At 50.8% G+C, this 57,671-nt stretch carries 51 protein-coding genes; 35 read left to right on the top strand and 16 right to left on the bottom strand.

Annotation, left to right across the window (positions count from 1 at the left end; genetic code table 11):
* The first annotated feature begins 7 nt into the window (after positions 1 to 7).
* The 5 genes from mrcB to fhuB all read left to right on the top strand — a co-directional run bounded on the left by mrcB (position 8) and on the right by fhuB (position 8,796).
* Entirely contained in the window at positions 8 to 2,560 is a 2,553-nt protein-coding gene (mrcB, locus tag WBL83_RS19075) for a bifunctional glycosyl transferase/transpeptidase (RefSeq protein WP_424590750.1), read from the top strand.
* Between the two features lie 338 nt (positions 2,561 to 2,898).
* Positions 2,899 to 5,070, top strand: a complete 2,172-nt coding sequence (gene fhuA / locus WBL83_RS19070; protein ID WP_424590599.1) for a ferrichrome porin FhuA — start codon at positions 2,899 to 2,901, stop codon at positions 5,068 to 5,070.
* 47 nt (positions 5,071 to 5,117) lie between these two features.
* A complete protein-coding gene (fhuC, locus tag WBL83_RS19065) occupies positions 5,118 to 5,915 on the top strand; it encodes a Fe3+-hydroxamate ABC transporter ATP-binding protein FhuC (RefSeq protein ID WP_424590598.1) in 798 nt (265 codons plus the stop codon).
* A complete protein-coding gene (gene fhuD, locus WBL83_RS19060) occupies positions 5,915 to 6,814 on the top strand; it encodes a Fe(3+)-hydroxamate ABC transporter substrate-binding protein FhuD (protein WP_424590597.1) in 900 nt (299 codons plus the stop codon). Before fhuC ends, fhuD begins: the two co-directional genes overlap by 1 nt.
* Positions 6,811 to 8,796: a Fe(3+)-hydroxamate ABC transporter permease FhuB gene (fhuB, locus tag WBL83_RS19055; RefSeq protein ID WP_424590596.1), complete on the top strand. Its 1,986-nt coding sequence runs from the start codon at positions 6,811 to 6,813 to the stop codon at positions 8,794 to 8,796. Before fhuD ends, fhuB begins: the two co-directional genes overlap by 4 nt.
* 87 nt (positions 8,797 to 8,883) lie before the next feature.
* On the opposite strand, the gene hemL is transcribed toward fhuB, so the two are convergent.
* Positions 8,884 to 10,164 (bottom strand): glutamate-1-semialdehyde 2,1-aminomutase, encoded by a 1,281-nt coding sequence (hemL, locus tag WBL83_RS19050; protein ID WP_424590595.1) that lies wholly within the window; start codon positions 10,162 to 10,164, stop codon positions 8,884 to 8,886.
* A gap of 253 nt (positions 10,165 to 10,417) precedes the next feature.
* Between hemL and clcA the strand changes: the two genes are divergently transcribed.
* Entirely contained in the window at positions 10,418 to 11,839 is a 1,422-nt protein-coding gene (clcA, locus tag WBL83_RS19045) for a H(+)/Cl(-) exchange transporter ClcA (RefSeq protein WP_424590594.1), read from the top strand.
* A 207-nt stretch (positions 11,840 to 12,046) separates the two neighbouring features.
* Positions 12,047 to 12,394, top strand: coding sequence for an iron-sulfur cluster insertion protein ErpA (erpA, locus tag WBL83_RS19040; protein WP_064539800.1), 348 nt, complete (start codon positions 12,047 to 12,049; stop codon positions 12,392 to 12,394).
* Between the two features lie 217 nt (positions 12,395 to 12,611).
* On the opposite strand, the gene WBL83_RS19035 is transcribed toward erpA, so the two are convergent.
* Genes WBL83_RS19035 through mtnN form a run of 3 tightly spaced genes read right to left on the bottom strand, consistent with a single transcriptional unit; the run spans position 12,612 to position 14,748 of the window.
* Positions 12,612 to 13,232, bottom strand: coding sequence for a TRIC cation channel family protein (locus WBL83_RS19035; RefSeq protein ID WP_424590593.1), 621 nt, complete (start codon positions 13,230 to 13,232; stop codon positions 12,612 to 12,614).
* A gap of 24 nt (positions 13,233 to 13,256) precedes the next feature.
* Positions 13,257 to 14,057, bottom strand: coding sequence for a vitamin B12 ABC transporter substrate-binding protein BtuF (gene btuF, locus WBL83_RS19030; RefSeq protein ID WP_424590592.1), 801 nt, complete (start codon positions 14,055 to 14,057; stop codon positions 13,257 to 13,259).
* Positions 14,050 to 14,748: a 5'-methylthioadenosine/S-adenosylhomocysteine nucleosidase gene (mtnN, locus tag WBL83_RS19025; protein ID WP_424590591.1), complete on the bottom strand. Its 699-nt coding sequence runs from the start codon at positions 14,746 to 14,748 to the stop codon at positions 14,050 to 14,052. The genes btuF and mtnN overlap by 8 nt, the downstream gene beginning before the upstream one ends.
* A 90-nt stretch (positions 14,749 to 14,838) precedes the next feature.
* On the opposite strand from mtnN, the gene dgt reads away from it, so the two are divergent.
* From dgt to WBL83_RS19010, 3 genes are all read left to right on the top strand, one after another.
* Complete coding sequence (dgt, locus tag WBL83_RS19020; protein WP_424590590.1) at positions 14,839 to 16,353, top strand: dGTPase; 1,515 nt, start codon at positions 14,839 to 14,841, stop codon at positions 16,351 to 16,353.
* Between the two features lie 144 nt (positions 16,354 to 16,497).
* A complete protein-coding gene (degP, locus tag WBL83_RS19015; RefSeq protein WP_424590589.1) occupies positions 16,498 to 17,940 on the top strand; it encodes a serine endoprotease DegP in 1,443 nt (480 codons plus the stop codon).
* 164 nt (positions 17,941 to 18,104) lie between these two features.
* Positions 18,105 to 19,262, top strand: a complete 1,158-nt coding sequence (locus WBL83_RS19010; protein WP_424590588.1) for a CdaR family transcriptional regulator — start codon at positions 18,105 to 18,107, stop codon at positions 19,260 to 19,262.
* Between the two features lie 48 nt (positions 19,263 to 19,310).
* Here WBL83_RS19010 and WBL83_RS19005 read toward each other — a convergent pair whose 3' ends face one another.
* The 4 genes from WBL83_RS19005 to map all read right to left on the bottom strand — a co-directional run bounded on the left by WBL83_RS19005 (position 19,311) and on the right by map (position 24,255).
* The gene (locus WBL83_RS19005; protein ID WP_034493480.1) at positions 19,311 to 19,700 is read right to left on the bottom strand and encodes a DUF3461 family protein; all 390 of its coding nucleotides are present in this window, start codon (positions 19,698 to 19,700) and stop codon (positions 19,311 to 19,313) included.
* Between the two features lie 111 nt (positions 19,701 to 19,811).
* Entirely contained in the window at positions 19,812 to 20,636 is an 825-nt protein-coding gene (dapD, locus tag WBL83_RS19000) for a 2,3,4,5-tetrahydropyridine-2,6-dicarboxylate N-succinyltransferase (protein WP_034461055.1), read from the bottom strand.
* Positions 20,637 to 20,725: 89 nt separating this feature from the next.
* Positions 20,726 to 23,398, bottom strand: coding sequence for a bifunctional uridylyltransferase/uridylyl-removing protein GlnD (gene glnD, locus WBL83_RS18995; protein ID WP_424590587.1), 2,673 nt, complete (start codon positions 23,396 to 23,398; stop codon positions 20,726 to 20,728).
* A gap of 62 nt (positions 23,399 to 23,460) precedes the next feature.
* A complete protein-coding gene (gene map, locus WBL83_RS18990) occupies positions 23,461 to 24,255 on the bottom strand; it encodes a type I methionyl aminopeptidase (RefSeq protein WP_424590586.1) in 795 nt (264 codons plus the stop codon).
* A gap of 311 nt (positions 24,256 to 24,566) precedes the next feature.
* Here map and rpsB point away from each other — a divergent pair, with 311 nt between their 5' ends.
* The 21 genes from rpsB to WBL83_RS18885 all read left to right on the top strand — a co-directional run bounded on the left by rpsB (position 24,567) and on the right by WBL83_RS18885 (position 48,684).
* Positions 24,567 to 25,292, top strand: coding sequence for a 30S ribosomal protein S2 (gene rpsB, locus WBL83_RS18985; RefSeq protein WP_183272829.1), 726 nt, complete (start codon positions 24,567 to 24,569; stop codon positions 25,290 to 25,292).
* 276 nt (positions 25,293 to 25,568) lie between these two features.
* Positions 25,569 to 26,420 carry a translation elongation factor Ts gene (gene tsf, locus WBL83_RS18980; RefSeq protein ID WP_424590585.1) on the top strand — a complete coding sequence of 284 codons (852 nt, stop codon included), beginning with the start codon at positions 25,569 to 25,571 and terminating at the stop codon, positions 26,418 to 26,420.
* A 142-nt stretch (positions 26,421 to 26,562) separates the two neighbouring features.
* Positions 26,563 to 27,288 carry a UMP kinase gene (gene pyrH, locus WBL83_RS18975; protein WP_183272831.1) on the top strand — a complete coding sequence of 242 codons (726 nt, stop codon included), beginning with the start codon at positions 26,563 to 26,565 and terminating at the stop codon, positions 27,286 to 27,288.
* A gap of 172 nt (positions 27,289 to 27,460) precedes the next feature.
* The gene (frr, locus tag WBL83_RS18970) at positions 27,461 to 28,018 is read left to right on the top strand and encodes a ribosome recycling factor (RefSeq protein ID WP_424590584.1); all 558 of its coding nucleotides are present in this window, start codon (positions 27,461 to 27,463) and stop codon (positions 28,016 to 28,018) included.
* Between the two features lie 141 nt (positions 28,019 to 28,159).
* Positions 28,160 to 29,359, top strand: coding sequence for a 1-deoxy-D-xylulose-5-phosphate reductoisomerase (gene ispC, locus WBL83_RS18965; protein WP_424590583.1), 1,200 nt, complete (start codon positions 28,160 to 28,162; stop codon positions 29,357 to 29,359).
* 186 nt (positions 29,360 to 29,545) lie between these two features.
* Entirely contained in the window at positions 29,546 to 30,298 is a 753-nt protein-coding gene (ispU, locus tag WBL83_RS18960) for a (2E,6E)-farnesyl-diphosphate-specific ditrans,polycis-undecaprenyl-diphosphate synthase (protein WP_183272834.1), read from the top strand.
* A gap of 18 nt (positions 30,299 to 30,316) precedes the next feature.
* Positions 30,317 to 31,174, top strand: a complete 858-nt coding sequence (gene cdsA, locus WBL83_RS18955) for a phosphatidate cytidylyltransferase (RefSeq protein ID WP_424590582.1) — start codon at positions 30,317 to 30,319, stop codon at positions 31,172 to 31,174.
* 11 nt (positions 31,175 to 31,185) lie between these two features.
* Complete coding sequence (rseP, locus tag WBL83_RS18950; protein WP_424590581.1) at positions 31,186 to 32,538, top strand: sigma E protease regulator RseP; 1,353 nt, start codon at positions 31,186 to 31,188, stop codon at positions 32,536 to 32,538.
* Between the two features lie 33 nt (positions 32,539 to 32,571).
* Entirely contained in the window at positions 32,572 to 34,983 is a 2,412-nt protein-coding gene (bamA, locus tag WBL83_RS18945) for an outer membrane protein assembly factor BamA (protein WP_424590580.1), read from the top strand.
* A 120-nt stretch (positions 34,984 to 35,103) separates the two neighbouring features.
* Positions 35,104 to 35,604 carry a molecular chaperone Skp gene (gene skp / locus WBL83_RS18940; RefSeq protein ID WP_424590579.1) on the top strand — a complete coding sequence of 167 codons (501 nt, stop codon included), beginning with the start codon at positions 35,104 to 35,106 and terminating at the stop codon, positions 35,602 to 35,604.
* 3 nt (positions 35,605 to 35,607) lie between these two features.
* Entirely contained in the window at positions 35,608 to 36,633 is a 1,026-nt protein-coding gene (lpxD, locus tag WBL83_RS18935) for a UDP-3-O-(3-hydroxymyristoyl)glucosamine N-acyltransferase (RefSeq protein ID WP_424590578.1), read from the top strand.
* A gap of 116 nt (positions 36,634 to 36,749) precedes the next feature.
* On the top strand, positions 36,750 to 37,205 hold the full coding sequence (fabZ, locus tag WBL83_RS18930) for a 3-hydroxyacyl-ACP dehydratase FabZ (protein ID WP_121264562.1): 456 nt from the start codon (positions 36,750 to 36,752) through the stop codon (positions 37,203 to 37,205).
* Positions 37,206 to 37,208: 3 nt separating this feature from the next.
* A complete protein-coding gene (gene lpxA / locus WBL83_RS18925) occupies positions 37,209 to 37,997 on the top strand; it encodes an acyl-ACP--UDP-N-acetylglucosamine O-acyltransferase (RefSeq protein WP_424590577.1) in 789 nt (262 codons plus the stop codon).
* Positions 37,998 to 39,146: a lipid-A-disaccharide synthase gene (gene lpxB / locus WBL83_RS18920; RefSeq protein WP_424590576.1), complete on the top strand. Its 1,149-nt coding sequence runs from the start codon at positions 37,998 to 38,000 to the stop codon at positions 39,144 to 39,146.
* On the top strand, positions 39,143 to 39,739 hold the full coding sequence (gene rnhB, locus WBL83_RS18915; protein WP_424590575.1) for a ribonuclease HII: 597 nt from the start codon (positions 39,143 to 39,145) through the stop codon (positions 39,737 to 39,739). Before lpxB ends, rnhB begins: the two co-directional genes overlap by 4 nt.
* Positions 39,740 to 39,777: 38 nt before the next feature.
* Positions 39,778 to 43,260: a DNA polymerase III subunit alpha gene (dnaE, locus tag WBL83_RS18910; protein WP_424590574.1), complete on the top strand. Its 3,483-nt coding sequence runs from the start codon at positions 39,778 to 39,780 to the stop codon at positions 43,258 to 43,260.
* A 12-nt stretch (positions 43,261 to 43,272) separates the two neighbouring features.
* Positions 43,273 to 44,232 (top strand): acetyl-CoA carboxylase carboxyl transferase subunit alpha, encoded by a 960-nt coding sequence (gene accA / locus WBL83_RS18905; RefSeq protein ID WP_424590573.1) that lies wholly within the window; start codon positions 43,273 to 43,275, stop codon positions 44,230 to 44,232.
* 167 nt (positions 44,233 to 44,399) lie between these two features.
* Positions 44,400 to 46,541: a lysine decarboxylase LdcC gene (locus WBL83_RS18900; RefSeq protein WP_424590749.1), complete on the top strand. Its 2,142-nt coding sequence runs from the start codon at positions 44,400 to 44,402 to the stop codon at positions 46,539 to 46,541.
* A 56-nt stretch (positions 46,542 to 46,597) separates the two neighbouring features.
* Positions 46,598 to 46,987, top strand: a complete 390-nt coding sequence (locus WBL83_RS18895) for a VOC family protein (protein ID WP_424590572.1) — start codon at positions 46,598 to 46,600, stop codon at positions 46,985 to 46,987.
* A gap of 78 nt (positions 46,988 to 47,065) precedes the next feature.
* Entirely contained in the window at positions 47,066 to 48,376 is a 1,311-nt protein-coding gene (tilS, locus tag WBL83_RS18890) for a tRNA lysidine(34) synthetase TilS (protein ID WP_424590571.1), read from the top strand.
* Positions 48,373 to 48,684 (top strand): c-type cytochrome, encoded by a 312-nt coding sequence (locus tag WBL83_RS18885; protein WP_424590570.1) that lies wholly within the window; start codon positions 48,373 to 48,375, stop codon positions 48,682 to 48,684. Before tilS ends, WBL83_RS18885 begins: the two co-directional genes overlap by 4 nt.
* Before the next feature lie 51 nt (positions 48,685 to 48,735).
* Here WBL83_RS18885 and rof read toward each other — a convergent pair whose 3' ends face one another.
* On the bottom strand, positions 48,736 to 48,996 hold the full coding sequence (gene rof, locus WBL83_RS18880; RefSeq protein ID WP_121815684.1) for a Rho-binding antiterminator: 261 nt from the start codon (positions 48,994 to 48,996) through the stop codon (positions 48,736 to 48,738).
* Positions 48,983 to 49,183, bottom strand: coding sequence for a YaeP family protein (locus tag WBL83_RS18875; protein ID WP_064540227.1), 201 nt, complete (start codon positions 49,181 to 49,183; stop codon positions 48,983 to 48,985). Before WBL83_RS18875 ends, rof begins: the two co-directional genes overlap by 14 nt.
* Positions 49,184 to 49,387: 204 nt before the next feature.
* Between WBL83_RS18875 and WBL83_RS18870 the strand changes: the two genes are divergently transcribed.
* The 3 genes from WBL83_RS18870 to nlpE are packed head-to-tail and all read left to right on the top strand — an operon-like array spanning position 49,388 to position 51,083.
* Positions 49,388 to 49,930: a YaeQ family protein gene (locus WBL83_RS18870; RefSeq protein ID WP_424590569.1), complete on the top strand. Its 543-nt coding sequence runs from the start codon at positions 49,388 to 49,390 to the stop codon at positions 49,928 to 49,930.
* The gene (gene arfB / locus WBL83_RS18865) at positions 49,930 to 50,349 is read left to right on the top strand and encodes an alternative ribosome rescue aminoacyl-tRNA hydrolase ArfB (protein ID WP_424590568.1); all 420 of its coding nucleotides are present in this window, start codon (positions 49,930 to 49,932) and stop codon (positions 50,347 to 50,349) included. The genes WBL83_RS18870 and arfB overlap by 1 nt, the downstream gene beginning before the upstream one ends.
* 38 nt (positions 50,350 to 50,387) lie before the next feature.
* A complete protein-coding gene (gene nlpE, locus WBL83_RS18860) occupies positions 50,388 to 51,083 on the top strand; it encodes an envelope stress response activation lipoprotein NlpE (protein WP_424590567.1) in 696 nt (231 codons plus the stop codon).
* A 63-nt stretch (positions 51,084 to 51,146) separates the two neighbouring features.
* Here the strand turns inward: nlpE and proS are convergent, their stop codons facing one another.
* From proS to metN, 6 genes are all read right to left on the bottom strand, one after another.
* Positions 51,147 to 52,865, bottom strand: a complete 1,719-nt coding sequence (gene proS, locus WBL83_RS18855) for a proline--tRNA ligase (protein ID WP_424590566.1) — start codon at positions 52,863 to 52,865, stop codon at positions 51,147 to 51,149.
* A 113-nt stretch (positions 52,866 to 52,978) separates the two neighbouring features.
* Positions 52,979 to 53,686, bottom strand: coding sequence for a tRNA (N6-threonylcarbamoyladenosine(37)-N6)-methyltransferase TrmO (gene tsaA / locus WBL83_RS18850; protein WP_424590565.1), 708 nt, complete (start codon positions 53,684 to 53,686; stop codon positions 52,979 to 52,981).
* Positions 53,683 to 54,087: an Rcs stress response system protein RcsF gene (gene rcsF / locus WBL83_RS18845; protein ID WP_424590564.1), complete on the bottom strand. Its 405-nt coding sequence runs from the start codon at positions 54,085 to 54,087 to the stop codon at positions 53,683 to 53,685. The genes tsaA and rcsF overlap by 4 nt, the downstream gene beginning before the upstream one ends.
* 114 nt (positions 54,088 to 54,201) lie before the next feature.
* Positions 54,202 to 55,017, bottom strand: coding sequence for a methionine ABC transporter substrate-binding lipoprotein MetQ (metQ, locus tag WBL83_RS18840; protein WP_064539737.1), 816 nt, complete (start codon positions 55,015 to 55,017; stop codon positions 54,202 to 54,204).
* Positions 55,018 to 55,062: 45 nt separating this feature from the next.
* Positions 55,063 to 55,716, bottom strand: a complete 654-nt coding sequence (locus tag WBL83_RS18835; protein ID WP_367595782.1) for a methionine ABC transporter permease MetI — start codon at positions 55,714 to 55,716, stop codon at positions 55,063 to 55,065.
* Positions 55,709 to 56,740 carry a methionine ABC transporter ATP-binding protein MetN gene (metN, locus tag WBL83_RS18830; RefSeq protein ID WP_424590563.1) on the bottom strand — a complete coding sequence of 344 codons (1,032 nt, stop codon included), beginning with the start codon at positions 56,738 to 56,740 and terminating at the stop codon, positions 55,709 to 55,711. The genes WBL83_RS18835 and metN overlap by 8 nt, the downstream gene beginning before the upstream one ends.
* Positions 56,741 to 56,928: 188 nt before the next feature.
* On the opposite strand from metN, the gene gmhB reads away from it, so the two are divergent.
* Positions 56,929 to 57,495 (top strand): D-glycero-beta-D-manno-heptose 1,7-bisphosphate 7-phosphatase, encoded by a 567-nt coding sequence (gmhB, locus tag WBL83_RS18825; protein ID WP_424590562.1) that lies wholly within the window; start codon positions 56,929 to 56,931, stop codon positions 57,493 to 57,495.
* The last annotated feature ends 176 nt before the right edge of the window (positions 57,496 to 57,671 follow it).

Genomic DNA, 57,671 nt, shown 5'->3' with positions numbered 1-57,671 from the left:
GAAAGCAATGGCGGGGAATGACCGCGAACCGATTGGACGTAAAGGTAAACCTTCACGTCCTGTAAAAGAGAAAGTAAGCCGCCGTCGTGTCCGTGAAGAGGAATACGACGCGGATTACGACGATGATTATGACGACGAGGAACCGATGCCGCCACGTAAAGGAAAAGGTAGCGGTAATGGCCGTCCGCCACGTAAGAAGCACCGCTGGTTGTGGTTCTTACTAAAACTGTTTGTTGTCTTTGTCGTGCTGTTCGTGATTTACGGCGTCTATCTTGATCAGAAGATCCGCGCCCGTATCGATGGCAAAGTCTGGCAACTCCCGGCAGCCGTTTATGGCCGCATGGTGAACCTTGAACCAGACATGCCGTACAGCAAAAAAGAGATGATCAACCTGCTGGAAGCCACTCAGTACCGTCAGGTGACGAAGATGACTCGTCCTGGTGAGTTTACCGTGCAAGGCAACAGCATTGAGATGATCCGTCGTCCGTTTGATTTCCCTGATAGTAAAGAAGGGCAGATCCGCGCACGTCTGATTTTTGATGGTGACCATCTGGAATCGATCCAGAACATGGACAGCAACCGTAGTTTCGGTTTCTTCCGTCTGGATCCGCGTTTGATCACCATGTTGTCTTCTCCGAACGGTGAGCAGCGTCTGTTTGTGCCACGCACCGGTTTCCCGGATTTGCTGGTTGATACGCTGATTGCCACAGAAGACCGCCATTTCTATGAACATGATGGGATCAGTTTCTACTCCATCGGTCGTGCAATGCTGGCGAACTTCACCGCCGGTCGCACCGTGCAGGGCGCAAGTACACTGACCCAACAGTTAGTGAAAAACCTGTTCCTGTCGAGCGAACGTTCTTACTGGCGTAAAGCCAACGAAGCGTACATGGCGCTGATCATGGACGCGCGCTACGGCAAAGATCGCATCCTCGAGTTGTATCTGAACGAGGTGTACCTCGGGCAGAGTGGGGATAACGAAATTCGCGGTTTCCCGCTGGCGAGCCTGTACTACTTTGGTCGTCCGGTTGAAGAGTTAAGCCTTGATCAGCAAGCGTTGCTGGTGGGCATGGTGAAAGGTGCGTCGATTTACAACCCGTGGCGTAATCCGAAACTGGCTCTGGAGCGTCGTAACCTTGTGCTGCGTCTGTTGCAAGAGCAGAAGGTGATCGACCAGGAACTTTACGACATGCTGAGCGCCCGTCCACTGGGTGTGCAACCGCGTGGCGGCGTTATTTCACCGCAGCCTGCATTTATGCAAATGGTGCGTAACGAGCTTCAGACCAAGCTTGGCGATAAAGTTAAAGACTTGTCTGGCGTGAAGATCTTCACCACTTTTGACTCCGTTTCTCAGGATGCGGCAGAAAAAGCGGTAAGCGAAGGCGTACCGGTTCTACGCGCCTCGCGTAAGTTGAAAGATCTTGAAGCGGCGATGGTGATTGTTGACCGTTCAACCGGTGAAGTTCGTGCCATGGTTGGCGGCGCTGAAACCCAGTACGCTGGCTTTAACCGCGCGATGCAGGCACGCCGTTCTATCGGTTCTCTGGCAAAACCGGCAACCTATCTGACGGCGTTAAGCCAGCCTGATGCTTATCGTTTGAATACGTGGATTGCCGATGCGCCAATTGCTCTGAAGCAGCCGAATGGCCAGGTCTGGTCACCGCAAAACGATGATCGTCGCTATAGCGGGCAGGTAATGTTGGTCGATGCACTGGCACGTTCAATGAACGTTCCAACGGTTAACCTTGGCATGGCGCTTGGCTTACCAGCCGTGACCGATACCTGGATTAAACTCGGTGTGCCGAAAGACCAGTTGCATCCGGTTCCGGCCATGTTGCTGGGCGCACTAAACCTGACGCCAATTGAAGTGGCTCAGGCATTCCAGACCATTGCCAGCGGCGGTAACCGCGCAACGCTTTCAGCCTTGCGTTCGGTGATTGCTGAAGATGGCACCGTGCTGTATCAAAGCTTCCCGCAGGCGGAACAGGCTGTTCCTCCACAGGCGGCTTACATGACGCTGTACACCATGCAGCAGGTTATGGCTCGCGGTACCGGGCGGGCGTTGGGTGGCAAATATCCGAACCTGCATCTGGCAGGGAAAACGGGTACCACCAACGATAACGTGGATACCTGGTTTGCCGGTATCGATGGCAAAGAAGTTGCCATTACCTGGGTAGGGCGTGACAACAACCAGCCGACCAAACTGTACGGTGCGAGCGGGGCGATGTCGCTCTACCAACGTTATCTGTCTAACCAGACTCCGATTCCACTGGTGCTCAATCCTCCGGAAGATATCGTAGATATGGGTGTGGATAGCGCGGGTTACTTCCAGTGCGGTGGTGGCGGGGATCGTGTCCTTCCAGTATGGACGACGAATCCGGATGGATTGTGCCAGCAAAGCCAGCAGGCTGAGCAGAACAATAATCCGTTTAGCCAGTCGCAGCAGCAGCCTCAACAGCAGCCGCAACAGCAACAACAACCACAGCAACAACAGCCGCAGCAGCAAGAATCGAGCGATGGTGTTGCCGGTTGGATTAAGGACATGTTCGGCAGTAAGTAAGTTTACGCCCTCACCCTAACCCTCTCCCCCTGGAGAGGGAACTCTCTTTTCTGCCTCTCCAGTGTAAGACGTGACTTTCTTTTCTACCTCTCCAGCGGAAGAAGTGACTTTCTTTTCCTCCCTCTCCCTCAGGGAGAGGGCCGGGGTGAGGGGTGTTTGATGACTGTTTTCCCCCTTCACCGATAATCCCTGCAATCACTCTGGTTAATTATTATTCCCTCGCACTTAGAAGGGGTGTGATCCGCTTGCTATGCGCTTTCCGTTTCGTCTATTATTCTGCGGGCATAATAATAATTCTCGTTTTCGTTATCATTCGTCACTTCATCAGAGATAATACAATGGCGCGTTTAAGAACTGGAAAACCAGTCAATACCTCTATCCGCAAGCTCGCTTTTTTTGTTGCTGCCGCCGTAAGCGGTGTCAGCGCGCCGGGCTTTGCAGCAGATAGCACAGCAACCAAAGAAGACACCATCACCGTTTCTGCTGGTGTAGCTGACGAAAGCGCGTGGGGCCCGTCTCCAACGATTGCAGCAAAACGCACGGCAACCGCGACCAAAACCGACACGCCAATTGAAAAGACACCACAGTCTATTTCTATTGTGACGCGTGAAGAGATGGATACTCACCAGCCAGCTTCCGTTAAAGAAGCGCTGGGCTATACGCCGGGTATTACCGTTTCAACACGTGGCGCATCTGACACCTACGACGCGGTGAAAATCCGTGGTTTTGGTTCAGTTAACCAGAACAATTATTTAGATGGTCTGAAGCTTCAGGGCGACTTCTACAACGAAGTGATCATCGACCCGTATATGCTTGAGCGCGTGGAATTAATGCGTGGCCCAACTTCCGTACTGTACGGAAAAAGCAGCCCAGGCGGCATCATTACTATGGTGAGCAAGCGCCCAACGACTGAACCGCTGAAAGAAGTGCAGTTCAAAATGGGTACCGACAACCTGTTCCAGACAGGCTTTGATTTCAGTGATTCACTGGATGATGCAGGTGTTTATTCTTATCGCCTGACGGGTGTGGCTCGTTCTAACGACGACCAGCAGCAGTTCTCCAAGCAGAAACGTTATGCGATTGCGCCGTCGTTCTCCTGGCGTCCTGACGATAAAACCAATTTCACTTTCTTAGCTAACCTGCAAGACACCCCAGAAACGGGTTATTACGGTTGGCTGCCGAAAGAGGGTACCGTTGAGCCGTTACCAGATGGTTCTCACTTACCGACTGATTTCAACGAAGGTGTACCAAATAACACCTACTCGCTGTCTCATAAAATGGTTGGTTACAGCTTCGACCACGAGTTCAACGACACTTTCACCGTGCGTCAGAACCTGCGTTATGTTGACTCTAAAACCAATCAGAAAAGCGTTTACGGCACAGGCGTAGATTCAACCGGCCATATGCTGACTCGCGGTACCGTTGTTGATAACGAAAAACTGCACAACTTTGCTGTTGATACCCAGTTGCAAAGCAAATTCGCAACAGGCGATCTTGAACATACCCTGCTGACGGGTGTGGACTTCCAGCAAATGCGTAACGATGTGAACGCGACCTTTGGCAGCGCTCCTCCACTGGATTTGTATAACCCAGTGTATGAAAACTACGACTTTGGCGATGCGGATCCGTATCAGCAAAACAAACAGAAACAGACCGGTATCTACATTCAGGATCAAGCTGAGTGGAACAAGTTTGTTCTGACGGTCGGTGGTCGTTACGACTGGCTGAAACAGTCTACTCTGGCGTACCAGGCGAATAACTTCACCGAGCGTGATGACAGCGAATTCACCGGTCGTGCAGGTCTGAACTACCTCTTCGATAACGGTGTCTCGCCATACATCAGCTACAGTGAATCCTTCGAGCCAAACTCGGGTGCAGATTTCTACGGCAACACCTTCAAACCTTCGAAAGGTCGTCAGTACGAAGCGGGCGTGAAGTATGTGCCGAAAGATATGGCTGTCGTGATTACCGGTGCGGTTTATCAGCTGACCAAGTCTGATAACCTGATGTCCGATCCTGACACTTCACACGGCTTCTCTTCAGTTCAGGGCGGCGAAATCCGTTCTCGTGGTGTTGAGCTTGAAGCGAAAGCGGCGGTTAATGCCAACATTAACGTGACGGCTTCCTACACCTACACCGATGCGGAATACACCACCGACACCAATTACAAAGGCAATACGCCTGAGCAGGTGCCAGAGCATATGGCTTCATTGTGGGGTGATTACACCTTCAATGAAGGTGCTCTTACTGGTCTGACTCTCGGTACCGGTGGTCGCTTGATTGGTTCCAGCTACGGTGACCCAGCGAACAGCTTCAAAGTGGGCAGTGCTGCGGTACTGGATGCAGTGGTTAAATATGACCTCGGCCGCTTTGGTATGAATGGTTCGAGCGTCGCGGTTAACGTGAACAACCTGCTTGATCGTGAATATGTTGCCAGCTGCTTCGCCACTTACGGCTGCTTCTGGGGCGCTGAGCGTCAGGTTGTTGCGACTGCAACATTCCGCTTCTAAGTGTATTCGGGCACGGTTCGCCGTGCCCTTCAACAAAGTTGGCTACCATGCAGGACAAACACCTTCATCCCGATACCACGTTTAGCCTCACTGACGTTTCCTTCCGCGTACCCGGCCGCACGCTTCTCCACCCCTTATCGATTACCTTTCCCGTGGGAAAAGTCACCGGTCTGATTGGGCATAATGGTTCGGGCAAATCGACATTGCTGAAAATGCTTGGCCGTCATCAGAAGTCCTCTGAAGGGGATATTCATCTCAATGATCAACCTCTTGATAGCTGGAGTAGCAAGGAATTTGCGCGCAAAGTCGCGTATTTACCTCAGCAACTTCCGGCCGCCGAAGGGATGACGGTGCGTGAACTGGTGGCGATTGGTCGATATCCGTGGCATGGCGCACTCGGTCGTTTTGGTGTGGCAGACAGAGAATTGGTTGAAGAGGCGATTACGCTGGTTGGGCTGAAGCCTTTTGCGCATCGTCTGGTGGATAGTCTTTCTGGTGGTGAACGTCAACGTGCGTGGATTGCTATGCTGGTGGCACAAGATAGCCGCTGCCTGCTGCTTGATGAGCCGACATCGGCGCTGGATATTGCCCATCAGGTTGATGTGCTGGCGCTTATCCATCGTCTTAGCCAGCAACGCGGTCTGACCGTCATTGCTGTCCTGCATGATATCAATATGGCGGCTCGCTATTGCGATAACCTGGTCGCTTTGCGCGGTGGTGAAATGATTGCTCAGGGTAGCCCGGCTGACCTGATGCAAAGCGCAACGCTTGAACAGATTTATGGCATTCCCATGGGCATCCTGCCACATCCTGCGGGTGCTGCCCCGGTAAGCTTTGTTTACTGATGAGTGAACTGATTAATCCTTTGTTGAGTCGTCGTCAGCTGCTCACCGCACTTGCGCTCTCACCGCTTTTGCTCAACATGGGCAATGCACAGGCTGCAACCGTTGATCCTCATCGCATTGTGGCGCTGGAATGGTTGCCCGTCGAACTGATGCTGGCGCTGGGCATCAAGCCTTATGCGATGGCCGATATCAAGAATTATCAAGCCTGGGTCGGCGAGCCAAAATTGCCGGATGGCATTATTGAAGTTGGCTTGCGCACCGAACCAAATCTCGAACTTCTTACCCAGCTAAAACCGTCTCTGATCCTCTATTCCGCAGGCTACGGCCCGCAGCCTGAAAAACTTGAGCGTATCGCGCCGGGTGTGGGATTTAGTTTCAACGATGGTTCCGGGAAACCGTTAACAGTCGCCCGCCAGTCGCTGACCGAACTGGGTGAAAAACTCGGTATGCAGCAAGCGGCAAGCGAGCACTTGCGCAAGTTCGACCAATTTATCGAACAGATGAAACCCCGCTTCGCCGCGCGTGGCGATAAGCCCGTATTACTGATGACGCTATTAGATTCGCGCCACGCACTGGTCATTGGGAAAAGCAGTCTCTTCCAACAGGTGATGGATTTGTTAGGTGTGAAAAATGCCTGGTCTGGTGAAACTAACTTCTGGGGAAGCGCGGTCGTCGGCCTCGAGCGTTTGGCCGAGGTCAAAGACGCCGACGTCATCTGCCTTGATCACAATAACGACGCTGAAATGGCGCGAGTGATGGCAACGCCTTTATGGAATGCGATGCCGTTTGTTCGCCAGAATCGTTTCCAGCGAGTACCTCCGGTATGGCTTTATGGCGCCACGCTTTCCGCCATGAACTTCACCACCATGCTGGCTAAAGCCATAGGGAGCAACGCGTGAAACATCGGTATGCAGTGTTTCCGGCGTTGCTTTTATCGCTGCTGTTTATTGTTGCCTGTGGGCTGACGCTGCATAACCTGAAGGCACAACTGCCTTCCACGCAGTGGAGTGTGGCTTTATGGCAACCCAATATTGATGACATCAATCAGATGTTGTTCCACTACAGCTTACTTCCACGTCTGGCTATCTCGTTACTGGTTGGCGCCGGACTGGGGCTGGTGGGGGTACTCTTCCAGCAAGTGCTGCGTAACCCGCTTGCCGAACCGACCACATTGGGCGTGGCGAGTGGCGCACAGTTAGGTGTCACTGTTGCCACGTTGTGGGCGCTGCCGGGTGGGTTTGAGACCCAACAATTCGCGGCATTAGTGGGTGCGGGTGTTGTCGGCCTCCTGGTGTTTGGTGTCGCCTGGGGTAAACGTTTATCGCCTGTCACGCTGATCCTCGCAGGTCTGGTACTGAGCCTGTATTGCGGCGCGGTAAACCAGTTACTGGCGATTTTCCATCACGACCAGTTACAGAACATGTTCCTGTGGAGCACCGGCTCGCTGAATCAGCAGGACTGGGACATCGTCAACGGTTTGTGGCCGCGCCTCGTGGGCGGTTTATTGTTAACGCTACTGTTATTACGCCCACTGACGCTGATGGGGCTCGATGACGGTGTCGCCCGTAATCTGGGCCTCGCACTGTCGATGGTTCGCCTCGCGACACTGGTGCTGGCGATTTCCATCAGTGCGTTACTGGTTAACGCCGTGGGAATTATCGGTTTTATCGGCCTGTTTGCACCGCTGCTGGCGAAAATGCTCGGGGCGCGACGCTTGATTGCGCGCCTGCTGTTAGCGCCGCTCATCGGTGCGTTGATTTTATGGCTGTCAGATCAGTCCGTTATCTGGCTCACCAGCGTGTGGCGTGAGATTTCGACCGGTACGGTGACGGCTCTGATTGGTGCACCACTGCTGCTTTGGTTGTTGCCGCGCTTGCGTACCGTTGGTTCGCCTGCGATGAACCAGGGCGATAACGTTCCGACAGAACGTCAACATCTCGGCTGGTGGGCATTAATTGGTGGCGGCGTACTGGCACTGGTTATTGTCACCGCATTGACGTTAGGACGTGATGCGCACGGCTGGAACTGGGTGAGTGGGTCGTTGTTACACGATCTGTTGCAGTGGCGCTGGCCGCGCGTTCTGGCAGCCCTCACGGCGGGCATGATGTTGGCCGTCGCCGGGAGCGTGATTCAGCGTTTAACAGGTAACGCGATGGCAAGCCCGGAAGTGTTAGGTATCAGCTCTGGTGCTGCATTCGGTGTAGTCGTGATGCTGTTTATTGTGCCGGGTAATGCCTTCGGCTGGTTGCTGCCGGCGGGCAGTCTGGGTGCCGCCGTGACGTTGTTGGTCATCATGGTGACAGCCAGCCGTGGTGGTTTTTCTCCGCAGCGCATGTTGCTCGCCGGGATGGCGCTCAGTACCGCATTTACCATGTTGCTGATGCTGTTGATGGCGAGCGGTGACCCGCGTATGGCGGGGATCCTCACCTGGATTTCCGGTTCAACCTATAACGTCACCGGTGAACAGTCGGTCAAAACGCTTATCCTGATGGTGATTCTGTTTGCTCTGACGCCGCTGTGCCGCCGTTGGTTGATGATTCTTCCTTTGGGCGGCGCAACTGCACGGGCAATTGGTATGGCGTTGACGCCATCGCGCTTTGCATTGCTTTTACTGGCTGCAACGCTAACGGCTGCGGCAACCATGACCGTTGGACCGCTAAGTTTTGTTGGCTTAATGGCACCACACATTGCGCGGATGCTCGGATTTAGACGGGCAATGCCACAGTTGATTATATCAGCGTTGCTGGGTGGGATGTTGATGGTGGCGGCAGACTGGTGCGGCAGAATGATCCTCTTCCCGGATCAGGTTCCGGCCGGGCTGTTGGCGACGTTTATCGGTGCGCCGTATTTTGTTTATTTGCTGCGTAAGCAGACTCGCTGATTGCGTTGGATGACGCTTCGCTTATCCACCCTACAAATGCTCCGTAGGGCGGATAAGCGAAGCGTCATCCGCCAATACTGCCTGTGATTAAAGCTTCGCGAACACCCGACGCGCAGCGTCAATCGTCTTCTGAATATCTTCTTTCGAATGCGCCACTGACATAAAGCCTGCTTCAAATGCAGACGGTGCCAGGTAAACGCCTTCTTCCAGCATTAAGTGGAAGAACTTCTTAAAGCGTTCAACGTCGCATGCCATCACATCCTGGTAGCTCGTTACCGACTCTGCATCAGTGAAGAACAAACCGAACATCCCGCCGACATTATTGACCACCAGAGGAATATTCTCGGCTTTAGCGGCGTTCAACAGGCCTTCGGCCAGCATTTCCGTAAGCTCCGTCAACGTCTGGTGAACACCCGGTTGCGCGACTTCAGTCAGGCAAGCGTAACCAGCGGCCATCGCAATGGGGTTACCGGAAAGCGTACCTGCCTGATAAACCGGCCCGGTTGGTGCCAGCGCGTCCATGATTTCACGACGACCGCCGAATGCGCCGACTGGCATACCGCCACCAATAATCTTGCCCAGACAGGTCAAGTCAGGCTCAACACCGTAGTAAGACTGCGCGCCCGCCAGTGCGACACGGAAACCGGTCATGACTTCGTCGATAATTAACAGTGCGCCAAACTCGTCACACAGTGCGCGCAGGCCAGGCAGGAAATCATCATTCGGAGGAATGCAGTTCATGTTGCCCGCAACAGGCTCAACAATGATGCAGGCGACTTCTTGCGGATATTGCTCGAACGCTTCGCGCACTGAGGCAAGATCGTTAAAGGTGCAGGTGAGGGTATGTTTGGCGAAATCCGCCGGAACGCCCGGTGAATTTGGCTGGCCGAGTGTCAGCGCGCCCGAACCGGCTTTCACCAGCAGGCAGTCGGCGTGGCCGTGGTAGCAGCCTTCGAATTTGATGATTTTATCGCGGCCCGTGAAGCCACGTGCCAGACGAATGGCGCTCATGGTGGCTTCCGTACCGGAGTTCACCATGCGAACCATATCCATAGTTGGAACCAGTTCAGTGACCAGCTCCGCCATTTTCACTTCCATCTCGGTAGGCGCGCCAAAACTCAGGCCGCGTTCAACCGCTTCAATCACGGCATTACGAATTGCCGGATGGTTATGGCCGAGAACCATTGGCCCCCATGAACCGACATAATCGATATAGGCTTTGCCGTCAGCGTCATACAGGTAAGCCCCGTCAGCACGTTCGATAAACAGCGGCACACCGCCGACGCCGGTAAAAGCACGAACTGGCGAGTTCACCCCACCTGGGATGACTTTACGGGCGGCAGCGTACAGGTTTTCAGACTTACTCATGGAGCGGCTCCTGGATTCGTGGAAATAATTTACCCGTTATACTTCAAGTTGCAGGTGCGTTGGCTGCATTCACTTACCCGAATCACTTACTTGAATAAGCTCATCGTGATTCGCTCAATAGCCGCCTTCCTGCAGCTCGAATTATTTAGGGTATATTCTAAAGGTATTCGTCGGTGTTATGAAACTATTGCCCAAACGCATCCAGGGAGTAGAATGCCCCTTCGATTTGTATTACCAATAAATGATTAGCCAAATGAATCACTCCCACCCCTCTTTTGAAGCACAGCAGGTTGTGCGCTTACGTAGGGGCGACATGGTGCGTCGCCTTATTAGACAGGATAAAACTCCAGTCGCAATTCTCTTTATGGCCGCGATAGTAGGGACGTTAGCCGGTTTGATGGGTGTCGCCTTTGAGAAGTCGGTGACCTGGATGCAGCAAAATCGCCTGGCGATGCTGGCTCATGTGGCTGATTACAGTCTCATCGTCTGGCCGCTCGCATTCATCAGCTCAATGCTTTTGGCGATGGTCGGATACTATCTGGTGCGTCGTTTTGCGCCGGAAGCGGGTGGTTCTGGTATCCCTGAAATTGAAGGTGCGCTCGAGGAATTACGCCCGGTGCGCTGGTGGCGCGTCATCCCGGTTAAGTTTATCGGAGGCATGGGAACGCTGGGAGCGGGAATGGTGCTCGGACGTGAAGGCCCGACAGTGCAAATGGGTGGCAATATCGGGCGCATGGTGCTGGATATTTTCCGTCTGCGCGGTGCCGAAGCCCGCCATTCGCTGTTAGCTACCGGTGCCGCTGCTGGCTTATCCGCTGCGTTTAACGCGCCGTTGGCGGGGATCCTGTTCATCATTGAAGAGATGCGCCCGCAGTTTCGCTATAACCTGATTTCGATTAAAGCCGTGTTTATCGGCGTGATTATGTCGAGTGTGGTTTTCCGTATTTTTAACGGTGAAAACGCGGTGATTGAAGTCGGGAAGCTCTCCAATGCGCCGGTTAATACGCTGTGGTTGTATCTGGTTCTTGGCATGGTCTTTGGCATCGTCGGGGTGTTCTTCAACGCGATGGTGTTCCGCACCCAGGATATGTTCCAGCGCTGGCACGGTGGCAATCTCAAAAAATGGGTGATCATCGGCGGCTTGTTGGGTGGCATTTGTGGCGTGTTAGGGCTTATCCAACCCGCTGCGGCCGGAGGGGGTTTTAACCTGATTCCAATCGCGGCAGCCGGAAACTATACCTTAGGTATGCTGCTGTTCATCTTTATTGCACGTGTGATTACCACGCTGTTGTGTTTTGCGTCTGGCGCACCAGGCGGGATTTTTGCGCCAATGTTGGCTTTGGGCACCTTGCTTGGGACGGCATTTGGCGTGGCGAGTACCGCTTTGTTCCCTGTCTATCACCTTGATGTTGGGACATTTGCGATTGCCGGAATGGGCGCGTTGTTTGCCGCATCGGTGCGTGCACCATTAACCGGAATTGTGCTTGTTCTGGAAATGACTGACAATTATCAGCTCATTCTGCCAATGATTATTACCTGCCTTGGCGCGACACTATTGGCACAATTCCTTGGCGGGAAGCCGCTATACTCCTCGATTCTTGAGCGCACGCTGGCAAAACAAGAAGCCGAACAGCGGGCGAAAGAGCAGCAAACCCCTGCCGGGGAGAATACTTGAACGATTTACTCGGGTATTAGATAATGACCCCAAATATCGGGTTATCCCCGTCATACTTGAAGCTGTCTCTGCGTTGGCTACAGGAGTTCACCCCAGTCACTTACTTGAGTAAGCTCCCGGGGATTACACTCCCTTGCCGCCTTGATACATCTCCAATTATTTAGGGTATGTACTTCACCTGATTTCTTATTTCGTTGGGAGCAAATGATGAGTGATGACGTAGCAGTGCTGCCGTTGCAGTTTACCGAAGCAGCAGCCAATAAAGTAAAAACCCTGATCGCGGATGAAGAGAACCCGAATCTGAAACTGCGCGTTTACATCACCGGTGGTGGTTGCAGCGGCTTCCAGTATGGTTTTACCTTTGACGATCAGATTAACGACGGCGATATGACTATCGAGAAGCAAGGTGTTGCGCTGGTTGTTGACCCGATGAGCCTGCAATATCTGGTCGGTGGCGCAGTGGATTACACCGAAGGTCTGGAAGGTTCCCGTTTCGTGGTGACTAACCCGAACGCGAAGAGCACCTGCGGGTGTGGTTCTTCTTTCAGCGTTTAAACCTTCATACTTCAAGCTGCTGGTGCGTTGACTGCACCCGTTCTCGAATTATTCAGATTCTTGTAGGTCGGATAAGCGAAGCGCCATCCACCCTACAACTAGAATTGTTTTGGGTTGATGTGGCCGAGCGTGATTAAACGATTTGTAGGTCGGATAAGCGAAGCGTCATCCGACAAAATAAAAAAAGCCGTGTTTGTTAACATGGCTTTTTTATTTCTTATTGTCTGTCATCCAGTGCAAACGTTGGCAGCTTGAGGTGCCAGCGAATCGCCGCCAGGCGAATCACCAGGGTCACGACCATCCCAATCATACTGGCCTGCTCTAACGGTACGTGGAAGGTATAATACGCGGTGGCGTGTACGATGCCTCCCGCGATACAGGCCGTGGCGTAGATCTCGGTACGCAAGATCATCGGGATTTCACGCGCTAACACATCGCGAATAATCCCGCCGCCAACGCCGGTCAGCACGCCCATGCAGATGGCAATCAGCGGACTGGTACCTGCCAAAAATGCTTTGTTAACCCCAATCCCGACGAACACCGCAAGACCGACGGCATCCAGCACCGGCAAAATCCATTTTGGCAGGCGACGCGGCTGGCGAATAAGCAGGATCGTCAGCATACAAGTGACCATCGCAACCACTAAGTCAGTGGGATCTTTAACCCAAAATACCGGGCCGTTATCCAGCGCCATATCACGGATGGTTCCCCCGCCGACGGCAGTCACCACGCCCAGCACCAGCACGCCGAACGGGTCCATACGAAGTTTTCCTGCCAGCAGTACGCCGGAGATGGCAAAGACGGCTGTGCCAATGATGTCCAGCCAATAGACGAGCATGTGCGTGTTATCCTCATAAAAAGGTTATTTTTCTGCCAGCTCCTTACAGAGCTGTTTTGCGGCGAGGATAATACGTGGGCTCGAGCGACTAAACCAGTCATCATTCACTGCAATAACCGGGATTTTTAACTGGGTATTCCAAAATTGTTCAACCGGAGGGATTTGGGTCTCATCGCCGGTAATAATAATAGCCTGGGGACGTCGGCTGATCACTTGTTCACGGCTCACTTGCGGCCAGGGAACGCGACTATCAGCAAAGATGTTTTGCCCGCCACACACTTCCAGAATTTCGTTTTGAATCGAACCTTTCCCGGAAGTAAACAGCGGCTGCTGGCCGAACTGGAGAAACACTTTTTTCTTCGGTTGCCGGGCGTAGTGGGCTTTCAAATCGGCAAATTCTTTTGCGAGTTGATCGGCGGCGTTTTGCGCAGTTTGCGGAGTAGGGCTGTATTGGCTCAGTTGACGCAGAGCGGCAACAACACCTTCGACAGTCGTCGGGTCAAGCCAAATGACTTTAATCCCCAGCGCCTGCATCTGATTGACTTGCCGTTCTGCATTACCGCCACGCCATGCCAGCACTACATCGGGTTTTAGTGCCACGATGCGCTCGAGGTTCATCCCTTGCCAGTTTGAGACTTGCTCAAGCTTTTTGGCGGCCTCCGGATAATTTGACCAGGCGCTAACCGCCACTGGGGTAATCCCCGCAGCGAATGCCAGTTCAGTATTACTTGGCGACAATGAGATAACCCGCGGCGCTGCAATCAGCAACGCCGGGAGACAACATAGCAGCGCGACCAGCCCGCGCCAGAGGTTGTTATTACGCACGAGCCAGTTTCTGCACCAGGTTTTCAACCATCAGCGTGGACTGCTTCGCCGCTACAGCAAGGAACTCGTCAAAGCTCAGATGAGACTGTTGATCGGCAACGTCAGAGATGGCGCGAACCACGACAAACGGCGTACCAAAGTTGTGGCAAACATGCGCAACAGCGGTGGCTTCCATTTCAACCGCAACAGCCTGTGGGAAATTGTGGCGGATTTTGGCCAGGGCTACAGAACCGTTAATAAAGGCATCGCCACTGACAACCAGGCCGCGTACTGCGTTCAGGTTCAGCTCGGTAATGCACTCTTCAGCGGCTGCAATCAGTTTGGCGTCGGCAGCGAAACCCGCCGGGCAACCTGGCAGTTGACCATATTCGTAACCAAAAGCGGTCACGTCTGCATCGTGGTAACGCACTTCATCAGAAACCACGATATCGCCCACTTTAAGCGTTGGGGCAAGGCCGCCCGCAGAACCGGTGTTAATGACGACATCCGGTTTGCAATGCTCAAGTAGAAGCGTGGCACCCATTGCAGCAGCAACTTTACCGATGCCTGATTTCAACAATGCCACTTCAACGCCATCCAGCGTACCGGTGTAAATTTCACACCCTGCCAGCGTCAGAGTTTGACGGTTTTCAATTTTGTCACGCAGCAGCGTAACTTCTTCTTCCATTGCACCAATAATGCCTGCTTTCATAGTGATACTCGCTAAAGTGTTAAATCAGTTGCATAGTTTAACATGCTGGCTCATGTATGTTGGTAAAGAGAATAGGGCGAAGGAGAGGGAATGAGTGAGATAGATTTCCGCAAGAAAATAAACTGGCACCGCCGTTTTCGCTCGCCTGAAGGTCCGAAAAACGAGCATGAGATCCTGCGTATTTTTGAAAGCGATCGTGGCAGGATCGTTAATTCTCCCGCCATTCGCCGTTTGCAGCAGAAAACCCAGGTCTTCCCGCTTGAGCGTAATGCTTCGGTGCGCACACGCTTAACGCATTCGATGGAAGTTCAGCAAGTCGGGCGCTATATCGCCAAAGAGGTGTTGAGTCGTCTGAAAGAGCAGCAAGACCTTGAACGCTATGGACTGGACGAACTGACTGGACCGTTTGAAAGTATCGTGGAAATGGCGTGCCTGATGCATGACATCGGCAATCCGCCATTTGGTCATTTTGGTGAGTCGGCAATAAATGACTGGTTCCGGCAGCGCTTGTTTCCTGGTGATGCAGGAAGCCAACCCCGGAGCGACGATCGTTGCCGGGTCGCAACATTACGTTTGCGCGATGGCGAAGATCAGTTGAATGGTTTGCGCCGTAAAGTCCGCCAGGATCTTTGCCAGTTTGAGGGCAACGCCCAGGGCATTCGCCTGGTGCACAGCCTGTTACGCATGAATCTGACCTGGGCGCAGGTTGGCTGCATTCTCAAATATACCCGTCCCGCCTGGTTTGTCGGGGAACCGCCTAAAAGCCATGCTTACTTGATGAAGAAGCCGGGTTTTTATCTTTCCGAAGAGTCGTACATTGCGCGTTTGCGTGCGGAACTTGAACTGGGTGAGTACAGCCGGTTCCCGCTAACGTGGATTATGGAAGCGGCTGACGATATCTCCTATTGCGTGGCCGACCTTGAAGATGCCGTCGAGAAGCGCATTTTTAGTGTCGAGCAGCTTTATCAGCACTTATGTGACGCCTGGGGCGAGCACCGCAAGGGTGATCTCTTCGAGCGAGTGGTGAATGAAGCCTGGGAGAAATCCCGTTCGAATCAAATGCGACGCAGCACCGAAGATCAGTTCTTTATGTACCTGCGCGTCAACACGCTAAACCAGCTGGTGCCTTACGCCGCACAACGTTTTATCGATAATCTGGATGAAATCTTTAGCGGGGAGTTTAACCACGCGCTGCTTGAAGATGACAGCCCATTTGCGCGACTGCTGGAGCTATATAAGCACGTCGCATTTAAACATGTATTCAGCCATCCGGAGGTTGAGCAGCTAGAGTTACAAGGTTATCGCGTGATAAGCGGCTTACTTGAAATTTACAGTCCCTTACTCAATATATCGATTGAAGATTTTGCTGAACTGGTTGAAAAAGAAAGTTTACGCCGTCTGCCGATTGAGACTCGGTTGTTTCACAAATTATCGACAAAACATAGGCTTGCGTACATTGAGGCAGTCAGTGATTTAACGCCGTCTGCCAGCGATTATCCGGTATGGGAATATTACTACCGCTGTCGTCTGATTCAGGATTATATCAGTGGAATGACGGACTTATTCGCCTGGGACGAGTATCGCCGCCTGATGGCTGTGGAATGATCGAAGACGATGAGTTTTGTAAAGACGGTCAATAAACTTTTACGTTTTCCAGTGACTTATCGGAGGAACTTAGCGCTTCATTTGTCACTCTATACTGGCCTACACAGCAATTTTGCGTGACTTATTAACTTTTGGATTGAATCGATGAAAAAAACAACTTTAGCAATGAGCGCGCTGGCTCTGAGTTTGGGCCTGGCGCTGAGCCCTGTATCGGCAATTGCAGCCGAAACCGCATCTTCCGCCACTGCGGCGCAGCCGCTTCCAAGCCTTGCGCCAATGTTGGAAAAAGTGATGCCATCCGTCGTGAGCATCAATGTCGAAGGCAGCACCACCGTCAACACGCCGCGTATGGGACGTAACTTCCAGCAGTTCTTTGGTGATAACTCACCATTCTGCCAGGAAGGTTCTCCGTTCCAGAGCTCCCCATTCTGCCAGGGCGGCGCGCCTGACGATGGCTCCCAGGGCGGTGGACAACAACAGAAATTCGCAGCTCTTGGTTCTGGCGTCATTATTGATGCAGCAAAAGGCTATGTTGTCACCAACAACCACGTGGTTGATAACGCGACAAAAATCCAGGTCTCGCTGAGCGATGGCCGTAAGTTTGAAGCAAAAGTCGTGGGTAAAGATCCACGTTCTGATATTGCGCTGCTGCAGTTGCAGGATCCGAAAAACCTGACCGCTATTAAGATGGCTGACTCCGATGCACTGCGTGTGGGTGATTACACCGTTGCCATCGGTAACCCATATGGTCTGGGTGAAACCGTGACGTCCGGTATTGTTTCTGCGTTGGGTCGTAGCGGCCTTAACATTGAAAACTATGAAAACTTTATCCAGACCGATGCGGCCATCAACCGGGGTAACTCCGGTGGTGCACTGGTTAACCTGAATGGTGAACTGATCGGGATTAATACCGCGATTCTGGCGCCGGACGGCGGCAACATTGGTATCGGCTTTGCAATCCCAAGCAATATGGTGAAAAACCTTACCGCGCAGATGGTGGAGTTCGGCCAGGTTAAGCGTGGCGAGCTGGGCATCATGGGTACCGAGCTGAACTCTGAGCTGGCGAAAGCGATGAAAGTCGATGCGCAACGTGGCGCATTCGTAAGCCAGGTGATGCCAAACTCTTCAGCGGCGAAAGCGGGTATTAAAGCCGGTGATGTAGTGGTTTCCATGAATGGTAAAGCCATTAGCAGCTTTGCGGCACTGCGTGCTGAAGTCGGTTCTATGCCGGTTGGCAGTAAACTGACGCTTGGCCTGCTGCGCGATGGCAAACCCGTTTCCGTAAACCTCGAACTGCAACAAAGCAGCCAGACTCAGGTTGACTCTGCAACCATCTTTACCGGGATTGAAGGTGCTGAAATGAGCAACCGCAGCGGTAAAGGTGAGAAGGGCGTTATCGTGAATAACGTGAAAGGGAATACGCCTGCGGCGCGAATTGGCCTGAAAAAAGGTGACATCATCATCGGTGTGAACCAGCAGCCGGTTAATAACATCGCTGAACTGCGAAAAATTCTCGATACTAAACCATCAGTCATGGCACTGAACATTCAGCGCGGTGATAGCACCATCTACCTGCTGATGCAGTAATCGTCATTGAGTCACACTTAAAACTATCAGGGCCGCGCTATGCGGCCCTTTTTTGTGAGCTTTTACACAACTCCATATTCTTCATTCGTGCTTTGTGCATTTGCACAATGCCGAGGCCATTCATCTGGCCTATGCTAGTCCATTAGCACGATTCAGGAGGAAGCATGGCTGGCTGGCATCTTGATACCAAAATGGCGCACGACATTGTGGCGCGTACCATGACCATCATTGATACCAATATCAACGTGATGGATGCGCGTGGGCGGATTATTGGTAGCGGCGATAAAGAACGTATTGGTGAATTGCACGAAGGTGCGCTGCTTGTGCTTTCTCAGGGACGTGTGGTTGATATTGATGACGCCGTGGCCCGGCATCTGCATGGCGTGCGTCAGGGTATCAATCTGCCATTGCGTATCGACGGCGAAATCGTTGGCGTGATTGGTTTAACGGGCGAGCCGGGGTCGCTTCGCAAGTACGGTGAGCTGGTGTGTATGACCGCCGAGATGATGCTTGAGCAATCTCGTTTGATGCACCTGTTGGCGCAGGACAGCCGCTTACGCGAAGAGCTGGTGATGAATTTAATCCAGGCCGAAGAACATACGCCCGCGCTGAGTGAATGGGCGCAGCGTCTGGGAATCGATCTGAATCAGCCTCGTGTGGTCGCAGTCGTAGAAGTCGATAGCGGCCAGCTGGGTGTCGACAGCGCGATGGAAGAGTTGCAACAGTTGCAAACCGCGCTCACCACACCTGAGCGCAATAACCTGATTGCGATAGTGTCGTTAACCGAAATGGTGGTGCTGAAGCCGGCGCTCAATCAGTTTGGCCGTTGGGATGCAGAAGATCACCGTAAACGCGTGGAACAGCTGATTAGCCGCATGAAAGAAAACGGCCAGTTGCGTTTTCGCGTGGCGTTAGGCAATTATTTTACCGGTCCTGGCAGCATCGCACGTTCGTATCGAACCGCTCGCACCACCATGATGGTCGGTAAGCAGCGTATGCCGGAAAATCGTGCCTATTTTTATCAGGATTTAATGCTACCGGTGCTGTTGGACAGTTTGCGCGGCGGCTGGCAGGCGAACGAACTGGCACGTCCGTTGGCGCGTCTGAAATCCATGGATAACAACGGGCTATTACGCCGTACCTTAAGTGCATGGTTCCGTCATAACGTGCAGCCACTGGCGACCTCAAAAGCGTTGTTTATTCATCGCAATACGCTGGAATACCGGCTGAACCGAATCTCGGAATTAACAGGTTTAGATTTGGGGAATTTTGACGACCGACTGCTGCTTTACGTAGCGTTGCAGTTGGACGAGCAGAGATAAAAAACGGTGGATGACGTTGCGCCATCCACCCGTTATAAACGCAGGACTTTATTTACCGCGGGTTAGCTTATCCAGATCGGATTCGATTTCACTGATCTTATGAGCAACCACAGACTCCAGATGGCGAAGATCGTCGAGAATTTTGCGTTTCAGATCGACTTCTGTGCGATCGCGTTGGCAAAGTTGATCTAACTCATCAATCACATAACGCAGATTCGGGCTGATTTCCTGCACTTCTTTGTAGCCCTGGCCCACGCCATCGGCAACGACAGTTTTACGCTGGCGTGGGTATTTAAATTTCACGCTTTTAGCAAAAAACTCGCCTTTATCCTTCTGGAAATAGATTTTCAGGATATCGTTGTTGGCTTCCTGCCGGAGGCTATAACGATCGATTTCATCAGGATTGGTAATACCCAGACTTTTCAAGTTATCGTACATAGTGTTACCTTTTGCGATATCATTAACCTATAGATAATCAACGGAAAATTCCCTTTCCGCCAGTCCCTGATGCTAAAAAGGCGGGTTACCCCGCCTTTTACACATTTATATTTAGTCGATGGTGCGAAGCAGTTCGTTGATGCCCACTTTACCGCGGGTTTTGGCGTCTACTTTTTTCACGATAACGGCACAGTACAGGCTGTATTTACCATCTTTGGATGGCAGGTTACCGGAAACCACAACGGAGCCGGCAGGTACGCGGCCGTAATGCACTTCACCGGTTTCACGGTCATAAATACGCGTGCTTTGACCGATGTAAACGCCCATAGAAATGACAGAACCTTCTTCAACGATAACGCCTTCCACAACTTCTGAACGCGCGCCGATAAAGCAGTTATCTTCGATGATGGTTGGGTTAGCCTGCAGCGGCTCCAGAACACCACCGATGCCTACGCCGCCGGACAGGTGAACGTTTTTACCAATCTGCGCGCATGAACCCACGGTCGCCCAGGTATCAACCATTGAACCTTCATCAACGTATGCGCCGATGTTGACGTAAGAAGGCATCAGCACAGTGTTACGAGCGATGTATGCACCCTGGCGTACTGCTGCTGGTGGCACAACGCGGAAGCCTTCTTTCTGGAAACGCGCTTCGTCGTAGTTAGCGAATTTCATCGGTACTTTGTCGAAGTAACGGCTTTCAGCGCCATCAATAACCTGGTTGTCATTGATACGGAATGAGAGCAAAACCGCTTTCTTCAGCCACTGGTGAGTCACCCACTGGCCATCAATTTTTTCGGCAACGCGCAGCGCACCGCTGTCGAGCAGGGAGATGACCTGGTTTACCGCTTCACGAGTGACGGTATCAGCATTTGCCGGAGTGATTTCGGCGCGGCGTTCGAAAGCGGTTTCAATTACGTTTTGTAGCTGCTGCATTAAAAGTTTCCTGATTATGACATCACCCAAAAGCTGAAGCGTTGTTGGCTGCAACAGAATGGGTGAAGGGTAAAAAATTAAAAAGACTGTTATTTATCGTTTGGATTAAGGGCTGCTGTCAACCGTTGCTGTACTTCCTGTTGCAACTCATCATTAAGAGCACGCCGGTCTGCAGTCGCGATTATAAATAAATCTTCTACTCGCTCACCAATGGTGGTGATTCTTGCACCATAAAGTGAGATCCCGAGGTCGGCAAACACTTCCCCCACTCGCGCCAACAAACCCGGCTGATCTAAAGCAATCAGCTCCAGGAAGGTGCGCCTGTCGGTATGTGTCGGCAGGAAATTCACCTCGGTATCAACAGTAAAGTGGCGCAGTTTTGCGGACTGGCGACGTGGTTGAGGCGGCTGCCAGCTGGCTTGCGTAATCGCCTGTTCAAGACCGTGGCAAATCAGCTCATGCCTGTCGGCGGAAAGTGGACTGCCGTCTGGCTCAAGCACAATAAAGGTGTCCATTGCCATTCCGTCGCGCGTGGTAAAGATTTGCGCGTCGTGCACGCTGAGATTACGCCGGTCCAGTTCGGCACACACCGCCGCAAACAGGTGAGGGCGGTCAGGGCTCCAGATGAAAATCTCTGTGCCGCCGCGTGTAGCCTGCGGGCTGAGCAAAATCATCGGCTTGCTGAGGTCGTGTCTCAGCAAATGGCGGGCATGCCAGGCAATTTGATTTGGCGTATGGCGGACGAAATAGTTTGCCCGGCAACGACGCCAGATATTTTGCAGCGCTTCTTCGTTGATGTTATCCATGCGCAGCAACGCCAGCGCCTGCAACTGATGATGGCGCACACGCTCACGCATATCCGGGCTGTTTTGCATCCCGCGGCGCAGTTGTTTTTCGGTCGCGAAGTACAGCTCACGCAATAAGCTCTGTTTCCAGCTATTCCACAAGGTTTCGTTCGTCGCGCAGATATCAGCAACGGTCAGGCAAACCAGATAGCGCAGACGGTTTTCAGTCTGCACTTCTTCAGCAAATTGCTTAATCACTTCCGGATCCTGAATATCGCGGCGTTGTGCCGTGACGGACATCAGCAGATGCTGGCGTACAAGCCACGCGACCAGCTGTGTTTCACGCGAATTCAGCCCATGTAGCTCGGCAAACTTTACAATGTCTTGCGCCCCGAGTACCGAGTGATCGCCACCACGGCCTTTGGCGATGTCGTGGAACAGAGCGGCAATCAGAATAAGTTCCGGGTGCGCCAGTCGTGGCCACAAATCCACACATAATGGATGTTTCGGACGAGTCTCTTCTTTAGAGAAACTTTCCAGTTTTTGCAGCACACGGATGGTGTGTTCATCAACGGTATACGCGTGGAACAGGTCAAACTGCATCTGGCCGACGATATGCGACCACTGTGGCATATACGCCCACAACACGCTGTGGCGGTGCATTGGCAGCAAAGCGCGGCTGACGGCACCAGGATGGCGCAGGATAACGAGGAACAGTTCACGCGCTTCTGGAATATAGCAAAGCGGCTGCTTGAGATGGCGACGCGCATGGCGCAGATGGCGCAGGGTGGTGGAATAAATGCCGGTAATATCGCGGTTACGCACCATCAAGTAAAACATGCGCAGAATCGCCTGCGGCTCGCGGATAAACAGCGTTTCATCGCGCAGATCTATAAGTGAACCACGTAGCTGGAAGTCATCGTCCAGAGGGCGTGGCTTTTCGCTGGCATCCAGTGCCAGAATCGCCTCATCAAAAAGTTGCAGTAGCATCTGATTAAGTTCGCCGACACGCCGCGTCACGCGATAGAAATCTTTCATCATGTTCTCGACCGGCTGATTCCCTTCACCGCTGTAATTCAGGCGTTGGGCGACGCTTAGCTGTCGGTCGAACAACAATCGGTTGTCGTAACGATTCACTTCCAGGTGCAGGGCAAAACGGATGCGCCACAGTAAATACTGGCATTCATCGAGTTCATTTCGTTCTGCTTCGGTTAAAAAGCCAAAACCGACCATTTCGCTTAATGACGTTGCGCCAAAGTGGCGACGGGCAACCCATTGCAGGGTATGGATGTCGCGCAAACCACCAGGGCTACTTTTGATATCCGGTTCGAGGTTATAACTGGTACCGTGATAACGTTGATGACGTTCATTTTGCTCATCAATTTTGGCGGCAAAGAACTTCGACGAAGGCCAGAAACCATCGCTAAAAATGTGTTTGTGAAGTTCGAGGAAGAGGGCGACATCGCCAATCAACAAACGTGATTCAATCAGGTTGGTGGCGACGGTTAAATCCGACAATCCTTCGAGTAAACACTCTTCCAGGGTACGCACGCTGTGGCCGACTTCCAGCTTCACATCCCACAGTAGCGTCAGCAGCTCGCCGATTTTTTGGGCTTGTGCTTCAGTCAGACGTTTACGACTGAGGATCAGCAAATCAATGTCGGAAAGCGGATGCAATTCCCCGCGGCCATAACCCCCGACCGCAACCAGGGCGGTTTCAGTGACATCGCCAAAGCCGTATTTCAGCCACAATCGTTGTAGCAGCTGGTCGATAAACTCGGTGCGCGCGTCCATCAACTTTTCGGCAGAAACTCCGTCGTCGAAAGCGTGCCCCAGCCATTGCTGGAACAGGTCGATACGGGCTTTTATCTGGCTACAAATCAGCTCTGAATCTGGCCAGTTGACGGGGTATTCAGGTTGCCCGGAAATCTCAGGAAGCACTGTGGTCGCGTACTGCTCGGGTAAACTCTGGGTCATGTCGCCATCCATAAAAAAAGCCGGCATAGGCCGGCTTCGATTGCTGACTTTCGTCAGGCGAATTACTCGTTATGCGAAATCACACTTGGGATGGTGTCATCTTTACGCAAAGTGAGAATTTCACAGCCGTTATCTGTCACCACAATAGTATGCTCGTATTGTGCAGACAAGCTGCGATCTTTGGTTTTCACCGTCCAACCGTCTTTCATGGTGCGAATGCGGTAATCACCTGAGTTGACCATGGGTTCGATGGTGAAAGTCATGCCCGGTTGCAGAACCACGCCGCCGTCATCTGCGTCATAATGCAGCACTTGTGGTTCTTCGTGGAAAACGCGGCCAATACCGTGTCCGCAGTACTCACGCACCACAGAAAAACCTTCCGCTTCAACGAACTTCTGAATGGCAGCACCCAGGGTACGCAGACGAATGCCTGGTTTTACCATACGCAGTGACAAATACAGGCTTTCTTGAGTCACACGGCACAGACGCTCACCCAAGATTGTTGGTTTGCCAACAATAAACATTTTTGAGGTGTCGCCGTGGTATTCGTCTTTAATGACGGTTACGTCGATGTTGACGATATCACCGTCTTTCAAAATCTTACTGTCATCAGGGATGCCGTGGCAGACCACTTCATTGATGGAGATGCACACGGATTTTGGGAAACCGTGGTAGCCCAGGCACGCTGAAATAGCTTGTTGATTGTTAACGATGTAATCGTTGCAAATACGATCCAACTCGCCAGTGCTGACGCCAGGTTGTACGTGGGGTTCAATCATTTCCAGCACTTCAGCGGCAAGTCTGCCCGCGACGCGCATTTTTGCAATTTCTTCAGGGGTTTTAATTGAGATAGCCATTCATTCGATCCGCAGGTGTCGTCAATATCGACAATAATTGAGCAAGTGTACGTCAATGTTATCAGGGCGTGCGATCGGTGCCAAATCGAGAATCATTGCGCACGCTTTATGCGAACAACTATTGGTGTCCGGGTCTGTTTTATGGTATAAAGCGCGCCGGACTTGTATTCCGATTTTTCGGATACAGCCAACACTCTCACTTTGTGTAAATAACACACACGTATCGACACATATTCCGGGGTGCCCTTTGGGGTCGGTAATATGGGATACGTGGAGGCTTAACCCCAATTTACTTTATAGAGGTTTTAAACATGGCAACTGTTTCCATGCGCGACATGCTCAAGGCTGGTGTTCACTTCGGTCACCAAACCCGTTACTGGAACCCGAAAATGAAGCCTTTCATCTTCGGCGCTCGTAACAAAGTTCACATCATCAACCTTGAAAAAACTGTACCTATGTTCAACGAAGCTTTGGCTGAACTGAGCAAGATCTCTTCTCGTAAAGGTAAAATCCTTTTCGTTGGTACTAAGCGCGCAGCAAGCGAACCAGTAAAAGACGCTGCTCTGAGCTGCGATCAGTTCTTCGTGAACCATCGCTGGTTGGGCGGCATGCTGACTAACTGGAAAACTGTTCGTCAGTCCATCAAACGTCTGAAAGATCTGGAAATCCAGTCCCAAGACGGTACCTTCGACAAGCTGACCAAAAAAGAAGCACTGATGCGTACCCGTGAGCTGGAGAAGTTAGAAAACAGCCTGGGCGGTATCAAAGATATGGGCGGTCTGCCGGATGCTCTGTTTGTAATCGACGCTGATCACGAACACATTGCAATCAAAGAAGCGAACAACCTGGGTATCCCAGTATTCTCTATCGTTGATACTAACTCTGATCCAGATGGCGTTGATTTCGTTATCCCTGGTAACGACGATGCAATCCGTGCTGTAACCCTGTACCTGGGTGCTGTAGCTGCTACCGTACGTGAAGGCCGTTCTCAGGATCTGGCTTCTCAGGCAGAAGAAAGCTTCGTAGAAGCTGAATAATAAGGTTCGCTCTTATTTGAGCTCTTATTAACCAAGTATACCCTTTAGATTTCGAGTTGCAGCCAGGCGGCAAGCTCAAGAATCCCCAGGAGCTTACTTAGGTAAGTGACTGGGTGAGTGAGCACAGCCAACGCCCCTGTGGCTTGAAAGATAACGGGTATATTGAATAGTTTGGTTAGGGGGCCTGCACAGGCCCCCTTTTTATTTTGAGCCAGGGTTCGTCTGTTCCGTGGACCAGGGCTTATCTCTCTCTACGAGATAACCGAGGATTTTAGAATGGCTGATATTACTGCTGCTCTGGTAAAAGAACTGCGTGAGCGTACTGGCGCAGGCATGATGGATTGCAAAAAAGCACTGACTGAAGCTAATGGCGACATCGAGCTGGCAATCGAAAACATGCGTAAATCTGGTGCGATCAAAGCAGCTAAGAAAGCAGGCAACGTAGCTGCTGACGGCGTGATCAAAACTAAGATTGCTGATGGCTATGCTGTGATTCTGGAAGTTAACTGCCAGACTGACTTCGTTGCTAAAGATGGTGGTTTCCAGGCATTTGCTGACAAAGTGCTGGAAGCTGCTGCTGCAGGCAAAGTGACTGACATCGAAGTACTGAAAGCACAGTTCGAAGAAGAGCGTGTTGCACTGGTTGCTAAAATCGGTGAGAACATCAACATTCGTCGTGTTGCTATTCTGGAAGGCGATGTTCTGGGTAGCTACCTGCACGGTGCTCGCATCGGTGTTGTTGTTGCTGCGAAAGGCGCTGACGAAGAACTTGTTAAGCAAATCGCTATGCACGTTGCTGCAAGCAAGCCAGAATTCGTTAAGCCAGAAGACGTGTCTGCTGAAGTTGTTGAGAAAGAGTACCAGGTTCAGCTGGACATCGCTATGCAGTCTGGTAAGCCGAAAGAAATCGCAGAGAAAATGGTTGAAGGCCGCATGAAGAAATTCACCGGTGAAGTTTCTCTGACTGGCCAGCCTTTCGTAATCGACCCAAGCAAAACTGTTGCTCAGCTGCTGAAAGAGCACAATGCTGACGTGACTGGCTTCATCCGCTTTGAAGTGGGCGAAGGCATCCAGAAAGTTGAGACTGACTTCGCAGCAGAAGTTGCTGCAATGTCCAAGCAGTCTTAATTTTTAAAGGAGCCGCCAATTGGCGGCTCCCTTATATCTGGCTTTAAAAATCAGTCTGCTCTGATACAGATCTTGCTGATATGCGACACTATGTCGCCTGAATTAACCATCCCCATTCGTTGACTGTTCCCAGGAAAGAATCATGGCTACCAATGCAAAACCTGTCTACAAACGCATTCTGCTCAAGCTAAGCGGCGAAGCTCTGCAAGGTACCGAAGGCTTCGGTATTGATGCAAGCATCCTTGATCGTATGGCTCAGGAAATTAAAGAGCTGGTTGAATTGGGCATTCAGGTCGGGGTGGTGATTGGTGGTGGCAACTTATTCCGCGGTGCAGGCCTTGCGAAAGCAGGTATGAACCGTGTTGTGGGCGACCACATGGGCATGCTGGCTACCGTCATGAACGGCCTGGCAATGCGTGATGCTCTCCATCGCGCCTATGTGAACGCTCGCCTGATGTCCGCTATTCCATTGAATGGCGTGTGCGATAACTACAGCTGGGCCGAAGCTATCAGCCTGCTGCGAAATAACCGCGTAGTTATCCTGGCTGCCGGTACCGGTAATCCATTCTTTACCACCGATTCTGCAGCTTGCCTGCGTGGTATCGAAATCGAAGCCGATGTCGTATTAAAAGCGACTAAAGTTGATGGTGTGTTTACTGCCGATCCGGTGAAAGATCCAACTGCAACGCTTTATGAGCAACTGACCTACACCGAAGTGCTGGATAAAGAGCTGAAAGTGATGGATCTGGCAGCATTTACCCTGGCTCGCGACCACAAATTACCAATTCGTGTGTTCAACATGAACAAGCCTGGTGCATTGCGTCGTGTTGTTATGGGTGAAAAAGAAGGCACATTAATCACTGATTAATTTCAGTCGATGCTTAATCAGGGTAATATTCAGTTTCAAATACTCTGAACAGTTTGAGTAACAGGCAACCCGAACGGGCGCCATGAATAAACAGGGCTATACTTAGCTCGCAGCGTCTGCATCGCGGCGTGAAGTGTGGTCTGCCCTAAACCAGTTTTCAAGGATTCGTAACGTGATTAGCGATATCAGAAAAGATGCCGAAGTGCGTATGGAAAAATGCGTCGAAGCATTCAAAAATCAAATCGGTAAAATCCGTACTGGCCGTGCTTCTCCAGCTCTGCTGGATGGGATCGTTGTCGAGTACTACGGTACGCCAACTCCACTTCGCCAGCTGGCAAGCGTAACGGTTGAAGATTCACGTACTCTGAAAATCAACGTGTTTGACCGTTCTTTAGGTCCAGCAGTTGAGAAAGCCATTATGGCTTCTGACCTCGGTCTGAACCCAAGCTCAGCAGGTAGCGATATTCGTGTACCACTTCCAGCACTGACTGAAGAACGTCGTAAAGACCTGATCAAAGTTGTTCGTGGTGAAGCTGAAGGCGCACGCGTTGCAGTACGTAACGTTCGCCGTGACGCTAACGACAAAGTCAAAAATTTGCTGAAAGATAAAGAAATCAGCGAAGATGACGATCGTCGTTCCCAGGATGACGTTCAGAAAATGACTGACGCTGCTATCAAGAAAGTCGATGCCGCTCTGGCTGAGAAAGAAACTGAATTGATGCAGTTCTAATCCGTTAATATGACGGATCAAACGCCGTACGCAGGCTGTGGCTAACGTCGCAGTTAATGTTTACGGCGTTTTGTTTTTATACCCGCCAGGCTACGGCAAACTTTTTGTCTGATTATTAATACTCAAATTCCAGAGCGTCTCATGAAGCAATTGACCATTCTTGGCTCTACCGGATCTATCGGTACCAGTACCCTTAGCGTTGTTCGTCATAATCCTGAGCACTTTTCCATCACGGCATTGGTTGCTGGGAAAAATGTCGCGCGAATGGCTGAGCAATGTCTGGAGTTCCAGCCACGATGGGCCGTGATGGATGATGAGAAGTCTGCCGGTGAGTTACGACGTCTCCTCAAAGAGCAGGGGAGTCGCACCGAAGTCCTGGCAGGCCAGCAAGCGGCTTGCGAAATGGCTGCGCTGGATGAAGTTGATCAGGTTATGGCCGCCATTGTTGGGGCTGCAGGGCTGTTGCCGACGCTGGCAGCCATTGCTGCGGGTAAGCAGGTTCTGCTGGCCAATAAAGAGTCGTTAGTTACTTGCGGGCGTCTGTTTATGGACGCGGTGCAGCTTAGTAAAGCTCAGCTGTTGCCAATCGACAGTGAACATAACGCAATTTTTCAGAGTTTACCGGAACCAATCCAACAGAACCTCGGGTACGCTGAACTTGAGAGCAATGGTGTTTCATCCATTATTCTTACTGGGTCAGGTGGCCCTTTTCGTGAGACTGCATTAGGTGACCTGGCTGCGATGACGCCAGATCAGGCCTGTAGCCATCCGAACTGGTCGATGGGACGTAAAATATCTGTCGATTCAGCCACTATGATGAATAAAGGTCTCGAATATATTGAAGCTCGCTGGCTATTCAATGCTTCAGCTAAGCAAATGGAAGTCCTGATACATCCGCAGTCGGTTATCCATTCGATGGTTCGCTATCGCGATGGCAGCGTGCTGGCACAGTTAGGCGCACCAGATATGCGCACGCCAATCGCACACGCAATGGCGTTTCCGGAGCGTGTAGCATCAGGTGTTGAGCCGCTCGATTTTTGTAAAATTGGCACTTTCACGTTTATGGAACCAGACTATGACCGCTATCCTTGTCTGAAATTAGCAATGGATGCATTTGAGCAGGGGCAGGCCGCAACGACGGTGCTGAATGCGGCAAATGAGGTGGTTGTTGAAGCCTTCTTACGCGAACAACTGCGATTCACAGAGATTGCTTCCCTGAATCGAGCAGTATTGGAAAGTGTTGATTTAACAGAACCGAAGAGCGTTGAGGATGTGATTGCCGTGGATGCAAAAGCGCGTGATGTTGCCCGAAATCTGGTGACACGAATCGCGTCCCGATGATTATTTATTCAGCCGATGTACCTCCATTTGTTAGCTCTGTGCTTCAGTGATATAGTCTGCGCCATCTTTTGGTCGAGAATTTCTGACTGAATGATAGGTAAGCCGTGTTATAGCACGGCTTTTTTATGTAAAAGCTGAAATCATTCTGAGTACCGCTTAGTCCTTATCTGGGAATAATTACGTCTTATGTTGTCTGCAAACCAACAATTAAGCGAATCACAATCTGACCATGGCGCTCGTCATGTTGCCATCATTATGGACGGCAATGGACGTTGGGCTAAACGACAGGGGAAGATGAGGATTTCTGGCCATAAAGCGGGTGCGAAATCTGTACGCCGGGCTGTGAGTTTTGCAGCGAATAACGGTATTGATGCGCTTACACTTTATGCCTTCAGTAGTGAAAACTGGAATCGCCCGGCTCAAGAAGTCAGCGCGTTGATGGAATTATTTGTGTGGGCTTTAGACAGTGAAGTCAAAAGTTTACATCGTCACAATGTCCGTCTACGAATTATTGGCGATACCAGTCGATTCAATGCTCGCCTGCAAGAACGTATTAACAAAGCCGAAGCTCTAACTAGTACCAATACCGGTTTGACTCTCAACATCGCCGCGAATTATGGTGGACGTTGGGATATTATTCAGGGAGTGCGGCATCTTGCCGAACAGGTACAGGAAGGCTTATTGCGTCCAGACCAGATTGATGAAGAGATGCTGAGTCAGCAGATCTGCATGAATGAACTGGCTCCCGTAGATTTAGTAATTAGGACAGGGGGAGAGCATCGTATCAGTAACTTTCTGATTTGGCAGATTGCCTATGCAGAACTTTATTTCACAGATGTTCTTTGGCCTGATTTCGATGAACAAGACTTTGAAGGTGCACTACATGCTTTTGCAAATCGAGAGCGTCGTTTTGGCGGCACGGCACCTGGTGGTGAGTAAGCCTGTTGGGGGTCACCTTTGCTGAAGTATCGTCTGCTTTCTGCGTTTATTTTAATCCCGGTGGTTATAGCCGCGTTATTCTGGCTCCCACCCGTAGGATTTGCTATTACCACCCTGGTCGTCTGTATGCTGGCCGCCTGGGAATGGGGACAATTAGCAGGCTTTAAATCACGTTCACAACGTGTATGGCTTGCTGTGCTGTGCGGTCTGTTATTGGCGCTGATGCTGTTTGCATTGCCTGAATACCAGCGGACGGTGCATATACCGTTAATTGAGGCGTCACTCTGGGCATCGCTCGCCTGGTGGTTTGCTGCACTGCTGCTGGTGTTGTTCTATCCAGGCTCTGCATCAATTTGGCGTAATTCAAAAATACTACGTCTGGTCTTTGGCGTACTGACGATCGTGCCATTTTTCTGGGGCATGATTGTACTGCGTAACTGGCATTACGATATCAACCACTACACCGGCTCTATCTGGCTGCTGTATGTGATGGTTCTCGTCTGGGGGGCGGATTCAGGCGCATATATGTTTGGCAAAATGTTTGGCAAGCATAAGTTGGCTCCGAAAGTCTCTCCGGGCAAAACATGGCAGGGCTTCTTTGGTGGCTTGTTCACTTCTGCGATTATCTCCTTGCTGTTTGGCATGTGGGCGAATCTTGATGTGGCACCGGTTATCCTGTTGACCTGTTCGGTGGTCGCTGCACTGGCTTCTGTGCTGGGCGATTTAACCGAAAGCATGTTTAAGCGTGAAGCAGGGATTAAAGATAGCGGTCACTTGATCCCCGGTCATGGTGGTATCCTTGACCGCATAGATAGCCTCACAGCAGCAGTACCGGTATTTGCCTGTCTGTTATTGCTGGTATTCAGGACGATTTAACGGAAGGTTATATGCTGAGCTTACTCTGGAATTTGGCTGCATTTATCGTTGCACTGGGTGTGTTAATTACCGTGCATGAGTTCGGCCATTTTTGGGTTGCTCGCCGCTGTGGCGTCAAAGTCGAACGCTTTTCCATTGGATTTGGTAAAGCGCTCTGGCGACGTTCCGACCGCCACGGCACCGAATTTGTCATTGCCCTGATTCCTCTGGGCGGTTACGTCAAAATGCTGGATGAGCGTGTTGAGTCGGTTACTCCGGAACTGCGCCATCTGGCTTTTAACAACAAAACCGTTTCCCAACGAGCCGCAATTATTGCGGCCGGTCCGATTGCTAACTTTATCTTCGCTGTGTTTGCCTACTGGCTGGTATTTATTATCGGTGTCCCTGGTGTCCGTCCGGTTGTTGGTGAAGTAACACCCAATTCGATAGCGGCAGAAGCACAAATTGCACCAGGCATGGAACTTAAAGCGATAGACGGTATCGAAACGCCTGATTGGGAATCAGTTCAACTTGAGCTGATGGGCAAAATTGGCGATGACAGCGCGAAGGTGACATTGGCTCCGCTGGGGTCAAATCTCCGTACTGATAAAACTCTGAATTTACGCAACTGGCAGTTTGAACCAGAAAAGCAGGATCCGATTACGTCGTTGGGCATCGGGCCTCGCCGTGCGCAAATTGAAACGGTACTACAGGAAGTGCAGCCAAATTCCGCAGCGAACAAAGCGGGTTTGCAAGCTGGTGACAGGATCGTTAAAGTCAACGGTGCGGCACTCACTCAGTGGACAGAATTTGTTAGTCAGGTGCGTGACAATCCAGGTCACCCACTGGAGCTAGAAATAGAAAGACAAGGGGCGCTCTTGTCTTTAACGCTGATACCGGATACAAAACCGGGTAAAGCAAAAGCTGAAGGGTTTGCGGGTGTGGTACCAAAGGTTATCCCGCTACCGGATGAGTATAAAACAGTACGCCAGTATGGGCCGTTTGCGGCTGTTGCAGAAGCCACGGATAAAACCTGGCAACTGATGAAGCTTACGGTCAACATGCTGGGGAAATTAATAACCGGTGACATCAAGCTGAATAACCTCAGTGGGCCAATCTCCATAGCTCAAGGGGCAGGTATGTCAGCGGAATCTGGGTTGATTTACTATCTGATGTTCCTGGCGCTGATTAGCGTCAATCTGGGGATTATCAACCTGTTTCCGTTACCCGTCCTGGACGGGGGGCATTTGCTCTTTTTGGCGATTGAAAAGCTGAAGGGTGGGCCGGTTTCCGAGCGAGTTCAAGACTTTAGTTACCGCATTGGCTCTATATTGCTGGTGCTGTTGATGGGGCTTGCACTTTTCAATGATTTCTCTCGGTTTTAGAGAGAATTAGGTTAGGAAGAACGCATAACAACGATGGCGATGAAAAAGTTGCTCATAGCGTCGCTGCTGTTTAGCAGCGCCACCGTATACGGTGCAGACGGGTTCGTGGTGAAGGATATTCATTTCGAAGGCCTGCAGCGAGTCGCCGTCGGTGCGGCCCTCCTCAGCATGCCGGTTCGCGTAGGCGACACCGTCTCTGACGAGGATATCAGTAATACTATCCGTTCACTTTTTGCTACCGGGAACTTCGAAGATGTCCGGGTACTGCGTGACGGTGAAACGCTGGTTGTTCAGGTGAAAGAACGCCCGACAATCGCAAGTATTACATTCTCTGGTAACAAGTCCGTGAAGGACGACATGCTGAAACAGAACCTCGAGGCTTCTAGCGTGCGTGTCGGCGAATCACTGGACAGAACGACTCTGGCCGATATCGAAAAAGGGCTGGAAGATTTCTACTACAGCGTTGGTAAGTACAGTGCCAGCGTTAAAGCCGTTGTTACGCCATTGCCGCGTAACCGTGTTGACCTGAAACTGGTATTCCAGGAAGGCGTTTCGGCCAAAATTCAGCAAATCAACATCGTAGGCAACCACGCGTTTACCACTGACGAACTGATTTCGCACTTCCAGTTGCGTGATGAAGTGCCGTGGTGGAACGTAGTGGGAGATCGTAAATATCAGAAGCAGAAGCTTGCCGGTGACCTCGAAACATTGCGCAGCTACTACCTGGATCGTGGTTATGCACGCTTTAACATCGATTCCACACAGGTTAGTCTGACGCCTGATAAGAAAAGCATTTACGTTACCATCAACGTGACCGAAGGCGATCAGTACAAGATTGCTGGCGTGACGGTAAACGGTAATCTGGCGGGGCACTCAGCGGAAATTGAAACGCTGACTAAACTCAAGCCGGGCGAGCTTTATAACGGCACTAAAGTGACCAAAATGGAAGACGACATCAAGAAATTGTTGGGTCGTTATGGTTACGCCTATCCGCGTGTACAAACGCAGCCTGAAATCAATGATGCAGATAAGACCGTTAAACTGCATGTGAACGTTGATTCCGGTAACCGTTACTACGTACGTAAAATTCGTTTTGAAGGTAACGACACCAGTAAAGATTCTGTATTGCGTCGCGAAATGCGCCAAATGGAAGGAACCTGGCTGGGTAGTGACCTGGTCGACTCAGGCAAAGATCGTCTGAATCGTCTTGGTTACTTCGAAACCGTTGATGTTGACACGCAGCGTGTACCAGGTAGTCCTGACCAGGTTGACGTGGTGTACAAAGTTAAAGAACGTAACACCGGTAGCTTCAACTTCGGTATTGGTTACGGTACTGAAAGTGGTATTAGCTTCCAGGTCGGTGTCCAGCAGGATAACTGGCTAGGAACGGGTTACTCTGTCGGTATCAACGGTACGAAAAACGATTATCAGACCTATGCTGAATTGTCGTTAACCGACCCGTACTTTACAGTTGATGGTGTGAGCCTCGGTGGTCGTGTCTTCTATAACGACTTTAAAGCCGATGACGCGGACCTGTCTGACTACACAAACAAAAGTTACGGTGTAGACGGAACGCTCGGCTTCCCGGTTAATGAAAATAACACATTGCGTTTGGGTATGGGTTACGTGCATAACGACCTGTCCAACATGCAGCCGCAGGTTGCGATGTGGCGTTACCTGGATTCAGTCGGTCAGAAAGCAGCAACGACATCTGATGATAACGGCTTTGCAGCCGATGACTTCACGCTGAACTATGGCTGGACATATAACAAACTTGACCGTGGTTACTTCCCAACTGAAGGCTCGCGTGTGAACCTGAACGGTAAAGTTACCGTGCCAGGCTCAGATAACGAGTTCTACAAAGTAACCCTGGATACGGCGAGCTACTTCCCAATTGATGAAGACCATACCTGGGTTATGTTAGGTCGTACTCGTCTGGGCTACGGTGATGGCTTGGGCGGCAAAGAAATGCCGTTCTATGAAAACTTCTATGCCGGTGGTTCTAGTACAGTCCGTGGCTTCCAGTCCAATAACATTGGTCCGAAAGCGGTCTATATTGGTGGCCCTGGAAATGATAATTGTGACCAGGCTAATGGGTATTGTTCATCCGACGATGCAGTCGGTGGTAACGCGATGGCAGTGGCAAGTTTAGAACTGATCACGCCCACACCATTCCTGAGCGAGAAGTACGCTAACTCAGTTCGTACCTCTCTGTTCATGGATATGGGTACAGTTTGGGATACAAACTGGCAAAATACTCCAGATATGCAAGCTGCCGGGGTTCCTGATTACAGTGATCCTAGCAACATTCGTATGTCAGCAGGTATTGCATTGCAGTGGATGTCACCGTTAGGACCGTTGGTCTTCTCTTATGCCCAACCGTTCAAGAAATATGAAGGTGACAAAGCGGAACAGTTCCAGTTTAACATTGGTAAAACCTGGTAATTGTTTTGCGCAAAGGAATGCGGATAAGCAGTGTCGCGTTGATGCCAGTTCGCTACATGCAGAGCTGGCACGCGCAAAAAGAGTGTCTCAGGACACATACGGGATGGTAAGGAGTTAATTGTGAAAAAGTGGTTATTTGCCGCAGGTCTTGGCATCGCTATGGCTGCATCAGCCAGTGTTCAGGCAGCAGACAGCATTGCTGTAGTTAACATGGGTAATCTGTTCCAACAGACTGCACAAAGCACCGGTGTGTCCAAAACTTTGGAAAACGAGTTTAAAGGCCGCGCGAGCGAATTGCAGAACATGGAAAGCGATCTGCAATCCAAAATGCAAAAGCTGCAACGTGATGGTTCTACCATGAAAGCTGCTGACCGTAGCAAAATGGAAAAAGACCTGATGGCTCAGCGCCAACAGTTCCAGACCAAAGCTCAGGCTTTTGAACAAGACCGTAACCGTCGTTCTAACGAAGAACGTGGCAAACTGGTTACTCGTATCCAGAGCGCAGTGAAGAAAGTTGCTGACGACAAAGGTTACGATGTCGTGCTGGATACTAACACCGTTGCTTATGCAGGCAGCAGTGTAAAAGATATCACTGCAGATGTTCTGAAACAGGTTAAATAAGTAATGTCTTCAATTCGACTGGCTGATTTAGCCCAGCAGTTGGATGCAGAATTGCACGGTGATGGCGAACTCGTCATCACCGGCGTTGCATCTATGCAAACGGCCCAGGCTGGCCAAATTACGTTCATGGTTAACCCACGTTATCGTGAGCAATTGGCTGTTTGCCAGGCTTCCGCCGTCGTTATGACTGAAGCCGATCTTCCTTTCGCACATAGCGCAGCGCTGGTAGTGAAGAACCCCTACCTGACTTATGCTCGCATGGCGCAAATTCTTGATTCAACGCCGCAACCTGCTCAAAACATCGCACCAAGCGCGGTGGTTGATGCAACGGCGACGTTGGGTAATAACGTTGCTATTGGCGCTAATGCCGTTATCGAATCTGGCGTAGTGCTGGGCGATAACGTCGTGATAGGCGCAGGCTGCTTCGTCGGTAAAAACACCCAGCTTGGTGCTGGCACTCGCCTGTGGGCGAATGTGTCGATTTACCACGAAATCCAGATTGGTGAACAGTGCCTGGTTCAGTCCGGCACAGTCATTGGATCTGATGGTTTTGGCTATGCTAACGATCGTGGAAACTGGGTGAAGATCCCTCAGCTTGGCCGGGTGATCATTGGCGATCGCGTTGAAATTGGTGCATGTACAACAATTGACCGTGGTGCACTGGACGACACGATTATTGGCAATGGTGTTATCATTGATAATCAATGCCAGATTGCACATAACGTTGTGATTGGCGACAATACTGCAGTTGCTGGCGGTGTGATCATGGCAGGTAGCCTGAAAATTGGCCGTTACTGCATGATTGGCGGTGCCAGTGTTATCAATGGTCATATGGAAATCTGCGATAAAGTCACCGTGACTGGTATGGGCATGGTTATGCGCCCTATCACAGAACCAGGGGTTTATTCCTCGGGTATTCCATTACAGCCGAACAAAGTGTGGCGTAAAACAGCCGCGTTGGTGATGAATATCGACGAGATCAGCAAGCGCTTGAAATCCGTTGAGAAAAAAATCAATCAACAAGACTAAAAGTCACCCGCCCAAGACGCGTTAGTGCTTACTGATTTGCGGCCTGCTAGCTATCCTTAGATAGTCGCAGGCCGTGTTATTATTGTCATTTGGTACATTTAGACAGGAAGAGTATCTTGACTACCGACACTCATACTCTGCACATCGAAGAGATTTTAGAACTTCTGCCGCACCGTTACCCGTTCTTGCTGGTAGACCGCGTGCTGGATTTTGAAGAAGGACGTTTTTTACGTGCAGTAAAAAATGTCTCAGTAAACGAGCCGTTTTTCCAGGGCCACTTCCCTGGTAAACCGATTTTCCCAGGTGTTTTGATTCTTGAAGCGATGGCGCAAGCCACCGGAATTCTTGCGTTTAAAAGCGTAGGCAAACTGGAACCTGGTGAGCTTTATTACTTTGCTGGTATCGATGAAGCACGCTTCAAGCGCCCAGTTGTGCCGGGTGACCAGATGGTCATGGAAGTGACTTTCGAGAAAACCCGCCGTGGTCTGACGCGCTTCAAAGGCGTGGCTACTGTTGACGGTAAAATTGTCTGCGAAGCAACTATGATGTGTGCCCGCAGCCGGGAGAGTTAATACGTGATTGATAAATCCGCCTTTATTCATCCATCATCCATTGTGGAAGACGGTGCCATCATTGGTGCTAACGTCCATATTGGTCCGTTTTGTATTGTGGGTCCGCATGTTGAGATCGGTGAAGGTACCGTTCTGAAGTCTCATGTTGTGGTAAATGGTCATACGACTATTGGCCGCGATAACGAGATTTATCAGTTCGCCTCCATTGGTGAAGTTAACCAGGATCTAAAATATGCTGGTGAGCCGACTCGTGTGGAAATTGGTGATCGCAACCGCATTCGCGAAAGCGTCACTATCCATCGTGGAACAGAACAGGGCGGTGGCTTGACGAAGGTGGGCAGTGATAACTTACTGATGATTAACGCCCACGTGGCGCATGATTGCACGGTTGGTAATCGCTGTATCCTCGCCAATAACGCAACACTCGCTGGCCACGTTTCTGTTGATGATTTCGCGATCATCGGCGGCATGACCGCAGTGCACCAGTTCTGCATTATTGGTGCGCACGTGATGGTTGGTGGCTGCTCCGGCGTAGCACAGGATGTTCCGCCGTATGTTATTGCGCAGGGCAACCACGCGACGCCATTTGGCGTCAACATCGAAGGCCTCAAACGCCGTGGCTTTAGTCGAGAAGCAATCCACGCGGTTCGTAACGCGTATAAAATTCTCTACCGCAGCGGGAAAACCTTCGAAGAAGCTAAGCCTGAAATTGCTCAAATCGCTGAGCAACATCCAGAAGTGAACGCATTCGTTGAATTCTTTGCTCGTTCAACTCGTGGTCTGATTCGCTAAATGAAGCCTGGTCGTCCGCTTACGATTGCCTTGGTCGCCGGAGAAACTTCCGGCGATATTCTTGGTGCAGGTCTGATTCGTTCTCTAAAAGCTCGTATTCCTGATGCTCGCTTCGTGGGTGTCGCAGGGCCATTGATGCAGGCCGAAGGCTGTGAAGCCTGGTATGAGATGGAAGAGCTGGCAGTCATGGGCATTGTTGAAGTGCTTGGACGGCTGCGTCGCCTACTTCATATCCGTGCTGACCTGACGCGCCGCTTCACTGAATTGCAGCCAGACGTTTTTGTCGGTATTGATGCGCCGGACTTTAATATCACCCTGGAAGGCAATCTCAAAAAGCAGGGTATTCGCACCATTCATTACGTCAGCCCCTCTGTTTGGGCGTGGCGCCAAAAACGTGTTTTCAAAATCGGCAGAGCAACTGATTTAGTGCTCGCATTTCTGCCTTTCGAAAAAGCGTTTTACGATAAATTTAATGTTCCGTGCCGCTTTATCGGTCATACCATGGCTGATGCCATGCCACTTGATCCCGATAAAAATGCCGCGCGTACGACGTTAGGTATTTCCCCTGATGCGAAATGCCTGGCGTTGCTGCCCGGTAGTCGTGGCGCAGAAGTGGAAATGCTCAGTGCCGATTTCCTCAAAACCGCGCTTTTGCTACGCGGGAGTTTCCCCGATCTGGAAATTGTCGTTCCGCTGGTTAATGCCAAACGTCGAGAACAGTTTGAGCGCATCAAAGCCGAAGTGGCACCTGACCTGACTATGCACTTGCTCAATGGACAAGGGCGTGAAGCGATGGTGGCCAGCGATGCCGCGTTACTCGCATCAGGCACGGCGGCGCTCGAATGCATGCTGGCAAAATGCCCGATGGTTGTGGGTTATCGTATGAAGCCATTTACCTTCTGGCTGGCAAAGCGTCTGGTAAAAACCGATTATGTTTCACTGCCGAATTTGCTGGCTGGGCGTGAACTCGTCAAAGAATTATTGCAGGAAGAGTGTGAGCCACATGCACTTGCGCAGGTACTGGCTCCGTTGCTTGAAGACGGCGCTCAGAGCCACCAAATGCACGACACCTTCCGCGAACTGCATCAGCAGATTCGTTGTAATGCCGATGAACAGGCGGCAGATGCTGTGCTGGAGCTCGCACAATGATTGAATTTATTTATCCACATACGCATCTGGTTGCGGGTGTTGATGAAGTGGGGCGCGGCCCGCTAGTTGGCGCTGTTGTCACTGCTGCAGTGATCCTTGATCCTCTCAATCCGATTGTCGGGCTGGCGGATTCAAAAAAATTATCTGAAAAACGCCGTCTGGCTCTGTTTGACGAAATTACAGAAAAAGCGCTGGCCTGGAGTCTTGGCCGTGCTGAGCCGGAAGAGATTGATCAATTAAACATATTACATGCCACCATGTTAGCGATGCAGCGTGCTGTTGCGGGCCTTAAGATCGTGCCTGAATATGTGCTGATTGATGGCAATCGCTGTCCGGCACTGCCTATGCCTTCTCTGGCGGTCGTTAAAGGCGACAGCCGGGTTGAAGAAATTAGCGCGGCATCAATAATTGCCAAAGTGACGCGCGATCGTGAAATGACTGAGCTTGATCTCTGTTTTCCGCAATACGGTTTTGCCCAGCACAAGGGCTACCCTACCGCTTTTCATCTGGAAAAGTTGGCAGAGCATGGTGCGACTGAACATCATCGTCGTAGTTTTGCTCCGGTCAAACGCGCTCTCGGACTGGCGTCCTGATTTGCGGACGTACGTTACACATCTAAACGGAATGAGAAATGGCTGAACCACGTTTCGTACACCTTCGGGTGCACAGCGACTACTCCATGGTTGATGGCCTGGCAAAAACCGCTCCGCTGGTGAAGAAAGCCGCAGCGATGGGGATGCCAGCAATCGCAATCACCGATTTTACGAACCTTTGCGGGTTGGTGAAATTCTATGGTGCTGCCCATGGCGTTGGGCTCAAGCCGATCATCGGGGCTGATTTTAACGTTGCCAATGAATTGCTGGGTGATGAACTCAGCCACTTAACCGTTCTGGCTATGAGTAATGTCGGTTACCAGAACCTTACGCTACTGATTTCTAAAGCCTACCAGCGTGGTTATGGTGCAGCTGGCCCGATTGTTGACCGAACCTGGCTTGCGGAACTCAACGAAGGGTTGATCCTGCTCTCGGGCGGGCGCATGGGGGATATTGGCAAAAACTTGTTGCGTGGGAATACGGCACAGCTTGATCAATGCCTGGAATTCTACCAGCAGTATTTTGCCGATCGCTTCTATCTGGAACTGATTCGTACCGGTCGTCCCGACGAAGAGAGCTATTTGCACGCCGCTGTAGCCCTTGCGGATGAGCGCGGTTTGCCGGTCGTGGCGACCAACGATGTCAGGTTTATTGAAACCACAGACTTTGACGCCCACGAAATCCGCGTTGCGATTCACGATGGCTTTACGCTTGATGATCCGAAACGCCCACGCAACTACTCTTCGCAGCAATATTTGCGCACTGAAGATGAGATGTGCGAGCTGTTTTCCGATATTCCTGAAGCGCTGGAAAACAGTGTAGAAATCGCCAAGCGTTGTAATGTCACGGTACGTCTCGGCGAGTATTTCCTGCCCCAATTCCCAACCGGTGAAATGTCGACGGAAGATTTCCTGGTCATGAAATCCAGGGAAGGGCTGGAAGATCGCCTTGAGTTCTTATTCAAAGATCCTGAAGAGCGTGCAGCAAAAAGAGCGCCATATGACGAACGTCTGGAAATCGAACTTAAAGTTATCAACCAGATGGGATTCCCTGGCTACTTCCTGATCGTTATGGAATTTATCCAGTGGTCCAAAGATAACGGTGTGCCGGTAGGGCCAGGCCGTGGTTCTGGTGCGGGCTCACTAGTTGCTTACGCGCTGAAAATCACCGACCTCGATCCTCTGGAGTTCGATCTGCTGTTCGAACGCTTTCTTAACCCGGAACGTGTTTCGATGCCTGACTTCGACATCGACTTCTGTATGGAAAAACGCGATCGGGTAATCGATCACGTGGCAGAAATGTACGGGCGCGAAGCGGTTTCACAGATCATTACTTTCGGTACGATGGCAGCCAAAGCGGTTATCCGCGATGTGGGTCGTGTACTGGGACATCCTTACGGTTTCGTCGATCGTATTTCCAAGCTCATCCCACCAGATCCGGGGATGACACTTGCAAAAGCCTTCGAGGCTGAGCCGCAGCTTCCTGAAATCTACGAGGCTGACGAAGAAGTTAAAGCGCTGATCGACATGGCGCGTAAACTTGAAGGCGTGACACGTAACGCCGGTAAACACGCCGGTGGTGTAGTTATCGCACCGACCAAAATTACCGATTTTGCCCCACTGTATTGCGACGATCAGGGGCAAAACCCGGTCACCCAGTTTGATAAAAACGACGTGGAATATGCAGGCCTGGTGAAGTTTGACTTCCTCGGTCTACGTACGCTGACCATCATCGACTGGGCGTTGAAGATGATCAATCCACGCCGGGCGAAGCAGGGCTTAGAGCCGATAGATATCGCCGCTATCCCGCTCGAGGACAAGAAAAGCTTCGACATGCTGCAGCGTTCGGAAACCACAGCGGTGTTCCAGCTTGAATCCCGTGGCATGAAAGATCTGATTAAGCGTCTGCAGCCGGACTGCTTCGAAGATATGATCGCACTAGTGGCACTTTTCCGTCCCGGCCCGCTGCAATCAGGCATGGTAGATAACTTTATTGACCGTAAGCACGGGCGTGAGGCTATCTCTTATCCTGATATTCAATGGCAACATGAAAGCCTTAAACCTGTGCTGGAGCCGACCTACGGCATCATCCTGTACCAGGAACAGGTTATGCAGATTGCGCAGGTGCTGGCGGGTTACTCGCTGGGTGGCGCGGATATGTTGCGTCGTGCGATGGGTAAAAAGAACCCCGTCGAAATGGCGAAGCAACGTGGCGGTTTTGAAGATGGTGCGAAGTCGCGTGGCGTTGATGGCGAGCTGGCCATTAAAATCTTTGACCTGGTAGAGAAATTTGCCGGTTATGGATTTAACAAATCTCACTCCGCAGCTTACGCGCTGGTTTCATATCAGACGCTGTGGTTAAAAGCGCACTACCCGGCAGAATTTATGGCCGCAGTGATGACTGCGGATATGGATAACACCGAAAAAATTGTTGGCCTGGTAGATGAATGCTTGCGCATGGGCCTGAAAATACTACCACCGGATATTAACTCCGGTCTGTACCATTTCCACGTTAATGACGACGGTGAAATTGTATATGGTATTGGCGCGATTAAAGGCGTCGGCGAAGGCCCGATTGAAGCGATAATTGAGGCGCGAAACGAAGGCGGTTACTTCCGCGAATTATTCGACCTCTGTGCTCGTGCGGACGTTAAAAAACTCAATAAACGGATCCTTGAAAAATTAGTTATGTCCGGGGCGTTTGACCGCCTTGGGCCGCACCGGGCAGCCCTTATGAATGCGCTGCCCGATGCGCTGAAAGCTGCGGATCAGCACGCGAAAGCCGAAGCTATCGGTCAGGTGGATATGTTCGGTGTGCTGGCTGATGAGCCGGAACAGGTTGAACAATCCTACGCCAGCGTGATTCCGTGGCCTGAGCAAGTGGTACTGGACGGTGAACGTGAAACGTTGGGCTTGTATCTTACCGGCCACCCGATTACCCAGTATCTGAAAGAAATTGAGCGCTATGTCGGTGGCATGCGCCTGAAAGAGATGCACCCGACAGAACGTGGTAAAATGACCACGGCTGCGGGTCTGGTGATTGCTTCGCGGGTGATGGTTACCAAGCGCGGCAATCGCATTGGCATCTGTACTCTGGACGACCGCTCTGGTCGCCTGGAAGTGATGTTATTCACAGATGCGTTAGAAAAGTACCAGCATCTGCTGGAAAAAGACCGTATCCTGATCGTCAGCGGACAGGTCAGCTTTGATGACTTCAGCGGGGGACTTAAAATGACCGCTCGCGAAGTTATGGACATTGACGAGGCCCGCGAAAAGTATGCGCGTGGGCTTGCTATCTCGCTGACGGACAGGCAAATTGATGACCAGCTTTTGAACCGTCTCCGTCAGTCTCTGGAACCCCATCGTTCGGGGACCATTCCAGTACATCTCTACTATCAGAGAGCGGATGCACGAGCGCGTTTGCGTTTTGGCGCAGCATGGCGTGTATCCCCAAGCGATCGTTTGCTCAATGAGCTTCGCACGCTGATAGGCCCGGAGCAGGTGGAACTGGAGTTTGACTAATACAGGAATATTATGAGTCTGAATTTCCTCGATTTTGAACAGCCGATTGCAGAGCTGGAAGCGAAAATTGATTCCCTGACTGCAGTTAGCCGTCAGGACGAAAAGTTAGATATTAATCTCGACGAAGAAGTGCAGCGTCTGCGTGAAAAAAGCGTAGAACTCACACGTAAAATCTTCGCCGATTTAGGAGCATGGCAGATTGCTCAACTGGCGCGTCATCCGCAGCGCCCGTATACGCTTGATTATCTGCGTCTTGCTTTTGATGAATTTGATGAGCTGGCGGGTGACCGTGCGTATGCTGACGATAAAGCTATCGTTGGCGGGATTGCGCGTTTAGAGGGTCGTCCGGTGATGGTTATTGGCCATCAGAAAGGCCGTGAAACCAAAGAGAAGATTCGCCGTAACTTCGGTATGCCAGCACCAGAAGGCTATCGTAAAGCACTGCGTTTGATGGAAATGGCTGAGCGTTTCAAGATGCCAATCATTACCTTCATCGACACCCCAGGTGCATACCCTGGTGTAGGTGCGGAAGAACGTGGTCAATCAGAAGCTATCGCTCGTAATCTGCGCGAAATGTCTGGTCTGAAAGTGCCGGTCATCTGTACCGTCATTGGTGAAGGTGGTTCTGGTGGTGCGTTGGCGATTGGTGTGGGCGATAAAGTGAATATGCTGCAGTACAGCACCTATTCCGTTATCTCTCCGGAAGGCTGTGCTTCGATTCTGTGGAAAAGTGCTGACAAAGCACCTATTGCTGCAGAAGCGATGGGCATCATTGCTCCACGCCTGAAAGAGCTGAAGCTTATCGATTCTGTCATCCCTGAACCTCTGGGCGGCGCACACCGTAATGTGGAAGCGATGGCTGCTTCTCTGAAAGCGCAACTGCTGGCTGATCTGGCTGATTTGGACGTGCTGAATACCGAAGAGCTGCTGGCTCGTCGTTATCATCGACTGATGAGCTACGGCTACGCGTGATAGCGTAATCATGTGAAGAAGAAGGTCAGAAGCGATTCTGGCCTTTTTTATTGCCTGCGAATCACCCTGAATCGTGCACTTTAAGAAGCTTTACACCTCTGCACTTGTCCTCAATGCAATTTCAATAAACTATGCTTACCTGATGTATTTTTGCCAGGAGGTGAGTGTTGAATATTATTGCAATCATGGGGGCGCACGGCGTTTACTACAAAGACGAGCCCATCAAAGAGCTGCATCAAGCACTGGAAATACAAGGTTTCCGGCTGATATACCCCACCAACAGCACCGACTTAGTGAAACTCATCGAACATAATCCACGTATTTGTGGCGTCATTTTTGACTGGGACGAATACAGCATGGATTTATGCAGTGAGATTAATGCGCTGAATGAATACTTGCCGCTGTATGCGTTTATCAATACGCACTCTTCACTGGATGTCAGCGTCAACGAAATGCGTATGGCGCTGTGGTTTTTCGAATATGCACTTAGTGCCGCCGACGATATCGCCCTACGCATCCGTCAGTACACCAATGAATATCTGGATAACATCACGCCACCGTTGACCAAAGCGTTATTCAACTACGTTAACGAAGGGAAATATACCTTCTGCACGCCGGGCCACATGGCGGGTACGGCTTATCAGAAAAGCCCGGTAGGTTGCCTGTTTTACGATTTTTTTGGGGCGAACACGCTTAAGGCGGATGTTTCTATTTCAGTGACTGAACTAGGATCGTTACTCGATCACACCGGACCGCATCTGGAGGCAGAGGAGTACATCGCCCGTACTTTTGGCGCAGAACAAAGTTACATGGTGACCAACGGCACGTCGACGTCGAATAAAATTGTCGGCATGTACGCCGCCCCTTCTGGTAGCACGGTTCTTATTGACCGTAACTGCCATAAATCTTTGACTCATCTGTTAATGATGACCGACCTGGTGCCCATCTGGTTAAAGCCGACACGCAATGCCCTGGGCATTTTAGGTGGCATCCCGAAGCGGGAATTTATGCGTGAGAGCATCGAAGAAAAAGTCGCTGCTACCGAAAATGCCCAGTGGCCAGTGCATGCGGTTATCACCAACTCAACATACGACGGTTTGCTCTACAACACCGAGTTCATAAAGCAGACGCTGGATGTCCCTTCCATTCACTTCGACTCCGCCTGGGTGCCGTATACCAACTTCCATCCTATTTATCAGGGGAAGAGCGGTATGAGTGGCGATCGTGTGCCGGGGAAAGTGATCTACGAAACGCAGTCGACGCATAAATTGCTGGCAGCGTTGTCGCAAGCCTCCCTTATTCATATCAAAGGGGATTACGACGAAGAGACTTTTAATGAATCCTACATGATGCATACCACTACTTCACCTAGTTACCCGCTGGTGGCATCAATTGAAACCGCGGCGGCGATGTTGCGGGGCAATCCGGGCAAGCGGTTGATCAACCGTTCGGTCGAACGTGCACTCCATTTTCGTCGAGAGGTTCAACGCCTGCGTGAAGAATGTGAGGATTGGTTTTTTGATATCTGGCAGCCGGAACATATCGATGAAGCGGCTTGCTGGCCAATTTCACCAGGTGAAGAGGGCTGGCACGGTTTTAAAGATGCCGATGCCGACCACATGTACCTCGACCCGATTAAAGTCACGATTCTGACGCCGGGAATGGATGAATTGGGTTCGATGGCAGAGGAGGGGATCCCCGCTGCATTGGTGGCGAAGTTCCTCGATGAACGTGGCGTGGTTGTCGAAAAGACCGGGCCGTATAACCTACTGTTCCTGTTCAGTATTGGTATCGATAAAACCAAAGCATTAAGCTTGCTGCGCGGTTTGACAGAGTTTAAGCGCTCTTACGATCTCAATTTGCGTGTGAAAAACATGCTGCCAGACTTGTATGCAGAAGACCCTGATTTCTATCGCAACATGCGTATTCAGGATTTGGCCCAAGGGATCCATAAACTGATTAAACAGCATAATCTTTCGGACCTGATGCTACGGGCTTTTGATGTATTACCTGAGGTGAAAATGACGCCGCATAAGGCTTATCAGCAGCAGGTTAAAGGCAACGTTGAGACGGTGGAAATTGAGCAGCTGTTAAATCGCGTTTCCGCCAACATGATTCTGCCTTATCCGCCGGGTGTGCCAGTGGTGATGCCGGGAGAGATGATCACCCAGGAAAGCCGCGCAGTGCTCGATTTCTTATTGATGCTATGTTCGGTCGGAGAGCATTATCCAGGGTTCGAAACGGATATCCATGGGGCGAAACTGGGTGACGATGGCATCTATCGCGTACGAGTCCTAAAATCGGTTTAGTGTATTGATTTACCGGGGCATGATGGTTACCGTGCGGAAAAGACAAAGGAGCATTTATGCTGGGTTTAAAGCAAGTTCACCACATCGCTATCATTGCCTCGGACTATCCAATTAGTAAGCATTTTTACTGCGATATTCTGGGCTTCACGCTGCAAGCGGAAGCCTATCGCGAGGAGCGGGACTCCTGGAAAGGTGATTTAGCGCTGAATGGGCAATATGTCATTGAGCTGTTCTCATTTCCTTTCCCGCCTGCGCGGCCAAGCCGCCCGGAAGCCTGTGGGCTGCGCCATCTGGCATTTAGTGTGGATGATATCGACAGCGCCATTACTCATCTTGAGAAACATGGCGTGAAATGTGAACCGGTGCGTATCGATCCTTTCACGGATAAACGTTTTACTTTCTTTAGTGACCCGGATGGTCTGCCTCTGGAACTGTATCAGCAGTAACTCAACCGACAGTAACGCTTGCCTGATATGTCGTAGCCCAGTAACGTGCTGGGCAAATCCTTATTTAAACTACTGACTATGTCTCTTCGTCCTCTAATCACATTACTGCAGCCGCACCAACAATTGCTGGTGGCGTTTAGTGGCGGGCTTGACTCCACGGTTTTGCTGCATCAGTTGGTCACCTTGCGTGACACCGAAGCTTCAGATTTCAAAATTCGCGCAATGCATATTCATCATGGCTTAAGCCCTTTTGCCGATGAGTGGGCGGAGCATTGCCGGAAAGTCTGCGCGCAATGGAACGTATCATTTGAAGTAATGCGAGTGCAGCTTGTTGACGACGGACTGGGAATTGAAGCTCACGCCCGAGCCGCACGTTATCAGGCACTGGCGGATGCATTGCGACCTGAAGAGGTGTTGCTTACTGCACAGCATCTTGATGACCAGTGCGAAACCTTTTTGCTGGCCTTAAAGCGTGGGAGCGGCCCGGCGGGATTAGCCGCAATGCCTGAGCGACTGCCTTTTGGCGAGACTGAATTAATCCGTCCATTGCTTGGGCAAACGCGTAAACAGCTGGAAGCATGGGCGGTTGAACATCAGTTAACGTGGATAGAAGACGAAAGTAATCAGGACGATAGCTATGACCGTAATTTCCTGCGGCTGCGGGTGCTGCCTGAAATTCAACAGCGCTGGCCCCATTTCCCGCAAAGCGTTGCTCGTAGCTCTGAGCTGTGTGGCGAACAAGAGCAGCTTCTGGATGAATTGCTGGCTGAACAACTGGATAAACTCATTCAGTCTGACGGCTCGTTATTAATAGCGCCTATGCAGCCGCTGAGCGATATACGCCGTGCCGCGCTGCTACGCCGGTGGTTTGCCCGACAGAAGGCGGTGATGCCCTCCAGAGCCGCACTCGTGCGCGTCTGGGGTGAAGTGGCTACCAGTCGTGAGGATGCCAATCCGCGTCTGAAGTTTGGCAACTATGAAGTGCGCCGTTTTCAGGGGGCATTGTATTGGCTGCCAGTAAGCAACGGCCTGGGTGATAAAGCAATTTGCTGGGCCGCACCATTCGAACCTTTGACCCTGCCGGATGGTTTGGGAACCCTTCAGCGTGTGGCAACGGGCCAGCAAGTCCGCGCCCCTCTGGATAACGAACCGGTGACGGTGCGTTTTAAAGCATCAGGGCTGTTCCACATTGTTGGGCGTGAACGTGGGCGAAGTCTGAAAAAAATTTGGCAAGAGTTGGGGATACCGCCCTGGCTACGAGAAAGAACTCCGCTGTTATTTTACGGCGAACAATTGATAGCCGCGCTGGGTGTGTTTGTGACTCATGATGGAAAAGCGACGGAACAATCATGCTGGTGTGTCGACTGGCAAAAGGGAAAAAAACAATGAAGAGAATGATTATTTTGGCGGGTGTGCTGTTGTGTGCCCAACCGGTACTGGCAAAAGGTGATGCCGCAGCGGGTGAGCAGAAAGCAATGATGTGCGTGGCGTGCCATGGTGCGACAGGGAAGGTCTCAGTCCCTATGTACCCTAATCTTGCCGGGCAAAATCAGGCGTATCTTGAGCATTCCCTGCAAGCGTATAAAAAAGGCGAGCGCAGCGGCGGACAAGCCGAGGTGATGAAAGCTTACGTGAGTGGTTTGTCAGATGAAGATATTAGCAATCTGGCGGCTTACTACGCTTCAATGAAACCGTAGTAAAAAAAACGGGCAGCCTCAGGCTGCCCGCGCATGCGGATACTTTGCGTATCAGGACTCGCTAACTACGACAGTCCCAATTTCAGGATGGCTGAAACTGGTTATTTTATCGAGGCGAACTTCGCGAGTGGCACCGGCATCATCGACAATCAAATATTCGATGTTCTTACGAGATACCAGGTCACTGGCTTTCGCCTTGAAAACTTCTCCGCTCTTTAACTCCAGCGTCAATAATAAGTGATGCTGGCAGGCGAGCTCGAGATTGTCATAATCATCACAATTGATGGGTTGATAGGCATCATTCATTGACATAATCGCTCACCAGTAAGTTCGCGGCAGCATACGCCGCCTGTTCCCTAATAGATTCTGGTTGTGCTTCGTTTGAAGCCACTTCGTTCAGCACCTTCAAGACGCAACCCAGTGCATCCGGAATGTAACCCAAATCTCCGCTGGCTATTTCCGCATAGCGCTTTCGTACTAATTCACAATACTTTTCCACACGCCCTCCTTTCAGAGTCCCGACCTCAGACTTAATCGTGGAATGCAAGTTAAGCCTACGAAGATAACCTCTGTTTAGCAAGGTGACTATACCACAGTGATGAAACCGATATCAGCAGCGTAACTCTCTACATCAGTGAATACATAACAGCGTTTTAGCGAGGTTTTCGTTACAATGACTGCCTAATTAGTGTGGAGAAGTGTGATGGCGTTAAAAGCGACAATCTATAAAGCGATGGTGAATGTTGCCGATCTCGATCGAAATCAGTTCCTGGATAGCAACCTGACGCTTGCGCGCCATCCCTCGGAAACTCAAGAACGCATGATGTTGCGTTTGCTGGCGTGGATTAAATATGCCAACGAGCGTCTGCAATTTACGCGTGGTTTAAGTGCGGAAGACGAGCCGGAAATCTGGCAGCGCAACGATCATATGGGTATCGATCTGTGGATTGAACTTGGCCTGCCTGAAGAAAAACGCCTGAAAAAAGCATGCAGCCAGTCTGCCGAAGTGGCTTTGTTTACTTATAACAGTCGTGCAGCTGAAATCTGGTGGCAGCAGCATCAAAACAAACTTAAGCAATATCCGAACCTGTCTATCTGGTATCTGGATGATGAGCAGTTGGCGAAGTTATGTGAGTTCGGCACTCGCTCAATGAACCTCCAGGCCACCATCCAGGATGGCGCGATCTGGCTGTCTGATGCTGAGAATAATCTCGAAATTCACTTCACGGCCTGGCAGCGTCATTGATGATTGAAGTCTCCCGGACGGTAGCAATACCGGACAATGAAGTCACAATCACGGCTATTCGCGCACAAGGCGCGGGTGGCCAACATGTGAATAAAACCTCAACAGCTATTCATTTGCGTTTTGACATTCGTGCCTCCAGCCTGCCAGAGTACTATAAAGAACGCTTGTTAGCGGCTAGCCATCACCTGATTACACCGGATGGTGTAGTAGTGATAAAGGCGCAGGAATATCGTAGTCAGGAGATGAATCGTGAAGCGGCGGTGGCGAGGCTCATTTCATTGATTCAGGAATTAACCGTTGAGCAGAAAAACCGTCGGGCGACTCGGCCAACGCGCGCCTCAAAAGAGCGCCGTCTGGCATCGAAATCACAAAAATCTACGACCAAGTCGCTACGAGGTAAAGTCCGTCGTCCTGAATGACGAACGGCAAAGAAATTGACCAGCAGAAGGAAGAGATGGTGAAAAAGATTCTATTATCAGCTGTTGCCGCGTGCAGTTTGTTCGCACTTTTTGGCTGTAATAACCGGGCCGATGTTCACACATTGCAATCGCCGCAAGTTGCCCAACTGCAACCCATGGAACAAAGCTATCGTGGCGTTATACCGTGCGCAGATTGTTCCGGAATTGAAACCTCGCTGTTTTTGGAAAAAGATGGCACCTGGGTGATGAACCAACGTTATCAGGGCGCGAAAGAGCCGGCAGTTTTTGCGTCTTATGGTCGCTGGGCTCGTACGGCGGATAAGTTAGTTTTAACTGAGTCAGACGGCGAAAAGCTCTATTTCCACCCGAAAGGTAGTAACCTGGAAATGTTGGACCGGACAGGTAATCCCATAGAGTCACAGTTCAATTACACTCTGCAGCCGATCAAAGAAGCGTTACCTGCGACGCCAATGACCATGAAAGGCATGTACAAATACATGGCTGATGCGGCGATTTTCCAGGATTGCGCGACAGGGAAAACCTTTGCCGTTGCCAGCAATGCAGAACTTGAGCGTGGATATGCGGCAGCGCGAGGCGAAGATTTCCAGCCCGTACTGCTGGTGGTTGAAGCTCACTTTGCCTTGCAGGCCTCTCCCGATAGCGGAGAGTTGAGAAAAACAGTGGTTGCAGACCGGGCCGCTAAGTTCGAGCCGAAGAAAACATGCTACGACTAATCAAATGAATAAAAAAAGCCCCGCTGAGAAATTAGCGGGGCTTTTTACTGAACACAATTGTTGTTAGCGTTTAATCTGCGCCAGCAGGAAATCAATGATTTCGCTGGTTTTAATCATCTGCTTCTCGCCTTCACGACGGTTCTTGTATTCGACTTCTTCGCTATCAAGGTTACGATCGCCGATAACGACAGTGTGTGGAATACCAATCAGTTCCATATCAGCAAACATCACGCCTGGACGCTCTTTGCGGTCATCCATCAGTACGTCAATGCCTTTGGCACGCAGCGTTGAGTACAACTCTTCAGCCAGTTCTTTCACGCGGAAAGATTTATGCATGTTCATTGGGAGAATAGCTACCTGGAACGGTGCAATCGCATCTGGCCACAGAATGCCGCGGTCGTCATAGTTCTGTTCGATAGCTGCTGCTACCACGCGAGTCACACCGATACCGTAGCAACCCATAGTCAGAGTCTGATTACGGCCATCTTCACCCTGAACAGAGGCTTTCATGGCTTCAGAGTATTTAGTGCCGAGCTGGAAGATATGACCCACTTCGATGCCGCGTTTAATCAGCAAAGTGCCTTTGCCATCTGGGCTTGGATCGCCTTCAACGACGTTACGAATATCGGCAACTTCTGGCAGCGCAACATCACGTTCCCAGTTAATTCCCACGAAGTGTTTACCATCGATATTGGCACCGGCTGCGAAATCGCTCATCGCTGCAACAGTACGATCAATCACCACAGGGATAGGTAAGTTAATTGGGCCAAGTGAACCTGGACCTGCTTTAGCTACTGCACGAATTTCTTCTTCAGTAGCAAAAGTCAGTGGGCTGGCAACTTGCGGCAGTTTTTCTGCTTTAACTTCATTTAGCTCGTGATCGCCACGAACCAGCAGAGCGACCAGTGGATAAGCGCTACCTTCGGTCGCTTTAACCATCAGTGTCTTAACGGTTTTCTCAACTGGCAGGTTGAACTGCTCAACCAGCTCAGCGATGGTTTTTGCATTCGGCGTATCTATCTGCGTCATTTCAACAGTCGGTGCTGCACGACCACCTGCTGGAGCAACGGCTTCAGCAAATTCGATGTTAGCGGCGTAATCAGATTCGGTTGAGAAGATGACATCATCTTCGCCGCTTTGCGCCAGCACCTGGAATTCATGAGATGCGCTGCCGCCGATGGAGCCGGTATCAGCTTCTACTGCACGGAAATCGAGGCCCATACGGCTGAAGATATTGCTGTAGGCCTGATACATCGCATCGTAAGTTTCCTGCAAGGATTCCTGAGAAGAATGGAAAGAGTAAGCATCTTTCATCAGGAATTCACGGGAACGCATCACGCCGAAACGTGGGCGCACTTCGTCACGGAACTTAGTCTGGATCTGGAAAAAGTTCAGTGGTAGTTGTTTGTAAGAGCTCAGCTCGTTACGAATCAGGTCAGTGATCACTTCTTCATGAGTTGGACCCAATACAAATGGGCGATCGCCGCGATCAACAAAACGCAGTAACTCAGGGCCGTACTGTTCCCAACGGCCACTTTCTTGCCATAAGTCAGCAGGCTGAACCACAGGCATACACACCTCGATAGCACCGGCGTTATTCATCTCTTCACGCACGATGTTTTCGACTTTTTTCAGAACACGCAAACCAGTCGGCAACCAGATATATAAACCGGAAGCGAGTTTGCGGATCATCCCGGCACGCAGCATCAGTTGATGACTGATGACTTCGGCGTCGGCTGGGGTCTCCTTTAATGTGGAGAGCAGATATTGGCTAGTACGCATGTTGTTACGGTTCCATTTGAACGGCAGATAACTGGCTACCTAAGTAGCCTGATGCAAAATAAGTGTTTTAGTTTACCAGTGTGGCAGGGATGTCAAAAGAGAAGGGTGATAAATTAACGAGCTTCGAGAGCAAACACTTCTGAACCCTGTTCGGTTACACGCCAGCGAACGTTAAAATCCAACAATAAAACAGCATAGGTTTTACCAACATCCTCACTTTTACGATACGCAGGACGCGGGTCCTGAGCCAGTACTTGACTGATAAAACGTTCAATGTGGGGATAGCGTTTATCAAGCTGCAAAAGTTGTTGCTGAATTTCATCAGTAAAGTACACGGGCATATCGGCGGCGGGGGCGCTTTGCGCATAACCCGCACGAGCCTGGGGTACGGCTTCGGCAAACGGCAGGTAGGGTTTGATATCTACGATGGGTGTACCGTCGACCAAATCCAGGCTGCCAAGCTGCAAAATGACCTGATCTTTTTGGCAGCGAATACCTTTCAGCTCCACCAACGACATACCGATGGGATTCGGTCGGAAGGTCGAACGTGTCGCGAAAACCCCCATCCGCGCATTACCACCCAGACGAGGCGGACGTACTGTGGGCCGCCAGCCGCCTTCCATCGTCTGATGGAAAACAAATAGCAGCCATAAATGACTAAAACCTTCGAGACCACGAACCGCATCGGCCACGTTATACGGCGGCAGAAAATGCAACTCGCCACCGCCATCAGCCACTAAACCTGGTTGGCGGGGAACGGCAAACTTCTCTTTATAAGGGGAGTGAATTACGCCGATTTGCTCGAAACTAAACGCTGTCATTTTGCAGAAACATTCAATGCCGAACCGACACAAACGGCCTGACGGTAGCAACCTGGTGTGCCGCTGGTAACATCACAGCTATGCAATAACACCGCGTTGGCTTTCATTTTTGACGCGTTAACTTGCAGGCGTTTACGGGCCGTTGGGATATTAGGTGGAGAATCCTGATTGCTCACCTGGCACGATTCACCGCTGACTTCACCGAGATCGCGGAAAGGTTTACCCACTAACTCTTCCGCATTGGTATAAATTTTTACTGGGGCAGGGCGCACCGCTTTTGGTTTAGCAGGCTCCTGTTTCGGTGGTGTTGCGGTGCTTTGGATGGGCTCAACAGGGGATCTGCTTAGCATCGTACAGCCGCTCAGCATGACTGCTAATAAACAGATCGGTAAAGCACGCATAATTTTTCCTCAATGAATGATCAAACGCGATTATTGAATCAAGCTATTGCACAAATAACAAGACGGGCATTCGCCCGTCTTAGATTATTTACGCAAAAATAAAAGAATGGAGAGTTACCAGCCTTTTACTGCGCCACCGTTGAAGACTTTGTTTGCTGCTTCGTAAACTTCGTCAGACTGGTATGCCTGAACGAATTTTTTCACGTTTTCTGCGTCTTTGTTATCTTCGCGAGAAACGATCAGATTCACGTAAGGGGAGTCTTTATCTTCAACGAAGATACCGTCTTTCGCAGGAGTCAGGCCAATCTGGCTTGCGTAGGTGGTGTTAATAATCGCCAGAGCAATCTGAGCATCGTCCAGGGAACGTGGCAACTGTGGTGCTTCCAGTTCAACCAGTTTCAGATTTTTAGGGTTCTCAGTCACATCCAGAACGGTTGGCAGCAGACCAACGCCATCTTTCAGTTTGATCAGACCTTGTTTTTGCAGCAACAGCAGTGAACGGCCAAGGTTAGTTGGGTCGTTTGGCAGAGCGATCTGCGCGCCAGCTTGCAGTTCATCCACAGATTTGATTTTTTTGGAGTAACCCGCAATTGGGTAAACGAAAGTATTGCCTACACCAACCAGTTTGTAGCCACGGTCTTTGATCTGCTGGTCCAGGTATGGTTTATGCTGGAAGGCGTTAGCATCGATGTCGCCTTTGCTTAGCGCTTCGTTAGGCAGAACGTAATCGTTAAAGGTCACCAGCTCAACATCCAGGCCGTATTTCTCTTTAGCAACTTTCTGCGCAACTTCAGCAACCTGCTGCTCAGCACCAACAATGACGCCAACTTTAATATGGTTTGGATCTTTCTCGTCCTGGCCACAACCCACGAGTGCCAGAGAACCAATCAGAGCACCAACTGCCGCAAAGGTTTTAAATTTAAAAGACATATCCCTTCCTTACTATGTGTAAAAAACGATGTTGTGTTGAACGTATTATTTGTGAGTCACTGCCCGGACGATACGATCGCCAGAGAATTGAATTAAATACACTAATACTACCAATAACACTAATACCGTATTCATCACGGTAGCGTTATATCCGATATAACCATACTGATAGCCAATCTGGCCTAAGCCGCCAGCACCAACAGCACCACCCATCGCGGAATAACCGACGAGTGTAATCAGCGTAATCGTGGCAGCATTCACCAGACCTGGTAGTGCTTCTGGCAGCAGAACTTTGCGGATGATTTGCATTGGAGTCGCGCCCATTGCGCGTGATGCTTCAATCAGACCTGATGGAATTTCCAGCAGAGCATTTTCCACCATACGTGCGATAAACGGTGCGGCACCCACGGTTAAAGGAACGATTGCCGCTTGCAAACCAATTGACGTACCGACAATCGCGCGCGTAAATGGAATCATCCACACCAGTAATATAATGAATGGAATTGAGCGGAAGATATTCACTAATGCTGACAGGCTATTATAAAGCTTACCGTTCGCGCTGATTTGCCCCGGACGCGTAATATAAAGGAGAACGCCAACAGGCAAGCCGAGAACGAAGCCAAAGAAGCCTGACACAAAAGTCATCGCCAGCGTTTCATACACTCCTTTAAGGAGTAACCACATCATTGGCTCAGACATAACCCAGCACCTCTACTTTTACATGTTGCTGCTGCAGGTAAGCGATAGCAGCGTCCATATCCTGATGTTCTCCATGCAGTTCGCACAGCATGATCCCGAATTTAACTCCACCGGCGTAATCCATCTGTGCACTGATAATATTGCTATTCACGTTAAAACGGCGGGCGGTTTCGGAAAGTAACGGCGCATCAACCGATTGGCCGGTAAATTCCAGACGCAGCAACGGAACAGTTTCCCCGCTTTTCTGCGTGCTTAAGCGTTGAGCGTAGTCTTCGGGAATATCCAGATGCAAAGTAGATTGAATAAACTGCTGTGCAAGTGGCGTCTTAGGATGGGAGAACACTTCGCTTACGGTATCTTGTTCTATTAATACACCATCGCTGATGACCGCAACGCAGTCACAGATGCGCTTAACGACATCCATTTCATGGGTAATTAATAGAATAGTCAGACCCAGGCGACGGTTAATATCTTTCAACAGTTCCAGAATGGAACGGGTTGTTGCCGGATCAAGGGCGCTGGTGGCCTCATCGCACAACAAAACCTTAGGATTGCTTGCCAGCGCACGAGCAATCGCAACGCGCTGCTTTTGCCCGCCGGAAAGGTTGGCTGGGTAAGCATCGTGTTTTTCGCTCAGCCCGACCAAATCGAGTAATTCGGAAACGCGGCGCTTAATTTCTTCCCGTGGTGTGTTGTCCAGTTCTAACGGTAATGCGACGTTGCCAAAAACGGTACGGGAAGATAGCAGGTTAAAGTGCTGGAAAATCATGCCAATCTGACGGCGTGCCTTAGTCAGCTGACCTTCAGATAATGTCGTCAATTCCTGGCTATCGACCAGAACCGAGCCTTGTGTTGGGCGCTCAAGCAGGTTCACGCAGCGGATCAGCGTGCTTTTCCCTGCACCTGAAGCGCCAATCACGCCATAAATTTGCCCGGCAGGTACGTGCAAGCTAACGTCATTCAACGCCTGTATGCTGCGGTTACCTTGCTGGAACACTTTGGTGATATTTGAAAGTTTAATCATTAGGTTATTTATTATCGTATGAGTGTAAGCCGTGGCATATTCTGCTGCCGATAACGGGCGATGACCGTCATCGATATGGATGTTAAGGCATCCAGACGTCTAAATCAATCGACGAATGATTGTCTGTTCTCGCCCAAATAGTAATTCATGCGATACTACACCAAATCCCCAGTATCAGGAGTTTCCAAGTGGCACAGTCTGTTCCCGCTATTTTTCTCGATCGTGATGGCACCATTAATGTTGATCATGGTTATGTTCATGAAGTTGACCAGTTCGAGTTCATTGAAGGTGTGATTGACGCAATGCGTGAGTTAAAAGCAATGGGCTATGCGTTAGTTCTCGTCACCAACCAATCAGGTATCGCCCGCGGCATGTTTACTGAAGCTGATTTTGAAAATCTGACTGAGTGGATGGACTGGTCTTTAGCTGACCGTGGTGTTGACCTTGATGGTATCTATTATTGCCCACATCACCCCGAAGCAATAGTAGAAGAGTTTCGTCAAACCTGTGATTGCCGCAAACCACAACCGGGTATGTTGCTCTCGGCTCAAGAGTTTCTTCATATAGATATGGCTTCTTCTTATATGGTTGGCGACAAATTAGAAGACATGCAGGCGGCGAGAGCGGCACAAGTAGGGACAAAAGTACTGGTACGTAGCGGTAAACCTGTCACTGAACAAAGCGAAGCGGCGGCAGATTTTGTCATTACTAGCCTCGCAGAACTGCCAAAAGCGATAAAAGCGCGTCAAAAATAGACGTAATGTTCAAAAAGTGAGCGCTTGGTCATTATTTTGAAATTAGGGGTTGTCAGCTCCCAGAAAATCCCTATACTGCGCCTCCACTGACACGGCACAACGGCTTACAAACCGGCCCGTCAGTCAGACGAAAAGCGAAAATAAACGCTTGACTCTGAAAGAGGAAAGCGTAATAT

It is taken from the genome of Buttiauxella sp. (assembly GCF_049686335.1).
Lineage (GTDB): Bacteria > Pseudomonadota > Gammaproteobacteria > Enterobacterales > Enterobacteriaceae > Buttiauxella.
The sequence above is the reverse complement of the archived record's forward strand: the minus strand, read 5'-3'. Positions and strand labels throughout refer to the sequence as shown.

What these genes read in the sequence shown, in the direction of transcription:
- accA (WP_424590573.1), top strand. Translation starts at nt 43,273, where the DNA reads ATGAGTCTGAATTTCCTCGATTTTGAACAGCCGATTGCAGAGCTGGAA.
- WBL83_RS18885 (WP_424590570.1), top strand. Translation starts at nt 48,373, where the DNA reads ATGAAGAGAATGATTATTTTGGCGGGTGTGCTGTTGTGTGCCCAACCG.
- metQ (WP_064539737.1), bottom strand. Translation starts at nt 55,017, where the DNA reads ATGTCTTTTAAATTTAAAACCTTTGCGGCAGTTGGTGCTCTGATTGGT.
- fhuD (WP_424590597.1), top strand. Translation starts at nt 5,915, where the DNA reads ATGAGTGAACTGATTAATCCTTTGTTGAGTCGTCGTCAGCTGCTCACC.
- tsf (WP_424590585.1), top strand. Translation starts at nt 25,569, where the DNA reads ATGGCTGATATTACTGCTGCTCTGGTAAAAGAACTGCGTGAGCGTACT.
- tilS (WP_424590571.1), top strand. Translation starts at nt 47,066, where the DNA reads ATGTCTCTTCGTCCTCTAATCACATTACTGCAGCCGCACCAACAATTG.
- lpxB (WP_424590576.1), top strand. Translation starts at nt 37,998, where the DNA reads ATGAAGCCTGGTCGTCCGCTTACGATTGCCTTGGTCGCCGGAGAAACT.
- mrcB (WP_424590750.1), top strand. Translation starts at nt 8, where the DNA reads ATGGCGGGGAATGACCGCGAACCGATTGGACGTAAAGGTAAACCTTCA.
- bamA (WP_424590580.1), top strand. Translation starts at nt 32,572, where the DNA reads ATGGCGATGAAAAAGTTGCTCATAGCGTCGCTGCTGTTTAGCAGCGCC.
- rof (WP_121815684.1), bottom strand. Translation starts at nt 48,996, where the DNA reads ATGTCAATGAATGATGCCTATCAACCCATCAATTGTGATGATTATGAC.
- rcsF (WP_424590564.1), bottom strand. Translation starts at nt 54,087, where the DNA reads ATGCGTGCTTTACCGATCTGTTTATTAGCAGTCATGCTGAGCGGCTGT.
- fhuC (WP_424590598.1), top strand. Translation starts at nt 5,118, where the DNA reads ATGCAGGACAAACACCTTCATCCCGATACCACGTTTAGCCTCACTGAC.
- rnhB (WP_424590575.1), top strand. Translation starts at nt 39,143, where the DNA reads ATGATTGAATTTATTTATCCACATACGCATCTGGTTGCGGGTGTTGAT.
- WBL83_RS19035 (WP_424590593.1), bottom strand. Translation starts at nt 13,232, where the DNA reads ATGCTCGTCTATTGGCTGGACATCATTGGCACAGCCGTCTTTGCCATC.
- dapD (WP_034461055.1), bottom strand. Translation starts at nt 20,636, where the DNA reads ATGCAGCAGCTACAAAACGTAATTGAAACCGCTTTCGAACGCCGCGCC.
- ispC (WP_424590583.1), top strand. Translation starts at nt 28,160, where the DNA reads ATGAAGCAATTGACCATTCTTGGCTCTACCGGATCTATCGGTACCAGT.
- clcA (WP_424590594.1), top strand. Translation starts at nt 10,418, where the DNA reads ATGAATCACTCCCACCCCTCTTTTGAAGCACAGCAGGTTGTGCGCTTA.
- fhuA (WP_424590599.1), top strand. Translation starts at nt 2,899, where the DNA reads ATGGCGCGTTTAAGAACTGGAAAACCAGTCAATACCTCTATCCGCAAG.
- rseP (WP_424590581.1), top strand. Translation starts at nt 31,186, where the DNA reads ATGCTGAGCTTACTCTGGAATTTGGCTGCATTTATCGTTGCACTGGGT.
- WBL83_RS18835 (WP_367595782.1), bottom strand. Translation starts at nt 55,716, where the DNA reads ATGTCTGAGCCAATGATGTGGTTACTCCTTAAAGGAGTGTATGAAACG.
- degP (WP_424590589.1), top strand. Translation starts at nt 16,498, where the DNA reads ATGAAAAAAACAACTTTAGCAATGAGCGCGCTGGCTCTGAGTTTGGGC.
- mtnN (WP_424590591.1), bottom strand. Translation starts at nt 14,748, where the DNA reads ATGAAAGCAGGCATTATTGGTGCAATGGAAGAAGAAGTTACGCTGCTG.
- dgt (WP_424590590.1), top strand. Translation starts at nt 14,839, where the DNA reads ATGAGTGAGATAGATTTCCGCAAGAAAATAAACTGGCACCGCCGTTTT.
- tsaA (WP_424590565.1), bottom strand. Translation starts at nt 53,686, where the DNA reads ATGACAGCGTTTAGTTTCGAGCAAATCGGCGTAATTCACTCCCCTTAT.
- arfB (WP_424590568.1), top strand. Translation starts at nt 49,930, where the DNA reads ATGATTGAAGTCTCCCGGACGGTAGCAATACCGGACAATGAAGTCACA.
- proS (WP_424590566.1), bottom strand. Translation starts at nt 52,865, where the DNA reads ATGCGTACTAGCCAATATCTGCTCTCCACATTAAAGGAGACCCCAGCC.
- dnaE (WP_424590574.1), top strand. Translation starts at nt 39,778, where the DNA reads ATGGCTGAACCACGTTTCGTACACCTTCGGGTGCACAGCGACTACTCC.
- ispU (WP_183272834.1), top strand. Translation starts at nt 29,546, where the DNA reads ATGTTGTCTGCAAACCAACAATTAAGCGAATCACAATCTGACCATGGC.
- lpxD (WP_424590578.1), top strand. Translation starts at nt 35,608, where the DNA reads ATGTCTTCAATTCGACTGGCTGATTTAGCCCAGCAGTTGGATGCAGAA.
- hemL (WP_424590595.1), bottom strand. Translation starts at nt 10,164, where the DNA reads ATGAGTAAGTCTGAAAACCTGTACGCTGCCGCCCGTAAAGTCATCCCA.
- glnD (WP_424590587.1), bottom strand. Translation starts at nt 23,398, where the DNA reads ATGACCCAGAGTTTACCCGAGCAGTACGCGACCACAGTGCTTCCTGAG.
- WBL83_RS19010 (WP_424590588.1), top strand. Translation starts at nt 18,105, where the DNA reads ATGGCTGGCTGGCATCTTGATACCAAAATGGCGCACGACATTGTGGCG.
- pyrH (WP_183272831.1), top strand. Translation starts at nt 26,563, where the DNA reads ATGGCTACCAATGCAAAACCTGTCTACAAACGCATTCTGCTCAAGCTA.
- map (WP_424590586.1), bottom strand. Translation starts at nt 24,255, where the DNA reads ATGGCTATCTCAATTAAAACCCCTGAAGAAATTGCAAAAATGCGCGTC.
- WBL83_RS18870 (WP_424590569.1), top strand. Translation starts at nt 49,388, where the DNA reads ATGGCGTTAAAAGCGACAATCTATAAAGCGATGGTGAATGTTGCCGAT.
- metN (WP_424590563.1), bottom strand. Translation starts at nt 56,740, where the DNA reads ATGATTAAACTTTCAAATATCACCAAAGTGTTCCAGCAAGGTAACCGC.
- WBL83_RS18895 (WP_424590572.1), top strand. Translation starts at nt 46,598, where the DNA reads ATGCTGGGTTTAAAGCAAGTTCACCACATCGCTATCATTGCCTCGGAC.
- rpsB (WP_183272829.1), top strand. Translation starts at nt 24,567, where the DNA reads ATGGCAACTGTTTCCATGCGCGACATGCTCAAGGCTGGTGTTCACTTC.
- WBL83_RS19005 (WP_034493480.1), bottom strand. Translation starts at nt 19,700, where the DNA reads ATGTACGATAACTTGAAAAGTCTGGGTATTACCAATCCTGATGAAATC.
- erpA (WP_064539800.1), top strand. Translation starts at nt 12,047, where the DNA reads ATGAGTGATGACGTAGCAGTGCTGCCGTTGCAGTTTACCGAAGCAGCA.